The sequence below is a fragment of the Dysosmobacter sp. Marseille-Q4140 genome, from assembly GCA_018228705.1.
Lineage (GTDB): Bacteria > Bacillota > Clostridia > Oscillospirales > Oscillospiraceae > Oscillibacter.
Genome location: CP073694.1, coordinates 2097123 through 2154793, shown reverse-complemented (window position 1 = coordinate 2154793; position 57671 = coordinate 2097123). Strand labels below are relative to the sequence as shown.

The following is a 57671-nucleotide window of genomic DNA, read 5'->3' as shown; positions in this document are numbered from 1 at the left end:
GGAATACGGCATTTTAAGGCATACCCGGAAGCAAATTTTTCGTATTCTTCTATTGCAGCGTGAAAATTTTTGAAGGAATAAATAGTTTGCTGAAATACTTTTACAACAGGAATACCGCGAATATATTCCACAGCTTCTTTATTCATTGTTTCCAGTGCAGTCATATACTTGCCCATAAACTGCGCATTATCTCCGCCCATCATCTGTTTGAGAAAGATGACACTGATTCCCATAGGTATCAGGCAGCAAATTCCCAGCCGCCAGTCAAAAAGGAAAATCAAAATAATAACGGCAACCGGCATAACTGCGGCTCCGGTCAGATCGGGAAGCTGATGGGCCAGAAATCCTTCTGTAAGTCCTGCATTATCATCAATGATTTTTCTGAGCCGTCCGCTTGCATTTTGGCTGAAATACCCCAACGGCAGCGTCACGATATGATGAATTGCAGATTTTCTCATATTGGTGGCTGTACGAAACGCCGCCAGATGAGTACAGTTCAGGGCGATAAAATAAATTAAAATGCTTGCCGTTGCAAACACAACCGCCATCCACGCATAATGGGCGCTCCCCGTTGCAAGAGATATATCCCCGGCAGCAAAAGCCTGGATTAAATCGCGGATGACGAGCCAAATGCAAACAAAAGGCAGCATAGATAAAATGGTACTGATCCCGGAGAGAACACATCCCAAAACGGTCAAAACATGGAATTTCCCTGCATATCCGAACATTCTGGACAGTTCTCCATTTTTTTGCTTATCCATAAGCAAGGCTCCTTTCGCAATAATAGACGAGTTAGTATCTTCTAACCCGTCTATTATCATAAAATCATTCAGTTGTTTCTGCCACTCCATACAGAGCGTATCTATCCAATCAGACACATAATTCATTGACACATAAGGCAGGAATATAAGCGGGACAAATTTTCCTGTAACGGAAATGTTTCTACATGACCTTCATCAACGAAATGCAGAACCCGATTGCAAGTCATAGCGGCAAATTCATAATCGTGGGTAATGATTAAAATGGTCTTTCCTTTTTGCGCCAGAGCTTTCAAATGCTCCGATATTCTCATCATATTTTTGAAATCAAGACCGCTGGTAGGCTCATCCAAAATCAAAACGGGGGTATCTATCCAATCCGATACAGCGAGAGCGAGCCGTTGTTTCTGTCCGCCGGAAAGAGTAGCGGGATGCCGTTCTTTCCATTCAAACAAACCATATAGTTTTAGCAGATCATCGCGTTGCTCCTGGGTACTGCCTTTTCCGTTTAATAGCAGTTCTTCTTCTACGCTGTCCCCAAACAACTGGCAATCTGTATTTTGCATAACAAAGTAGGCAAAATTCTTCCTTTTGCCTTTAGATACCTTTGTCCCGTTATATATGACCTGACCCTCTTTTTCCTTTTGCATACCACAAAGAATATTCGACAAAGTAGTTTTTCCTATTCCGTTATGGCCTACAATCGCAATCAGGTCGCCAGCATACGCCCGAAAAGATATATCGTGGAAAACCGGATGTTTGCGATAGGAAAACGTCAAATCCTTTACCTCCAGCGTCATATCTTTTTCTTTTGTAGGGGGAATATCTACTTCAATATGGTGTAAATCTGCCGCCCGTATTCCTATGGCTCGTCTTTTTTCTTCTGGAATAGAGAGCAGTTCTCCCGCCGTCCATTCTTCTTTTATGCTCCCGTTTTCCATATAAAGAAAACGGTCTGCAAGGTCAGTAAGATAATAAAGCCGGTGTTCAGCAACAATGATTGTGTGGCCTTCCGCTTTTAGTCCACCCATCAAATTTTTAAGCGCCTCAACGGAATACATATCCAAATTGGCCGAAGGTTCATCAAACACATAAATTTCCGGGTCAACAGCATTGACGGAGGCCACCGCTATTTTCTGTTTTTCTCCGCTGGACATCGGATAAATTTCTTTCCCGCGCAGCATATCTCCGTTAATACGTTTGATCGCACTTGAAACCCGTCCATCCAGTTCTTCATACGGAACGCCATAGTTTTCACACCCGAACGCAATTTCATCCTCTGTAATACTGGCAAAAAACTGGCTCTTTGGATCTTGAAAGATTGAACCTACTTTTTTCCCGATTTCATACAGAGGATATTCCGATATGCTGCGTCCCAGCAGTGTGACTCGCCCTTTCAGCGTCCCTTCGTAAAATTGTTCAGCTAACCCGTTTATCAATCGTGTTAAAGTTGTCTTTCCGCAGCCGCTCCCTCCAGTCAGAACAAGGAACTCGCCCTTTTTTATATCGAGGCTGATATGATGGATACTTTCTGTTTCGGCTCCCGGATATTCAAAAGATACATCTTCAAACTGGATAACGGATCGCCTTGCTTTATCATTTACCATTATGCTACCGTCCTTTCCAGCACAAAATAGAGTGCGGTTACGCAAACAGCAACCACGCACATAATCCAATCTCTTTTTTGAAATTCTATCTTCCTGCGGCAGGTATGTTTTCCCGGATTGGAAATCCCCCTGCTTTCAGCAGAAGCTGCGAGTTCCTCAGCTATTCTGGATGAACGGAAAATAACAGGCGTAACAATATACTCCATTGCGTCCAGAGGATGTTTCCATGACAACAGCTTTCGCAGCCGAAGTGAGGCAAACACATCGGAAAATTCACTGCGCACAGTAGGGAAGAAACGCAACATGAAGGTTACGGGCAGGGCAATTCCATCAGGAGCGTGGATTTTTTTAAAAACTGCTACAACTTCTCCCGGCGGCATACCAATCACGGGCTGCGCAGCCATAACCATCATCAAAATACGCAGCACCATGAACAGGAACATTTCCGGCATAAGAATGGTAATGCCCTGTCCTCCTGAAAGCAGCCTTAACACGATAAAAACACCGCAGACGATTAGATATTTTATTGTCTGCCTGCCAAAGCCCTGAATAATCAAATACACGCTCAAAACGCCCAAAAGTGTGTATATCAAAATGTCGCTTGTGAGCACCGCCACAAGCGACATAGTGAGAACTATGACAAGCAATTTGGTCCGAAAATCAAATTTCATGCTCATAGTTTATTTAATCGCGCCACTCTTTCTGAAGTGCTTCACAATCAGTTTGTTGCTAATCATGCAGCCAAGGACGGCCAGGATAGCGGTGACAGCCAGGCTCAAAAGGACGTACTTCGGATCGGTGTAATACTGGGTCTGAACCTGAACCTGCTGCTCACTGACGCCGGTGGCAAGAAATGCGTCTTTGAAAAACCAAATTTCTGACATACCATGTGCAGCGCGAACCAATGCCGTGATTACCCACGAAATGGACACACGCTTAATGTCATGGTAGGCATCCTTTCCGCACATGGAAAGCTCTGCGATGATACCGCCGCCCAAAAACCACGGAATCATAAACGGCCCCATCATCAATCCGGCGATAATTGCCCACATGATATTGTAGACAAAAGCGGGGCCATGCTTGCCGACTTTCATGCACATATAAACATAGAACGGTGCGAGGATAAGTGCCGCACCTGCGGCGTTAAAAATCATGGAATAGAACAGTGAAGCGCCGGTCAGGGTCGAATAGACCATAAATACAACGAACATGACCGCACAGAAGATACCGATGATTGCCGCGTCTTTGACAGTGTACTTGTTACCTGTCGATTTTTCATTTTCCATTTGGAAATCCTCCTTTGTCTTGCAGAAAGTTAGCAGTACCTAACCCACTATTCAAAAAATAGGCCAGCTTCAAGCGGTCTTTCTGCTTTTATCTGACAAAGGATATTCTAATACAGCTCAGATTTCTTCGCCACTCCATACGGACCCGCTTCTATCCAAACGGACACTCTTTCTGAATTCCGTCGGAGAGCTGCCATACATTTCTTTGAAGGCAGAAGTGAATTTATTCGGATTTTCATATCCGATTTTACTTGCAATCTCCGTTACTGACAACTCGGTTTCCAGCAACAATTTTTTGGCGACTTGAAGCCGATAGGTACGAAGATAAGAATAGACAGAGGTTCCATAGACGCCTCGAAAGCACTTTTTCAATGCTGTTGTAGAAATCTCGAATTTCTGGGAAAGCTGTTCAATCGTATGATGTGCTGTCAAGTCCTCCGTAATATAGGACGCTACTGCTTTAATCAATGCGACCTGATTTTGATTGAAATAATCCGTCTGTAAAACTTCTTCTGCCGTATTGAGATCACTTAAGAACAGAAGCAGTTCCAGCATTTTGACTTTCATGTATCCTGGTTTTCTTTTTTCCCGGACATGATAAAGTTCCGAAAAAATATGTTCAATAGACGGATTGGCCCGCATGATGCAGCAACGGTTTCCTTCGCAAATATATTTTTGTATGTAGTGCAAATCAATATTCAATAGCTCCATGATTTGCCGTACTTCCGGCAGCAATTCATCCAGATTGATGATGATAGAAATACCGTGATAGTGGTTCAGCGGAAAACACGAATTTGACTTTTTCTTCATCATGGAGCTGATCGACAAATCGCCTTCCGCCATATAGCAGCAACTATTTTCGCCAAAGCTACACTCAAAACGTCCTATCAGACAATGGTTAATCTCTATCATGTTTTTAGCTGTGGCTTGATTTTGATTGCAATATCCCATGTGCATATCGTTATAGTAAAGCTCAATACCAGAAAAAACCTGATAGACTGTAATGCGTCCATGCCCTGTTTCATTTGACAGCCGAAAAATTTTACAGTCCTGCCGTAGTTCATCTTCTTCGGGAGAGCCGTATAACTTTGTCCCTTCAAATTCGTCTGGCAATTCAGACCGCAATAATACTTCAATCGCACCAGAGAGTGCTTGTTTTTCATAGGTCAGCACTACCCATTCCTCCTTTTGGTTCGTTATGACTAACCACTCTAAGTATAGGCGCGAATAATGGCAGTGTCAAATGGTTTTCTGACAAAAAGAAACAGAGGGAAAACCCTCTGCTTCTCTTAAAATTGAAGTTCTAAATATAAATAAACTCTTGACAAATCATTTCCTCCACCTGTGCTTTCAGCGTGTTCATCAGCCCCACCCAGCGCATAGGGTCACGGGCTTTCAATTCCTCGGTGACGCCTGCCGCCTCCATCATGCGGGGCAACATGGCGTCCATCCGTTCATGCGCCGCCCGGTCAATCTCCAACAGGTGCGGGTACAGCTTTTCGCTCAAAATCAGGCTGCTGTAAAGGCCGGGCCGGTGTTCCTTCAGGTAGCGTTGCCGCATACGGCCATACTTGCCGATGGGGGCCTCCGGCTGCTCGGAAAGTTTCAGGTCGGGGATGTAGTAATCCCCGCAGCGGGTGTAAGTCAATTTGCTCATGTTCGTCCTCCTTTACACTGTGATAGTTAAACTGCGGCGCTGGCCGGTAAAGCGGCCTTGCGCGGCTCCTGCCTGGGTAACTGGCTGACGGTGGTAAAAATGCCCTTCTCCATGTCCTCGGCCCGGATCGCGGCCTTTGCCGCCTCCACCTGGGCCTTGCGCCTGGCGTTGTAGCGTTCTTCCCATTCCTTCTGCTTGCCATTTGCCTTGCGGCGCAAGTAGTTCTGGTGAAGCCTGTCCTTGCGTTCCTCCTTCTTCCGCAGTTCTTCCTGTTCCTCCGGGGTCAGGGGAACCGGCTGCAAGGCGGGCGGGATATACCGGCCCACAAAGTTGAAGTAGATTTCAACCTCCTGTGTGGTGTCCTGGCTGCCTTTGCGGGCGCGTTCATGGACAAGGATTTTCTCTACAAACTCGTTGAGCATGGTATTTGTCAGCGTATCGAAATTTTCGTACTTGTCAATCAGGGCAATAAACTTCTCCGCAGATTTCCGGCTCTGCTCATAGCCGGTAACGGCCTTTTCCAGTTCCGTGATTTCCGCATTGAGAGCGTCCTGCTCTTTGGCGTACTGTGCGTCCAGGGCCTCATACCGGGCGTCCGGCAGCTTGCCCAGGGCATTGTCCTCATAGATTTTGCAAATCAGCTTTTCCAGTTCCCCGGCCCGCTTTTGGGCGGCGGCCAGCCGTTTCCGTTTCTTGGATATGTCGGCGGTCTGCTGGGCGGCCTGCGTTTCCTGGACGGTGTGGATAAACTCGGCCCGGTCATTCTTGGAATATTCCGCGATGGCCCGGAGCATATCGGTTATCAAGGTCAAGACAGCCTCGGCCCGGATGCGGTGCTGTGTGCCACAAAGCGTCCCGCATGGGATTTTGCTGTACTGGCTGCAAGTAAACTGTGGATCACGCTTGCCGTTATTGACGCGATGGACATACATCTTGCCGCCGCAGTCGGCGCAGTACATCAGGCCGGTCAGGGGATGGGCCTCGCCCCAGCCGTCCGGGTAACGCCGGACATTTGCCCGGATACGCTGCACATTGTCAAAGGTTTCCTGGTCGATGATGGCCTCATGGGTATTCTCAAAAATCGTCCACTCGCTTTCGTCAACATAGTGGCTTTTCTTGTCCTTGAAATGCTTGCGGGTCTTGAAATTGATGGTGTGGCCCAGGTATTCCCGCTTTTTCAGGATGTTCACAATGGTGGACGATCCCCAGCCGTAGGGGTCTTTGACCGGCTTTGACCTGTTTACGCCTTCGTGAAAGCGTGCCAGATGGACAGCGGGGATTTCAACCTTTGCCTCGGACAGCAGCTTGGAGATTTGATAGGGGCCATAGCCCTCCATCGTCAGGGAAAAGATACGGCGTACCACTTCGGCGGCTTCTTCGTCCACAAGCCAGTGTTCCCGCTTTTCGTCCCACAGGTAGCCATAAATGACGGTGCCGGTCAGGTGCTTGCCGCTCATACCTTTGGATTTGAACACGGAGCGGATTTTTCGGCTGGTGTCGCGGGCGTAAAATTCGTTCATGATGTTGCGGAACGGGGTAAAATCGTCGTCGCCTTTCAGACTGTCCACACCGTCGTTGATGGCGATCAGCCGGACGCCGCGCTGCCGCAAAATCTCCATGACCTGGCCGACTTTCAGATAGTCACGCCCCAGGCGGCTCATGTCTTTGATAACAATGGCCTCTACCCGTCCGGCCTCGACTTCCTCCATCATCGCTAGAAAGCCGGGACGGTCAAAACGGGTTCCCGATACGCCGTCATCGGTGAAATGGGTGGGGTTCGGCAGCCCATTCCTGCGGGCAAACTCCTCTAACATTTGCTTTTGATGGCTTATGGAGTTGCTCTCGCCCTGTAATTCATCATCGCGGCTCAACCGCTCATACAGTGGGGTGATTTTCTCGTTTCTCATGGCTGTACCTCCTGAAATGAAAATACTCTAAGTGACTGCTTCACTAACCATGACAAAAACCATGATTAAGAAGTCACTTAGAGCATACATCTCCTCCTGCGATTCAAAAAAATCTATTTCAGGCAGGCGGTCTAAATCTGAAAGAAAAAAAGAAAAAACCCTCGGAATATCAGTAATTCCAAGGGTTTGGTGGAGACTACTGGACTCGAACCAGTGACCTCCTGCGTGTGAAGATCCGTCTGGACGTCAAAGCCCTGCTATTGGACGCTTTCCAGTACTTTTTGCTCCACTTTTTCAGAGCAGGCAAGAGGTCATTGTCCACTGTGTCCGCTCGCTGATATCCGCATATTGGTCAGCGTATTGGTCAAAGCCCCGGCTCCGCCAAAGCAGGCAAAGCCGGACCGTTTTCTCAAACATTGTATCTCTGTGGGTCAGGCAGAGTCAGTGCCTCACAAATTTCCTAAATATTCTCTAACTGCGGATAAAAAGAATTCAGCATCATGGACAGGGCCTAATGCTTCTTTCGCTGATGACGCAGAAATCATCGTAGTCACTCTCTGCCCAGAGGTCAAAAAGGGAGGAAATGATGGAAGAGAACTTCACGTCAAACGTTCCAGTCTTAACATACAGCCTGCGGAACTCTGAAATAATACTGCTGTGATGCTTCATGTCGGACTCCCTCCTTCAAAACATTAGAGTAATAGGGGAGCGCCGCACTGTACTGTTCAAACTGGTCTGTCGGCTTTGTTGTGGCAGAAACCGTGACGTCATATTCCATGCTGAGCGTACCGGTGATCTCAGCCATCCTGCGGCGCAGCTTGCTGATCTCGTCTCGACCCAGGTCAACGGCGAGGAGGACGGACATCTGTTGACGGAAAAGAACATCCGGTTTCTCCCGGAATTTTTAGGTGAAGATATGTGATATGCGACCGGGCTGCGCTTCTGCAGTCCGTTTTTTTGACAGAAACAGAAGAATCAGCGGTACGGTATAAAAACCGCCAAAGGCGCTGTACAGATTGGTGCATCTGTACGGGAAAGAAAAGAAAGAACCGTTCGTGACGGGAAAAATCACTCTGATAAAAAAGTGATAAATCAGAGAAAATGAAGAAGAAAAGCGAAGAAAGATCGACCTATTTTTAATTTGGAGGGTGACTTCGCGAATACAGAAATACCGAGACAAGGGAAAGGTTAAAACGAATAAATATTATTCTTTCTATTCGGCAAAAGGTATGATATATTCGTATTAAAGAATAATGCGGGCTATGAAATGGCGGAGGAGCACATGAAGTATTTGTCAACTACAGAGATTGGAAACCTTTGGGGCATTACCAACCGGAGAGTCCTGGCGCTTTGCTGCGGAGGTCGGATCCCCGGCGCGGTCAAGATTCGTGGCAGGTGGTTTGTGCCGTCTGCGGCGACAAAGCCCGCTGATCGGAGACGGAGGGACGAGACACTGTATGCCATGCCGCAGCTCACAGCCTCGGAGGAGCTACGCAGCTCACTTGTGGAAACGACGCTTTTGTCTCATATTGCCCAATCCTCCCGCGAGAACAGCGGAGAACTTCTGGTTCGGGATCTGCTGACTCTGAAGCACTTTCACGACTGGCGGATTGTGGGCGGCGCCCAGGGAGCGAACCGACCCATCTCCTCTTTGAATCTGATGGAGAGTCCGGATATTGCGAATTGGACCAAGGAGAATCAGTTTATCGTCACCACAGGCTATTGCATCCGCGACGATGTAAACGCGCAGAAGCAGATCATTGTGGATCTGAGCAAAACGGGATGCTCCGGTCTGGGATTAAAGATTATGCGGTTTTTCCGGAGAGTCCCGCAGCACATGATCGACGTTGCCAACCAGTGTGGTCTGCCGCTGATCGAGATCCCGGATGATCACAATATTTCAGAGATCATGAACGAGATCATGAAAGAGGTCTACGTCAAAAAGCTGGAAAAGACAGAGCTCTCCTATGCGCTGTACCGGGATTTTACAAAGGCCGCGTTTGAAGAGCGGGAGATGGATGAGATCGCAAAGCTCCTGGGGCATCTGTTGCATGCAAGCGTAACCATATCGGATACAAACTGGAGCATCGTGAGCGGCTTCTCAGAGCCAAACCTCCAGCTGCAGTTGTCGGAGATCACAGCTGCGGAAGAACCGCTCCCGATCTACTCGGTGGAAAGAGAGGAGATCCCGCTGGTTCAGGAGCGGGAGATTAACGGGATCCGGATCTTTCGGAATGTCTTTTTGTTGGGGAATGATGACTCTGTATATGGCTATCTGACGGTGTGGGCGGATCGAAGACTTGAGGCGGAGACCGACAGAGCAATCGCGGAGCAGGCCGTGCAGTCAGCTACGTTTGTCATCAGGAAATATCTTCGCAGAGAAAAGCGAGAATATTCCCAACGGGAGGCCTATTTGCAGGATCTCATTGCTGGACGCGTTCAGTCGGCGGATGTGGCGGCAAAGCGAGCCATGAGCGTCGGCATGAGCGGAACGGGAAAATGCCTGTGCGTTGTGCTACGGCTGCCGGGGACGTACAGGGAAGCGGTATATGCCCAATGCCTGGAGAGCATCAAAAACGCGCTGCGGCACAAGCAGATCACAGCCTATGCCCTGACGGCGGAAGGGCAGACCGTACTGGTGCTGCCCTTGCCGCAGTGGCAGCACCAGGAACACAAGCCTTGCGAAGCGGAGGAGCAGCTTCTGGAGTGCGTCACAAAGGAGTTGCGGAATATGCAGATCGACGGAGTCATCGGCGTGGGTCTGCCAACTCCGATGACAGCGCTGAATACCAGTTTCCGGCAGGCAGTGGAGGTTCTCAGGCTTCACGAGGAGACTGCGCAAAAAGAAGAGCAGAGGATCTTTCGCTATGCGGACTTTGAGGTGGAAACGATGCTGGCAACCATCGCCCCTGAGAAAAAGGAGGAGCTGCACCGGCGGATCATCAGCAGGCTAGAGGACTATGACAGAGAGCACAACGCAGACCTGCTGTCTACACTGATCACGTATTTCAACGCGAAGGCAAACATCAGCGAAACGGCGCGAAAGCTGTTTATCCACCGGAATACGCTGTTGTTTCGCCTGGAAAAAGCGGAGGATCTGCTGGAATTGGATTTAAAGGGAGAGGATGAGCTGCTTTTGCGGATCGCGTTAAGGCTTTACCCTTATATTAAAAACACCTGAAAATATTTGAGAGGATACGGCCGGCAGGAAATTTTCTGCCGGCCGTATGTCGCCTTCGGGAAGCAATCGCGCATTCCGGCTTCAATGTCCCCAAAAAGTTCTATGGATTTATTATTCAGTTTGTCCGATGACTTCTGGGGAAAAATTCAATATCCTGAACATGAGGAGGTTTGGGTACTGACCTTTGAAAAAACAAAGATTGAATTAGTAGGAGGAGATTATGAAAAAGTCTGTTCTGAGACTCATGGTCGCCCTGTTGGCGATGAGCTGCCTGCTCACTTCCTGCGGAAAGACGGATTCCGAAGCGGAACCCAACGCCGGCGAGGCCAATAAACCTGCCGCCAACGAGGAAGTTTATACCATTAAACTAGCGCACGGTGTTTCCGAAAGCGGCCCCCTGCATCTGGCTGCGCTGGTGTTTGAAGAGCGCGTGGAAAGAGAGAGCAACGGTAAGATCCAGGTGGAGATTTCCCCCAACAGCGCACTGGGCAACGACAAGCAGATGGCAGAGATGATCCAGATGGGCACGCTGGACTGCGGCGTCATTCCCACCGCCAAGCTGTCCGGCTTCTATGCGCCTCTGCAGGTACTGGATCTGCCCTTCCTGTTTGTGGACAAGGAAGCCAGCTATGAAGTGTTTGACAGCGACGAGTTCCTGAGTCTGTTTGAGGAAGATATGCGGAATATCGGCTTTGAGTTCCTGGGTATTTGGGAAAGCGGCTTCAAGCAGATCACTTCCAACCGCATGATCAAGACTCCCGAAGACTTCAAAGGTCTCAACGTGCGCGTGATGGAGTCTGCTCTGCTGACCGCACAGTACAAGGCGCTGAACGCCAACCCCGTTACCATCGACTTTGGCGAGACCTACAACGCCTTGCAGCAGGGTACTGCCGACGCCGAGGAGAACCCCCTCACCTCCATCGTGAACATGAAGTTCTATGAGGTGCAGGAGACCATGACTATCTCCAACCACGGCTATTTGGCCTGCGCCTTCCTGTTCTCTACCAATGTATGGGAGAAGCTGCCTGAGGAGTATCGCACACTGCTGGCTGACGCCGCCAGAGATGTGGCTGAGGATTCCCGTACTTTGAACGCGACCAGTGAGGAAGAGTACATCAAGATCATTGAAGATTACGGCACCGAGATCTACACCCTCAATGAGGAAGAAATCGCTGCCTTCGTTGAGGTCATGCTTCCCGTTCATGAGGAGTTCAGAGACGTGATCGGCTCTGACATTCTGGATACCACCAAGGAACTGCTGGAAGAGGCAATGGCCTGATCTCCGGCTCGCTTGCGCCGGGGCGGTTCGCCCCGGCGAATCACCGGGAGGTAAACTATGCTGAAAAAACTCGATAAAACTCTGATCGGAATCGAAAAGGCGGTTCTGGTTCTGGGTATTTTTACGCCGATCATCATCATTGCCATCAATGTCGTTCTGAGAAACTTTTTCACAAATGCCATTACCTGGGCGGAGGAATACGCGCGGTACTGCATCATTACCGTGACCTTCGTGGGACTCGGCGTCGCCGTGCGGGAAAAGGCGCATATGCGCATCACCGCTGTTTACGACTGCTTGGGTTCTTTGGGAAAGTACATGATGGATCTGCTTGTGAATGTGGTGGCTTTCTTTGTCAGCGGATTTCTCTTTTATGAGGGGATGCGTATTACGATCAAGGTCGCAGTCACGGCACAGATCAGCGCATCTCTGGCTCTGCCCATGTGGATGCTGTACGCAACGCTTCCTCTGGGCTGCGCGCTGATGATGTTGCGTCTGGTCCAAGTCACGGTGGCCCTGGTGCGGGAGCATAAAAAGGAGGAGAGAGCATGACAGCATTTCTGTTGATCCTGTTGGCATTCCTGATGCTCTCCAGCGTCCCCATCTTTATGTGTCTAGTGACTCCGGTTGCTATCAGTTTTGCGCTGTTCAGTGAGATCGATCTCTTCGTCATCATCCAGACCATGCTGGGCGGCATTGACAAATTTTCGCTGATCTCCGTTCCGTTTTTCATCCTGGCAGCCAATCTGATGGGCGAGGGCGGTATTTCCAAGCGGCTGATTCGCCTGTCCGGTGTGTTTATGGGGCGGATCCCGGGCGGTCTTGGCATTACCACCATCGTGACCTGCCTGTTTTTCGGAGCCATTTCCGGCTCCTCTCCTGCAACAGTGGCGGCCGTCGGTTCCATCATGTATCCTGCGCTGCGGGAAAAAGGCTATCCGAAGTCCTACTGCTTGGGCGTGTTGGCCAGCGCAGGTTCTCTCGGCATTATCATCCCGCCTTCCGTGACCATGATCTTCTACGGCACGGTGACGGGTGTCAGCGTTGGTACCCTGTTCATGACGGGTATTGGTGCCGGCTTGGTCTATGCCGGTCTCTTTATCGTCTACACGGTGTATGTGGCTCTGAAGCACCCTGAGATTGAACGGGAGGAGAATACCACCCTGCATGAAAAGTTGGTGGCGATCTGGAAATCGGTTCCCGGTCTCGGTGTTCCCTTTATCATTCTGGGCGGCATCTACGGTGGCTTTTTTACCCCGACAGAGGCATCTGCTATTTCCGTACTGTATGCCATTGTGATCGTACTCTTTGTTTACCGGGAGATGACGATCAAGCAGGTGATCGACTGCATTTACCGCAGTGCCGTCGTCTGCGTCCAACTGATGATCCTGACTGCCGGTGCAGCTGTTTTTGCATGGTTCCTGACCTTTACGGGGATTACGGCAAGTCTGGCAAAGAGTGCCATTGCCCTCAGCAGCAACAAGTATGTAATTTTGCTTCTGATCAATTTCATTGTTCTGATCGCAGGCATGTTCCTGGATGGCGCCTCCATCATGACCATTCTGGCGCCGCTATTCTATCCCATTGCCCTTTCTGTAGGCATCGATCCCATCCATCTGGGCATCATCATTGTGGTGAACTGCGCCATTGGCATGTATACGCCGCCCTTTGGTCAGAATCTGTTTGTTTCGACCGGAATCGCAAAAGAATCCATTACAACCATCGCTAGACATGCAATCCCGTTTATTATCCTGGCAATTGTCGCTTTGATGCTGGTGACATATATTCCCGACATCAGCCTGTGGCTGCCTAAGCAGCTTTATGGCGCATGGTAAAATCTACTGAAAGGGAAACCATTCTATGATTAGTATTCAAGACGCAAATCAGATCATGGATGCACTGGAAGAGGCTCACGTCAAGGTGGTCGTCCTTCTGCCGGAGTCCCGGCTGAAGCCCCTGTATTCTATGCTGCTGGAGGATCCCCGCTTTGAGGTCATTACCGTTCCCAACGAATCCACCGGAGCCTGTATTGCAGCAGGCGCCTGGATCGGCGGTAAGCGCTCGGTTCTTATTATGGAAAACTCCGGCATCCGTGTGGCCGCCGAGCCGCTGGCCCGCATCGGTCTGGAGCGTCAGATCCCTGTGACGATCATCATGGCCTATCGCGGAGATATGGGAGAGGAGAACTGGTGGGGCGTCAACCATGGAATCACCATGGAGCCCATGCTCCAGGCACTGCGGATCCCTTATACCGTGGTTCGGCGCTCCGAGGACATCAAGGCCTCCATTCATAATGCGGTCCTCCACGCAGAGACCTCCATGTATCACACGGCTGTTGTGATGGGAAGGAGCGTCATCAAATGAACAGATATGAATGTATGAAGATCCTGGCTAAAAAACTCAAGGATGAGTTGATCGTTATTTCTCTTGGCAAAATGGTGGACGAGTGGGAAAACGCCTTTTCCAGCCCCCAGACCCTGAATATGGGCGCCCTGGGCGTCAATTGCGGCACGGCCATCGGCCTTGCCACCGCTCTGCCCCACCGCAAGGTGATCTGTCAGGATTCTGACGGCAGCATGCTGCTGGATCTAGGGTGTCTCGCGGTGCTGGGAAACCGCAGACCCAAAAACCTGATCGTCATCGTCTGGGATAACGAAAGCTACGACTCCCTTTATACCCAGCCGCCGCTGCCCACGGAGACCCGGGGTAACGTGGATCTTGCCAAAATGGCCGAGGGCGCCGGCGTGGAGCATGCGCTGACGGTTCGAACCCTTGAGGAGTTTGACAAGGCTGTGACGAAGGCTCTGGCTGCTGATGAGCTTTACTATATCGTAGCCAAGCATGATACCAGCGAACCTGCCGAGCCGCTGCGCCGCCGGGTGCAGGACGGTGTGGAGGGCAAGTACCAGTTCCTGCGCTATATCGAGCAGACGGAGAACATCAGCATCAAGCCTCCCTGCGCGGTTTTGTAAGCGGCAGACGGAAGGTCCCTTTTCTCTTTGATATTTTCCCTGTGTTGAGGGGGCGGGCAATGGATTGCCCGCCCCCTCCTTTGCGCGAAGAAGGGGGCTGCCTGAAAAACAGCTCCCCGTAGAATTCTTGTTATTGAACCGCCCCCCAAACCATGGACAAAGATGATAAAATGAAAATGAGGGGTGAGTAAGATGCCGAAAGGGGTACCGAACCGAAGATACAGTCCGGAGTTCAAGATCAAAGCAGTTGAAACGATGCGTGCAGAGGGACTGAACTACAGCGAGGCAAGCCGCCGGTTTGGGATCGAGTCCCATACGCTGCTGTTGCTCTGGGAGAGAATTTATCTGGCGGAGGGACCGGAGGGCTTCTCAGTGGAGCGGCGCGGACATAGTACGCCGGCTCACCCGCTAAAAAGGGTCAGCCAGGATCGGGAAAAAGAACTTCTGGCCCAAGTTCAGCAATTAGAAGCGGAGAGCAGATACCTAAAAAAATTGCAGGCCTTGGTTTTGGAAGACGAGCGACGCCAGCGCAAAAAGCGCGGGCGGTCCGGGAACTGAGGCCGGAGATACCGTTAAAGACTTTGCTGGCTGCCGCTCACCTGGCAAGGTCTACCTATTACGATGAATGCAAACGTATGGATCAGAGCGACAAATACGCATCGGTCAAGGTGGAAATCCAGAAGGTCTTTCAGGAGCACCGTGGCAGGTACGGTTACCGAAGGATCACCGCCGAGCTGCGAAACAGAGGGATCGTCTGCAATCACAAAGTGGTCTCCAGACTGATGAAAGAGCTTGGCCTGGTCTGCAGGGTACGCATGAAAAAATACCGCTCCTACAGGGGTGAGACAGGGCGCATCGCGCCGAATCTGTTGGAGAGAAACTTTGCGGCCAGCCGACCGAACGAAAAGATGGTCACAGATATCACAGAATTCCATCTGTTCGGACAAAAACTCTACCTGTCTGTTCTGCTGGATCTGTATGACAGGAAGATTGTCAGTTACACAGTCTCGGATCGGCCGGTGCTGAAGATGGTGACGGATATGCTGCACCAGGCGTTTGAAACGATACCCGACGGAACAAACCTCATCGTCCACTCGGACCAGGGATGGCACTACCAGCACCGGCAGTATCGGCAAATGCTGCGGGCGAAAGGGATCCGGCAGAGCATGAGCCGGAAGGGGAACTGTCTGGACAATGCCGTTGTGGAGAATTTCTTCGGGCTGCTCAAAAGCGAGCTACTCGCTACTCTATTTGCAGAAATTTCAGTCCATGGAACAGTTCAAGCAGGAGCTTGTTGCATACTTGACGTACTACAACACCAAGCGGATTAAATTAAGCCTGGGTGGCCTCTCACCAGCCGTTTACCGAGAAAAGATACGTTCTATCGCCTGAATGCTTTGGATCTGTCAAATATTTTGGGTGCAGTTCAAAAACTTATCTTGATCGAGAAGATAATCATCTGAAAACTCTTTTTACTCACTAAGCATAACAAGATTTCTAGTATATTCAGCCAAGAATTCCAACTGGTTTACCAGTTTCTCGTATTTAAAAAATCCAACAGGCAAATCTACTCAATTCCTCTTGTTCCAAAATAGAATCTTGTATGCTTCCTATCTGCTCTATCTGGTTTCCCATGCAATTCGTCATTAAGGATGTTGGAATAAATTGATCCGCATATTTGCGAGGGTCTTCATAATTCCTGGCCAAGTGCAAAATTGCCTTGTAAATCTTCATGTGGTTTTGATATGGCACAATAATCATGGTGCCCCATAGTCCAATGATGATAGTCGAAATCAGAGTTGAACCAACGCCGATAATTAAGTCTCTCATCTGTCCTCTACTTATTTCTTTTTTCTGTCAATTTCTGATACATTCGCATCAGCTCGGCCACACAGGAGGTCTCAGTGGTAGTCTTGATGTCGAAGCCGTAGGCGCGCATGACCGCCTTGTCGTTTTGCTGGTGGGCCTTGCGCAATTCGGGGGGCATGGTGGTTTCATCGTAGAGGTCAGCCAAGCTGGAGTCGGGATACAGGGCCCGGGCATCCAGAATGGCCTGGGAAGTCTGCTCAATTTTGACTTTCTGCTCCTCGGTAGGGGTTGGCCAAGGGAAGTTATTGTAGACGATTGCGTTGGAATATCGGTAATCACTTTTTAGACGTCCACAGACAGTTCGCATCCATGCCATGTGAACATTGGAGGTCAATACGCCAAAGTGGTATAGAGTTGCATTGGGTATAATTGTTGCAGCATTGCTGGCGATAATATAGGGACTTAGAAAGCCAATGGGTATATAGCGACGATTTTCTGAAGATGTACTTGGAATTAATAAATAATTAGTGGTTGGTTGGGAAATAAAAAAGAATAGATGAGGAGTGTCTGCTTTTTCGCGTGTAGGAGCAGCTGTGCTGTTTTGGCGCATTTTGCGAACAGCATTTAACGACCTGTTGACAAAGTAGATCCCCCAGAGCAACGGAAGCAGGCAGTGATAGCAAAAAAGACGCCTCACGGCGTCACACGGTCCATTTGATCATCCGCTTCAGGTTCAATGCGGTCGCTGACAAGAGGCAGTGGTCTTCCGCTGCCTCTCGTCCTCGCCGCAGGAGCCGCCCCAACCTGTGCCCCCACTTCTGTGCTGCAAAAGTCCCCTCGCTCCAGATCTGCCGCTTGCGCAAGGCCCTCTGGTACGTCGGGCTGTCCAACTCCCTCAGATCCTCCCGGATCTCTCTCCAGAAGTAGCTGCGTTCCAGGCGTTTGGCCCGTCCCTTTCCCACGCATTGCTCTTTCAAGGGACAGGCGGCGCAGTCGCTCCTGTCCGCGAAATACACCCAGTGCAGTCCGCCCACGCTGCGGTTGAGGTTCCGCAGCCGCAGCGCCTTTCCGCCGGGACAGGTATAGAGATCGTTCTCCTCATCGTAGAGAAAGGGAGACCCGGGAGCTCCGCCCAGGGCCGCCGCGGAGCGGGGCATGGGCCGGACATAAAAGCGGATGCCGTGGTCCCGCAGCACCCGGTGGAACAGCGGAAGATCGTAGGCCGCATCCGCCACGGCCGCCCGGACGGGGAGGATCTCCCGATGGATATGCTCGATCTGCCTCAGATATGGCACCGCGTCGTTCACTTCCCCGGAGGTCACCGCCACATCCAGGATGATGCCGTGATCGCAGTCCACCGTCTGATGAGACAGATAATGGGGCCCCTCTGGCTTTTCGGGACGGTTCAAGTGCCCCGACTCCGGATCCGTGCGGCTGGCCCATTTCCGGTCGTACCGAAGAGGGCTTTTGACCTGCCTGCTCCGTCCCTTCTGTCTCCGTTTCCTGCCCGTCTTTCCCGCCTGGGTCCTCCGGTCCAGTTCCTCCAGCGCTTCTTCCTCATACGCGTCCAGCCGCTCCCAATACGCCCCCGGCTTCTGCACCGCCTCCACCAGGTGCTCCGAGGCCGGGGACGCGTTTGCCTTCACGTGGGTGGAGTCCGTCGCCACCAGCCGCCCGCTTGCCAGACCTTTGCTCACGCACTGCTCCACCACTTCCTCAAACAGCCGCCGGAACACCTTCCGGAAGGATGGTTTCCGTCTGCGAAGCTGCGAGATGGTGCTGTGATCCGGAACCCGATCCAGCAGATCCAGTCCCAGATACCACCGCAGGGCCACATCGGTCTGGATGCGCTGCTCGATCTGCCGCTCCGACGGGATGCCGTACAGGTATCCCACCAGCAGGTACTTTACCAGCATCACCGGGTCGATGGGTGGCCGGCCGTACCGGCGGCTGTACAGCTTTTCCGTCTCACGATATAGGAAGGAAAGGTCCAGTGCCGCCTCCAATTTTCGAAGGAAGTGTTCCTGGGGCACCAGGTCCTCGATGGTCACCATGTGCAGCTTCAGTTGCATCCACCCCACCTCCGATTCCATTTTACCATGGTTTTCGCCGGTGGGCTACTTTGTCAACAGATCGATTTAAGCGCCGCAGTAATTCGGGACTATTTTTGAGATCTGAAGGAGAAGCATCCTTAAGCCAAAAGCAATATCGAATTTTTCTGTTAATAAATTCTACTGCTCCAACATAAGGATGGATAAACTTTTCCAATTCTGGCTCTCGTCTTAAAATTTCTGTACGTTCTGCCTCTGATAGAATTAAGTTACCTCCATCAGAGGGCTTATTTCCAAGATACATTGGTGGTACATTGCATAGAGGTTTACTTCTACTACAAACAAAAATATTGGGGGCATCAATTAAGTATGGATTAATATTTTCTACTTCTTGAACCCGTTCGCCAGTATATATTCTTTTTTTCCTGTTATTTGAGGCAACACTGAACCCAATAATAATGCAGTGGACATGGGCGGTTAAAGAAGCCTCACTGTCCCAGCGGAAAGTGCGATATGCAAAATCAATATGAATTCCATAAATAGTAAACAATTCTTCCCAAAGCGGTGTGACCTGTTCACCCTGAGTAATACTATTTGTAGAGACAAAAGCCACGCGGCAAGCTGTTTCGTTTATTAATTTTACCGCTTTATAATACCAAGCGCCAACATAATCGATACTATTTGCTAATTTCTTTTTTCCAAATATAGCTACCGCATCATTTTTTTGCTCTTTTGTCATCATGGATGCCCCCACAAACGGGGGATTGCCCATGATGTAATTCAGCTCCTGCTTTGGCACCACACTCTCCCAGTCCAACCGCAGGGCGTTGCCCTCCACAATGTTGGCGTAGGATTTCAGGGGCAGGAAATCCAGGGACATGTGCATGATATCCTCGGTCTCCTTCATCATCTGGCTCTCTGCGATCCATAGAGCTGTCTTGGCCACGGTCACAGCAAAGTCATTAATCTCAATGCCGTAGAACTGGCTGATGGAGACCTGGATGGGATTAGAGTAATCACCTATCGTAATTTGTCTCGTGAGGGAGCGCAGAACTTGGTTCTCCAACCGTCGTAAAGAAATGTAGGTCTCCGTCAGGAAGTTGCCGGAGCCGCAGGCAGGGTCCAGGAATTTCAATCCTGCCAGCTTATGCTGAAAGTCTTTCAAACGGCGTTTCCGGGTGGTTTCCACAGTAATTCCCTGAATTTCAGCAAGTTCCGCTTTTAGGTCATCCAGGAACAGCGGGTCAATGACCTTGTGGATGTTCTCAATACTGGTATAGTGCATCCCGCCGGAGCGTCTGGTCTCCGGGTTCAGGGTACTCTCGAACACAGCGCCAAAGATAGTAGGGCTGATAGAGGACCAGTCAAAATCCTCACTTGCCCGGTGGAGAATCAGGTCTACAATAGTTTCGTCCAGCCGAGGAATGATCACATTCTCGTCAGCAAACAAGCCGCCGTTGACATAGGGAAATGCGGCCAGATCGTCATCCATGTAGGGGTCCCGATCCTCAGGTTTCGTATCTAATACGTGGAACAAGTCAATGAGCGCGCGGCGGGCATCACTCTGGTGCCGCAGCATATAGTCGTGGAACTTCCCGTGACCGCCGAAAATCTCCGCGTCCTCGGCGTACAGGCAGAATACCAGACGGACACATAGAGCGTTCAGACTCTTCAGTGTCTCCGGAGACTCCGGGTCCTTGTACTGCTTCAACAGGGCATCGTACAAGGTGCCGACGATCTCACCGGCCTGTAAAGAGATCTCCATCTCCTTCTTGATGTTCTCATCCCCGGTATCCACGAGGAAGTTTAGACGGTGATATTCTTTTTCAAGGTCAGACAGGGCCACAACTTCCGGCTCATCATTGGGGCGATTCATATCGTGGATCTGGAACTCCCGGAAGTTGCATACCACGATCCAACGGGGATTCATGTCATGGGGCAGATATCCTGCATAACGGCGGGCTTGTTGATAAGGCGTCAGCATAGAGCCATCCGACTGCTTATAGCCATGCCGCAGATCAATATCTGCACCCTTCTGCTCAATGAGGACGCGTGTCTTCTGGATGTATCCGTCAATAAAGCTGACATGATCCAGTTTTACCGGATATTCAAACTCGATGGCTTTTTCCGGCTCTGCTACGCCATAGACATTCCGAAGCAGATCAATCTAGAAACGCTGGGTCTCCTGCTTTTCGTCACCACGGCTTGTCCAGTATTTGATAAACTCTTTTGCCGCCGCTCGCTGCTGTACGTCTGTCATGGCTTTTGTTCCTCCTGGAGATAATTTGCTAATTATATTAAGCATAGCATAGACTAGTTGATTTTTCCAGTTAAAGTGTGAGAAGGCGTAGAGAGAAGATCCTCAATTACCCTGTTGACTGCAAACGGTTGGACGAAGCTCAAAGAGCTCATAATCGTAGTTGGATTCGTAGTATTCTGATGATTCGTGCGTAGCAGAGCGAAAGTTTTACAGAAGGTTCACAGATGACCCAGGGGTCAGCAATTGACACAGATTTCTGCAAATTATATAATACAAATACTGGAAATCAAAAGCCCGGTAGCCCTTCACGCGGGCCAGTACAGTACCACAAGTGAATAATGGCATGTTAAGGGGAAGGGCGCCATCCGTGATCGTAAAGGCAAGGACGATCTGGATGGCTTTTTGTTTTCTAGGGAGAAAGAAAGGAGGAATGTCGATGAGTGGTTAAACACAAGTTGCTGGACAACAGAATTTTTAAGAACGGTGGTGATATGCATTCACGCACAGCGCAAAAACAAAGTGGATTTCCTGATCAAAAAGGAAAGCCGCCGAAACTGCTGCAACAGTCCGGCGGCGCGCCGCGTTCCGAAAAACGCAGACTCCATCTGCAAACAGTCTAACAGAGAGACTTCCGGAACGCAAGATTTTTGTTCTCTGAATTTTGAAAAGAACACGGAGGTACTCTATGCCGATTCTTAGTGAACGATTTTATCAAATGAGCAATGCCATCTTCTGCTATGATCTGAAGCCAATCCCACTGGCAGTATACAGCTACCTGGTTTGCTGCGCCGGGCAGAAAGATCTATGCTGGCCCAGCATCAAGACCATCGCACTGCACTGTAACTGCTCGGAAAACGCTGCGCGGGATGCAGTCAAGCAGTTGGTGGATCGTGGATTCATCCGCAAGGTCAAGACTTCACGGTGTGCAAGGAATGGTAAGTGGCTCCAGGGTAACAACCACTACTACATCCTGCCGTTGCCTGCGCTTCCCACTGCGGGGCATCGTGCAGGCAGGAGCTCCACCGCAGGAGATGGTGGGGAAGTGTATCAACAAGACGAAGGATAACAAGGATAAGCTCATGTGCCCCTGTGAGGCCCTGTGTGGAGCGGTTCGGGACCCGGCAGGGTCCCAGCCCCTCCCGGGGATTTCAGACGAATTTGGGCCACTTTTGAGGCTCTGCGGAGGACGAAAGAAAAAGCTGGATAAAGACCTGGGGTCACAACCCCAGCATTCACGAGGCACATCTGCCCGCAGTGCGGGCAGTTACGGGAGTTTCCGCGGCCTCGAAAATGGGGTCAAAAATAGCAGAGAAAAGAAATTCTGCGGTCGTTATCCTGCAGCGCTTACGCCCACAAGAAAAAACCAGGGGTCAACCCGAAGAAAGGAGGCCTTTATGAGCCAAAAAGAAAAATTTGCCCTCTACCTGACGCCGGAGATGAAAGCGCGGCTGGAGCGGCGTTATACGGAAGACGGCAGCCGCAGTCTCACCGGATTTATCGAGAACGCCATCAACTTCTATCTGGACTATCTCAGCGCAAACAATGCCGGTATGTTCCTACCGTCCTCGGTGCAGTCCTATCTGGACGGCAGATTGGATCAACTGGAGAAGCGGATGTCGTCCCTGCTCTTCAAGCAAGCGGTAGAACTGGATCAGGGAGTGAGCGTTCTCGCGGACTGCGTCCATTTGGACGAGGAGTATCTCCGGAAAAAACACGCGGAGAGTGTGGCTCGCGTGAAGAAGCTCAACGGCCATCTGCAGCTGGAGAAGATGGCAAAGCGTGCGCAGGAGCAGCGGGACGGTGATAATGGATGGCAAGACTGATCGTCAAGAGTCCGTACATCAAGTGCGGAGGTGGTCAGGGTGCAGACGGTTACCTTTGCTACATCGCAACGCGGGAGCGGGTGGAGATCATCCCGGATGACCGTCCGCCAACCCGCAAGCAGGAACAGCTCATCACAAAGCTGGCGAAAGACTTCCCGGATGTGAAGGAGCTGCTGGAGTATGAGGACTACACAACGCATCCGACGAAAGCCAACGCCTCGTCGCTGATCACGCTGGCGCTGGAGGAACACTGGAAGCAGGTGCAGCAGACGGATGGCTACATGAAGTACATCGCCACCCGGCCCCGCGCCGAGCGGCTGGGTGACCACGGCCTGTTCGGTGACACGGATCGTGTGGATCTGGATGCCGCCATGTCCGAACTGGAGCACTACACCGGCAATGTCTGGACACACATCATCTCTCTGCACCGGGAGGACGCGGAACGTCTTGGCTACAACAATGCGCAGGCATGGCGGGCACTGATCCGTGCGCACCGGAACGACATCGCGGTAGCCATGCGCATCCCGCCTCAAGACTTCCGGTGGTACGCGGCGTTCCATGATGAAGGCCATCATCCTCACGTCCACATGATGGCCTGGTCGGTGAAACCGGGACAAGCACACTTGGACCGGGATGGCATCCGCCAGATGAAGTCCCAGCTCACCAACGATATCTTCCAACAGGAACTGCTCCATGTCTACGAGCAAAAGTCTGTCTCACGAGATGAACTGGTGAAAGTGACTCGGAAAGTCATGCTGGAACTGTCCCAGCAGATGCGGGATACAATCTGTGAGCACACCCAGGCAGAGCAGATGATCTGGAAGCTGTCCCGGCAGCTGGGTGAGGTCAAAGGCAAGAAGTCCTACGGTTATCTTCCGCGGCCCATGAAGCGGCAGGTGGATGAGATCGTGGATCAGCTGGAGTGCGTTCCTGTCGTCAACGAGTGCTATCAGAAGTGGTGGGAGCTCCAGTGTCAGGTCAATGAGTTCTACTCGGGAAAGAAACAGCAGCGTCCGCCGCTGTCAAAACAGAAGGAGTTCCGGGCCATCCGGAACGCTGTCATCCGGGAGGCAGAGAATATCCGCCTGGGCAAGATCACCTTCGAGGACGAGAAGATGGAAGAACGGGGCGAGTGGGTGGAAAACTGGGAAGTCTCCTACGAGTGCCTGCGACTGCGTGCCAGGATCGAAGACAGGAAGCTGCCGCTGGCCCAGCGAGATGAGGTAGCAGAGGATCTGGAACAGCTGGCGGAGTACGGTGATGTTCATGCCCAGTACTTCCTGGGACTGCTGTACCGGGACGGCGGCTTGCTGCTGCCAGACGCGGAACAAGCCGCCCACTGGCTGGAGCTGGCGGCAAAGCGAAATCTGCCCGCGGCTCAATATGCCCTTGGCAAGCTATATCTCTCTGACGATCCGGAGGTGCATGATACTTCCAACGGCCTTCACTGGTTGGAACGAGCAGCTCGAAACGGGAGCACAGACGCTGCCTATCGGATGGGGAAGGTATACCTGACAGGCAGGTCTGTGCGAAAGGACGCAGTCAAAGCGGCGGAATATCTCCGCCACGCCGCTGACAACAATCATCCCTGGGCGAACTATCTGCTGGGGAAGCTGTACCTCACCGGAAACGGCGTCCCCAAAGACGAAGAAGCGGCGTGGAACTGCTTTCGGATGGCGGATGCGTTTGGTCATCCCTATGCTCAGTACATTCTGGACAGGCAGGAGCAATGGCAACGCCCGGAACTGCTGCTGACAGTATCCCGCCTGCTCTACCACATGAGCAATATCTTCCGGGACAACGTGCCCAGTGCGCCCGCACAGCCGCGCATGCACATCGACCGCAAGAGAATGCAGGAACTCCAGGAGATGCGGATCGCCCTGGGGCATCAGCCTGACGACCATGAAGAAGAGCAAACCCAGACCTGGGGCGGCATGACTATGAAGGGGTGGTGATCGTCTGCAATCTTTGCGAGGTCCATTGATTGCAGAACACGCCCTCCACCAGATGGGGAGGAAGTGTATCAACAAGACGAAGCATAACAAATAAAAACCTCTCCCACGGCTGGAGAGGAGAAAGGATATCCAGTGAAAAAAGGAACATTCAAGTCTTACGAAGATCTGCCGCTGATGCTCTCGGTTCCGGAGATGGCAGCGGTGCTGGGAATCTCCCGTGCCGGGGCTTGTGAGCTAGCTCGTTCGGAAGGCTTTCCTGCACTGAGGATCGGTAATCGCATCGTGATCCCCAAGGATGAACTTCGGGAATGGATCAAGCGAAATGTGGGGAAGCAGGAGACCCAGTAAAAAACAGCGGCACCCGGAAAACCGGGTGCCGCTTTGAATTTGCTAACAAATTGATAACTCTGCTGAGTTGGGATGGCTATTGAGGTCAGGGCATGGTATTGTGTGTCGCTGATAGGAGGCGATTCATGATGCGTGATTATATGAAAGCCCTCTGCTACAGGTTCGAGACGACATCCCGGAGGGCAGAGTATCTGGACAGAAAAATTGAACGGACCTACAGGCAGCTCACCCGTCTGCTGAATTAGCCGGAACGGAAGCTGCTCCTGAAGGTGGCAGATCTGGAAGACGCTCTGCGGGAGGAAGCGTGTCTCAACAGCTTCATCTCCGGTTACCGTCTGGCCCAGGGTATCCAGCAGGAGCTGCTGGCAGACCAGCCGCCGTACAACTTTGAAAACGAGGACGAGCAGCGGGCCTGTGAGTTGGCAGGAAGGGAGAGATGACAGATGGGAAAGAAACGAGCTAACGGAGAAGGCAGCATCCGCAAACGGAAGGATGGTAGGTGGGAGGGGTTCTACACAGCGTCCTATGACCCGGCGACCGGGAGGCAGAAAATTAAGAATGTATTGGGGAAGACCCAGGCGGAGGTCAAGGAGAAGCTGAAAAAGGCCATTGCGGACAGCCAGCGGCTGGACATGAATCGCAGCGGCACTCACACGGTAAAAAGCTGGGTGCAGATGTGGTACGAGGTCTACGCCGAGCCCAGGCTTCGTGAGAACACCAAGGACTATTATTTGAACTACATCAACAACCACATCATCCCTGGACTGGGGGACATCAAGCTGGACAAGCTCTCCACGATCCAGATCCAGAAGTTCTACAACGATCTCCAGAAGAACGGTCGAGTACAGCGGTACAAGCACATTCAGTTGAAGAACAAGGGGCTCAGCGTCCGGGTGGTCCACGGTATCCATACCTTGCTGAATAACTGCCTGGAGCAGGCTGTGGCGGAGCGGCTGATCCTGGTGAACCCCGCGAGAGGCTGCAAGCTGCCAAAGATGGAAAAGCGGGAGATGAAGGTCCTGCCGGAAGAGAAGATTCGGCCCTATCTGATGGAAGCAGACAAGCGGGGATTACTGGCACCCTTCTATCTGGAACTGACCACGGGACTGAGAAGGGGAGAGCTGCTGGCCCTCCTCTGGACGGACTTGGACGTGGAGAACCGAACCATCTCCATCACGAAGCAGGTGACGCGCACTAAGGGAGAACTGGTAGTAAGCCAGCCCAAGACCCACAATTCTATCCGCGTTCTGCCGGTTTCACAGCAGGCGGTGGAGTTGCTGGTGGAAGAGCACAAGAAGCACCCGGGAAATCCCTATATGTTCCCGTCGCCCAAGACGGGTGGGATGTTCGATCCAGATTCCTTCCGGCACACCCACGAGAAGATCCTGAAAGCCATCGGCACCGAGCACATCCGGTTCCACGATCTCCGGCATACCTTCGCCACGCTCTCTCTGAAGAACGGGGTGGATGTGAAGACCCTGTCCAGTACCCTGGGACATTACAGTGCGGGCTTCACTCTCAGCACCTACACCCACGCCACGCCGGATATGATGCGGGAGGCAGCGGATACGATGGGCGATGTAATTGGAAAGGCGATGTAACCATCAAAATAAACATAAGACAGCACCGGGCTGGGAAATTCCTGCCCGGTGCTGCCTTTCTGGTAAATATTCTGTCAGTTTGTTGCACAGAAACATGCAAATTTTTCATACGTAAGCATGTATTTGAGAAAACTTTCAGGAGGGAAACCTATGAGCAAGGAAGCAACTGGTGAAAACGGTGCTGTTTTGGGGAGCAGTGACTATTGGAACCGCGTAAACCGCGCCACTTTTTTTGGCACGCTGATGCAAAGACCGTCAGAAACGAATTACCACGAAACATTACGGGAGGTGGGGAACCGTGCTGGCGCCGCAGTGGAAGAGATCTACGACGACTTGCAGGAACACATAAACGTCATTCGCAATATATCCTCTGATCGAAGGAGCGCACTTGCCAAGCAGGTACAATCGCTATATGATGTATGCAGGATGTCCGGCAGTTTTTGCAGCCATAGCAGTGACTGCATAGGAATCCTGAATCTATCCTCTTTTTATCTCCCAGGCAGTTCTTTGCGTGACGATCAGGCTGTCCAAACCGCAATTCAAAAAATTAAGAACTGTTCAGACTTCTTTGCCAGTGAGTGTCTTGATTTGCTTCAAAAGGCTGTGGATTGGAGTATTTCCTTTGCGGCAGGGAGCAATGCAAGAAAGACTGCATTCCTCCAGGATATTTCACAGGGAAAGGATAAAGAATTCTTACGGGATGTACTGAACACATACCGTAGCAACAATGAATCGGCAGATCTGCGGGGGCGTTGTGGGTATTCCATTGGCAGCAGAGAATATCTGAACTATGTGGAACGGAAGGTCCTTTTGCAGGATCTTCCTGCCATATACAGCGATGACTACGATGGAGGCATAAAGGGCTCCTTGGAAGATATCGCACGCCAATTACAACGGGATTTATCGCAAAACGAACGAGAGAACAACTATATCACAGACGATACAGCCCGGAACCTGCGTGCCGCTGTTAGCGAACTGGAACGCTGCGGGATCAGCACAGGTATTTCCGACAGCATGATCGAGCGGCTGGCATGGTTTGTGGGTGGCGATGCAGCAAAAATCCGCCAGTTACAGCAAAGATTCAACGAATTGAATTTAGGTGGGCGGCTGCTGGAGGACGGAGTTTACGGAAAAAAGACTGACGGTGCTCGTGAGAGCTTTCTGGATGAATTAGCGCGAGGTACCTTTCCAACTCTGGCATGGCTTGACCCGCTCCAAAGCAGTTGGACGGGAATTCGGGCTGCAACCAAAATCACAAGAGATGGGCGGAATTTTTCACGCCTTGTATCCTCTGAAAGTAATATGCCACTTTTCAGGGCCGATTTACACCCCTACAAAGGGAATACAAGCTATTACCATATCAATGTGGATGCGCTCCCAGATGCTTCGGCGTGGCAGAAAAGGCTTGCATCCAAATTGGATCATACCGAGATTTCCAAAGAAGCCTATGATATCCTGAAAGATTTTCAGCACTCAGCCAAAGTAGTCAGGATCGCAGGGAGAGTGCTGTTGGTCGCGGGAGCAGCACTGGATGCTTTGGAACTATGTAATGTCATTGACGGGGATCTACATGACGCCGATCAGAAAATCGGGAAAAAGACTTATAGTACAGCTGCAAGTATTGGCGGCAGTTGGGCAGGAGGTGCACTCGGCGCCAAAGGCGGCGCTCTGGCAGGTGCTGCAATCGGTACGGCAATTTTGCCAGGACTTGGCACTGCTGTGGGCGGGATTGCCGGCGGATTGATCCTTGGTGTTGCAGGTTCCTATGCAGGTTCCTCTTTGGGAAAATGGGTAATTGATATCACAGATGTGGGAGAGTGACTATGGTTTTCCGGAAACGAAAAGAAAGAACCGACAGGTCGCTTAACGAACTGCGCTTAGGGGAGTTTTGGCTGATGCCCGGAGAGTTCCGGGCAGAGGAAGCAACTGCCGGCATGACGGGATCATACGGACTTCCCGGCGGATATGGGGCGCTGGCGGCCTCGGCCGAACAGGAGGAAGCGCTGCGCCCCTTCCATGCGATTGTACAGCGCACTGTGGAAGAGGTCAGTGCCGGGCTACCTGTGGCGCTGACCGTGTCGGACTATACCGGACACACCTGTGCCCTGTGGGAGGCGCGCTTTCCAGAACTGCGCCAAATGGCGTTGGAACAGTGCCGTTGGTTCAAAGAAGAGAAGGTGGACAAAGGGGAAAAGCATATATTTCTCTTTGACCGGCTGCCCAAAGGATTGTATACATCGCTCTATCAGTGTATCCATACGGAGATTCCTTGGGCGGACGTCTATCTGAATTGTTCTATTCTGAAAAAAGAGTTTCCTCTTCATTTTGATGAAGGTTCGACACTGGAGAAGAGCGCTCTTCTAAACCTGCATGTGGATTGGGGACATTTGGTACTCATTATACAAACCGCACCAGACTTTCCGATCAAAAAGCTCACCAAAGCGCTTGCAGACGCGTGTGAGATGGAAGGCTGGATTTTTTCTGACCATACAAAAAGATCGTAACCATCACGGCAGCACCGGGCGAGGAATTCCTGCCCGGTGCTGCCTCATTCTATCGGCAGCTATCGCCGTATTGGTCAATGTATTGGTCGGAGAAAAAGCAGAAATTTAAAGCAAACTTTTTCGCGGTGAATAAAAAGAAAAGTTCCTGATTTCTTGCGAAATCAGGAACTTTTTGGTGGAGACTACTGGACTCGAACCAGTGACCTCCTGCGTGTGAAGCAGGCGCTCTAACCAGCTGAGCTAAGCCTCCATTTCGGATATGCCGTTTTAAGGGGACCCATAAGACGCCGCGATGCCACAGCGTCTTATGGGTTGGTGACCCGTACGGGATTCGAACCCATGTTACAGCCGTGAAAGGGCCGTGTCTTAACCACTTGACCAACGGGCCAGGGAGATCCATGGAGCGCCAGGCGGCGCTTCATGGATTTGGTAGCGGCACCTGGATTTGAACCGGGGACACTGCGGGTATGAACCGCATGCTCTAGCCAACTGAGCTATGCCGCCAAATCTTACCCACAACGGGCACGAATTACTATACCAGATAGAAGGGGTATTTGTCAAGGGTTCCGGACAAGTTTTTTTACCTCTGCGGCATCTTTTTTCATGCGCCTTGCTCAGGCCCCCGCCGGAGGACGTTTCTCCGGCGGGGGCTTTGGTTCAGAAATGCCGCTGCAAGGACCTTACAGGGCCTCGTCGGCCATGCGGCGGTACTTGGCGTAGCGGGCCTTGACGTCGGCGATCTCCTTCTCGTAGAGGGCGTCGGCCTTGGCCGGGAAGTTGTTCTTCAGAGAGGCGAAGCGGTTTTCGCCCATCAGGAAGTCCATCAGCTTGCTGGTGTCCGGCTCCGGAGAATCCAGCTGGAAGGGGTTCTTCCCCTCGGCCTTCAGGCGGGGATCATACCGGTACAGGTGCCAGTAGCCGCACTCCACCGCCTTCTTCATCTCGTCCTGAGAGCAGCCCATACCGGCCTTGATGTGCTGTTCCAGGCAGGGGCAGTAGCAGATCACGATGGACGGGCCGGGATAGGCCTCCGCCTCCCGCAGGGCCTTGAGGGTCTGGGCCTGGTCGTAGCCCATGGCCACCTGGGCCACGTACACATAGCCATACTGCATCAGGATGCCGCCCAGGTCCTTCTTCGCCACCTGCTTGCCGCCCGCCGCGAACTTCGCCGTAGCGGAGGTGGGCGTGGCCTTGGAGGACTGGCCGCCGGTGTTGGAGTACACCTCGGTGTCCAGCACCAGCAGATTCACGTCCCGGTTCTGCGCCATCACGTGGTCGATGCCGCCAAAGCCGATGTCGTAGGCCCAGCCGTCGCCGCCGATGGCCCACACGCTCTTCTTCGCCAGGAACTCCTTGTTCTCCAGAATGTATTTCACATCCTCGGTCTGCTCCGCAGCCTCCAGCGCCGCGATCAGCGCGTCGGACACGGCCCGGGACTTCTCCCCGTCGTTCCAGTTGTTCAGGTAGGCGTCGATGGCCTCCACGGCCACACCGGCCTCCTTCATGGCCTCCAGGCGGATGATCAGCTCCTTGCGGATGGCGTCCTGGGCGTGGAAGAAGCCGTAGGCAAACTCGGCGTTGTCCTCGAACAGGGAGTGCTCCCAGGCGGGGCCATGGCCGCAGCTGTCCTTGCAGTAGGGCAGGATCGGCGCGCCGCCGGAGATGGCGGAGGAGCAGCCCGCGGCGTTGCCCGCGTACATCCGGTCGCCCACCAGCTGGCTCAGCAGCTTGATGTAGGTGGTCTCGGCGCAGCCGGCGCAGGCGGCGGAGAACTGGAAGTAGGGCTTTGCGAACTGGATGTTCTTGACGGTCTTGCTGTTGATGACGTCCTTCTTGAGGTACTGGTCCTTCATGGCCACCTCGTCGAAGTTCACCTGCTCGCTCTTCATCTCCTCGAAGGGGGTCATCACCAGGGCGTCGGCGGTCTTGTCGTTCTTGTTGGCCGGGCAGGCAGTCAGGCACACGCCGCAGCCCAGGCAGTCATAGGGAGAGATCTGCATGCGGAAGAAGTAATTGGGCGCGTCCTTGCCCAGGCCCTTGGCGGGCACCGTCTCAAAGGAGGCGGGCACCTGGGCCTTCTCCTCCTCGGTCAGCAGCACCGGACGGATGGCCGCGTGGGGGCAGCACATGGCGCAGCGGTTGCACTGGATGCAGCTCTCCGCGTTCCACTTGGGCACCTTGGTGGCGACACCGCGCTTGGAGAAAGCGGAGGTGCCGTTCTCCCAGGTGCCGTCCAGCACGCCGTGCTTCTTGAACACGGACACGGGCAGCTTGTCGCCCTGCTGGCGGTCCATGGGCAGCACGATGTCGCGGACGAAGGGCGTGACGCCCTTGGGCTCCGCCACAGGGGTATCGGCGGCGTTGGCCCAGCTCTCGGGGATCTCCACCTGCACTGCGGCGGAAATGCCCGCGTCCACCGCGGCGTTGTTCTTGTCCACGATGGCCTGGCCCGCCTTCTTGAAGTAGGAGTTGTAGTTGTTCTTCTTCATGTCCTCCACGGCCATGTCCAGAGGAATGACCTTGGTCAGGGCAAAGAAGGCCGCCTGCAGGATGCTGTTGATCCGCTTCTCTCCAAGGCCCACCTGCACGGCCAGCTTGGCCGCGTCAATGATGTAGAACTTGGCGTGCTTCCGGGCCAGATCCCGCTTCATCTTGCCGGGCAGGCGCGCATCCAGCTCCTCCGCGCTCCAGGGGCAGTTGAGCAGGAAGGTGCCGCCCTCCTTCAGGTCCTCGGTGGTGTCGTACTTGTTGACGTAGGTGGGTGCGTGGACCGCCACGAAGTCCGCCGAGGACACCAGATACGTGGACCGAATGGGTTGGTCGCCGAAGCGCAGGTGGCTCTGGGTCAGGCCGCCGGACTTCATGGAGTCGTAGGAGAAATACGCCTGGGCATACTTGTCCGCCACCAGGCCGATGGTGGAGATGGCGTTCTTGTTGGCACCCACGGTGCCGTCGCCGCCCAGGCCCCAGATCTTGCAGGACACCTCGCCGGGATGGGCCAGCTCCACCTCCTGATAGTCCAGGGAGGTGTGGGTCACGTCGTCGTTGATGCCGATGGTGAAGCTGTTCTTGGGATTTTCCTGCTTGAGGTTATCGTACACCGCGATGAACTGGCCCGGCGTGGTGTCCTTGGAGCTGAGGCCATACCGGCCGCCCACCACGCGGATGTCGCCGCGGCCCGCCTGGTTCAGGGCGGTCACCACGTCCAGGTACACCGGCTCGCCCACGGAGCCCGTCTCCTTGGAGCGGTCCAGCACGGCGATGCGCTTGCAGGTGGCGGGGATAGCCGCCGCGAAATGTTTCACGGAGAAGGGGCGGTACAGGTGGATCTGCACCATGCCCACCTTGCCGCCCTGCTTGTTCAGGTAGTCCACCGTCTCCTTCACGGCCTCGGAGCCCGAGCACATGATGACGATGACTTCTTCGGCGTCGGGGGCGCCGTAGTAGTTGAAGAGCTTATAGTCCCGGCCGGTCAGCTTGCTGATCTCGTCCATGTAGTGCTGCACGGTATCCGGCAGGGAGGCGGCCTTCTCGTTGGCGCCCTCCTTGCACTGGAAGTACACGTCCGGGTTGACGTTGTTGCCCCGGTTGGTGGGGTGCTCCGGGTTCAGGGACTGACGGCGGAAAGCCTTCAGCGCATCGTAATCCACCAGTTCCCGCAGATCCTCATAGTCCAGCGCCTCGATCCGCTGCATCTCGTGGGAGGTGCGGAAGCCGTCGAAGCAGTGCATGAAGGCGTACTTGCCGCTGATGGCGCTCAGGTGCGCCACGGCGCCCAGGTCCATGGCCTCCTGGGGAGAGGAAGACATCAGCATGGCGTAGCCGGTGGTCCGGCAGGTCATGAAGTCCGTGTGATCGCCGAAGATGGAGTGGTGGTTGGAAGTCACCACCCGGGAGGCGATGTGCATGACGCTGGGCAGGAACTGGCCGCCCATGGCGTACATAGCAGGGATCATCAGCATCAATCCCTGGGAGGAGGTAAAGGTGGTGGTCAGGGCGCCGGCCTGCAGGGAGCCGTGGCAGGTGCCGGCCGCGCCGGCCTCAGACTGCATCTGGATCACGTCCACCGTGGATCCGAACAGGTTCTTGCGGCCCTTGGCGGACCACTCGTCCACCTTCTCCGCCATGGGAGAGGAGGGGGTGATGGGATAGATGGCCGCGACCTCCGTGAACGCGTACGCCACATGGGCCGCCGCCGTGTTGCCGTCCATGACGACATAGTTCTTTTTCATCGGGATACTCATCTCCTTTAAACGCTCGGCGTCCCCGACCCGGAGCGCGGCAGACGGCCGGCCCGGGGCGGGGTTTTCCGCCGGATGGCAAAGCTGCGGCGGCACGATATTGGGAAGCCAAATCGCGCTGCCGCAGCTCCTGTATGATTACTTGTTGCCCTGTGTGTGCGGGGCGGAGATCACACGAAGTTGCAGACCCGGGCGATAGCCATCTCGGTGTAGCCCAGGGACTCAGCCTTGGTCTGCTTGCCGCAGGCCACTTCCTGCGTCAGCTTCAGCAGCTCGTCGCCCAGCTGCTCCAGGGTCTTGGTGCCGTAGATCAGGGGAGAGGCATCCACGTCGATGTTGTCCACCATGTTGGCGTAGGTCAGCTTGTTGCCGGTGATCTTGATAACGGGGGCCAGGGGGTTGCCGGTGGGAGTGCCGCGGCCGGTGGAGAACACCACGATCTGGGCACCGCCGGCCACCATGCCGGCCACGGAGGAGGGATCGTTGCCCGGAGTGTCCATGATGACCAGGCCCTGCTTGGCCTCCACCTGCTTGCCGTAGTCATACACGGCATTGACAGGGCTGTGGCCGCCCTTGTGGATGCAGCCCAGGGACTTCTCCTCCAGGCAGGTCAGGCCGCCGGCCTTGTTGCCGGGAGAGGGGTTGCCCTCGCGGACTTCCTCGCCCACCAGCTGGAGGGCCTTCTCATAGCGGTGCACGATCTCGAAGATACGGTCGTGGACCTCGGGAGTAGCGGCGCGGCGGGCCAGGATGTGCTCGGCGCCGATGAACTCGGTGGTCTCAGACAGGATGGAGGTGCCGCCCTCCTTGACGATCAGGTCGCTGAGCTGGCCGATCAGGGGGTTGGCAGCCAGGCCGCTGGTGGGGTCGGAGCCGCCGCACTCGGTGCCGATGATCAGCTCGGACATGGGGAACTCCTCCTTCTGCAGCAGGGAGGCCTCCTCCACCATCTCCTTGGCATAGCGGACGGCCATGTCGATGGCCTTCAGGGTGCCGCCGGCCTCCTGGATGATGACCTGCTTGAGGGGCTTGTTGGTGCGCTCCTGGATGGCCTTCACCACCAGATCCATCTGGCAGTTCTCACAGCCCAGGGACACCACCACGGTGCCGTAGACGTTGGGGTTGGCGGCATAGCCGGCCATGACGTCCATGGTGAACTGCTGGTCGGAGGCGACCTGAGAGCAGCCCAGCTGGTTGTTGAAAGTGACAGAGCCCACCACCTGCTGGGAGATGATGCGGGTGGTGTCGGAGGCGCAGACGCTGGCGGGCAGGATCAGGACCTTGTTGCGGACGCCAACGCGGCCGTCGGGACGCTTGTAACCGTAGAAATTCATCTGTAAATCCTCCTTTTCTCAGCCCTTGGCATCCAGGTTCTCGCGGTGCTCCTCGAGATTGTGGCAGTGGACGTGCTCGCCCTTCTTGATATCCCGGGCAGCCAGGCCGATGTGCTCGCCGTACTTGACGATGGGCTCGCCCTTGGGAATGTCGCAGGAGGCCAGCTTGTGGTAGATGGTGATGTCCTCCAGGGCGGTGAGGGTCTTTTCCTCGCCGGCGCAGTTGTAGGTCACGGTGTCACCCTTTTTGATGGGCTCGATGGCGACGATCACGTTGTCCTTCGCCGCCTCAACGATCATGGCATTCAGCATGGCGTATGTATCTCCTTTCGATCCTCAGTTTGCTGTTTTAAGCCTGCTTTTCAAACAAGGCCTTCTGAGCCTCGTCCTTGGGGAACTTGGGGCAGCCGTACTTCTTGGCCCACCAGGACGTGATGATGGGGACCAGAATGGCGGTCAGGATGGCGGAAGCGGCGACCTGAGAGGTGGCCACGTCGGACCAGGCCGCCCAGGTGGGATCGGCCTCCGCGATAACGGCGGGAACGGCCACGGCGTTGCCGGCAGTGGTGGCCACGGCCCAGCCGGCGTAGCCGGGACGGCGGCTGATGAACTTGTCGCACAGCACGATGAAGGCGCCGCCGATGAAGCAGGTGATCAGGCCCAGCAGGATGCCCTGGGCGCCGCCCTTGACGATGTTGGTCAGGTTCATGCCGGAGCCCAGGCAGAAGCCCACAAAGGGAAGCAGGATGCTGCCGGCGGGAGCCAGGAAGTCAGACAGGTCCTTGTCGATGTTGCCCAGGATCATGCCCACCAGAATGGGGCCGATGGCGGCCACCAGGGCCATGAAGGGGATGTCGGCCAGGCCGCCCACGCCCATGGCGATCATGGTCAGCATGGGGCCGTCGTTGATGGCCAGCAGGGGCATGGCCGCCTGGTCCACGGTGTCGCCGTAGCTGTTCATCAGGGCCAGATACACAGAGCCGTTGGAGTTGGTCACGGCGGAGATGATGGCCAGAGCACTCAGGCCGATCAGTCCCTCAGGGCCAAAGAACTTGCCCACGCCGATGCCGATGGCGGCGCCGATGATGAACTTGGAGATCAGCAGCACGCCGCCGCGCTTGATGACGCCGCCCATCTGGCGGAACTGCAGGGTGGTGCCCAGGCAGAACAGCTGGATACCGATGGCGGTGTTGGCGCCGGCGCTGGTGAAGATTGCGGTGGTGAAGGAACCGATGTTGGTCACTTCCGGGATAAAGGTATTGATGATGGCACCCAACAGCATGGGCACGACCATCATACCTGCGGGGATCTTTTTCAGAAACTTCATGATCATATGCGTTTCTCCTCCTCGAATCTCCATTCTTTTTCTTCTTTTCCGTTATGCGGAATTTCATTTCGACACACACATAACTTTACCCGTCAAATAATATGATATTTTTTTATCAATTTGTCAAGGAGAAATCTCTAAATTCATAAATGTTCGATAATATTTACAAAATTCATGAAGCCTCATTGTACAATACTCCCTGTTTGCCGAAAAAACATTTTTTCTTTTCTGTTGACAAGCCTGGAATACGGGCGCTAAAATCAATAAAGGAAGCTCTGCTGCGGCCAAAATTCGCAGCGGTAATGGATAGAAAGAAAGGGAGATGTGATTGATGAACCCTGTAAACATGCCCTCTATGGACAGTGTGGCCCGCTTCAAGGCCGCCATGGAGTCTGATCGCGGCGCTCTGGGTCCCTTCATGATCGGTACGGACCCCGCCTTTGTGGAGGCCGCCGGTTACGCCGGCTATGACTTCGTGCTGCTGGATATGGAGCACGGCACCACCACGCACCAGACCCTGCCCAACCTGATCCGGGCCGCCAATGTGGCGGGCGTATGCCCGGTGGTCCGCGTTCCCCGGGGCACCGACATCTGGATCGACCAGGCTTTGGACGTGGGCGCCGGCGCCGTCATGATCCCCCAGATCGATACCGCGGAGCAGGCCCGGGCCGCCGTCTCCGCCGCCAAGTTCTCCCCCGTGGGCACCCGGGGCACCTGCCGCTTCGTCCGCTCCGCGGGCTTCGGCGCCGTTCCCGGCAGCGAGTATTTTGCCAAGGCCCAGGACACCGCGGTGATCCTCCAGGCCGAGGGCAAGAAGGCCGTGGAGAACCTGGACGAGATCCTGGACGTGCCCGGCATCGATGTGCTGTTCGTGGGCCCCTATGACCTGTCCAGCTCTCTGGGACTGGTGGGTCAGATCGACCACCCGGCGGTCACCGCCTGCATCAAGGATATTATTGCCAAGGCCACGGCCAAGGGCGTCAAGGTGGGCTGCTTCGCCGATGCCGTGGAGGGCGGCAAAAAGTGGCGCGATCTGGGCGTGAAGTTCATCGGTTACGCCTGCGACACCTACATCTTCATGCAGGCCGCCAAGGCCGATGTGGAGGCTTTTTCCGCCAAGTGATTTTCGCCTTTTCTGTGCGCTCCGACAGCCGCTCCCGCACTTGCGGGAGCGGCTGTTTTCTCTTTGGAAGCAGGTTTTCAAAAAAATCGGAATTTTTTCCAGCTGGCTCTTGACAACCGCACTGTGTCTGCTATACTGAAGCTGCTTTCAGGCGTTTTGATTGTTGTATCATTATTTCGGAATTTAATTCCGTATTTCGGAATCGCTGGGATTTCGAAGCGGTACAAGGAGGACAATTTTATGAACGCAGCCTATTTGACCCCCGCCATCACGCTCTTCAACGAGGACGGCACCCTGGACCTGGTGAGCCAGGAGCGGCTGTTCAACAACCTGATCGACCAGGGTGTGGACGGCATCCTGGTAGAGGGCAGCAGCAGTGAGTTTTTCGCCATGCCCATGGACCAGCGCCGGGAGATGGCCAAGTTCGCCATTGAAAAGGTGAACCACCGGGTAAAGCTGATCATCGGCACCAGCCACATGGTGGCCGACGAGATCGTCAGCTTCTCCAACTACTGCCTGGACGCCGGCGCCGACGCCGTCATGATCCTGCCTCCCTATTACTTCCACTTCGACGCCAGCGCCCTGCTCCAGTACTATGACCGGCTGGCCCAGCAGATCCACGGCGATATCTACATCTACAACTTCCCCGACAACACCGGCTACACCATTCCCGCCGAGACGGTACTGGCCCTGGCCAAGATCCACCCCAACATCGTGGGCATGAAGGACACTGTCTCCGGCATGGACCACACCCGGGAGCTGATCAAGGTAGTCAAGTCCCACATTCCCCAGTTCGAGATCTACTCCGGCTTCGACGACAACTTCGCCCATAACGTCCTGGCCGGCGGCGACGGCTGCATCGGCGCCCTGAGCAACGTGGTGCCCGAGATCTGCGCCGCCTGGGTCAAGGCCTTCCGGGAGAACGACCTGGCCGGCATCGCCCAGGGTCAGCAGATCATCGACCGGCTGATGGACCTGTACACCGTCCGCAGCCCCTTCCTGCCGGTGATCAAGGAGGCCTGCCGCCTGCGGGGCATTGCCGCCACCAGCGTGGGCACCTTCCCCATGCCCAACGCCACTGTGGAGGATGACGCCAAGATCCTGGAGCTGCTGAACCGGGAGGGCGTACAGTAATCCCGTTCTCTTTCGCCGCCGTGTCTATGGACACGGCGGCGGTTTTTATGACTGAATCATCCTCCAACTTTTTCCACAAAACGGTTCTTCCTTCCGCGTGGCGGAAAAAGGGGGTTTCCAAGCCCGCTATTCCATGATATATTGGAATGACGGCGGGCGATCTTTTTCGCCCCATTCCCTGTTGGAAAGGATGTGAGGCCACATGGCCAAAGAGCAGGTATCCAGCATTCTCCGCGCCCTGCGGATCCTGGAGTGCTTTATGGACCGGGAGACAGAGTGGACGCTGAAGGAATTGGTGGAGTATCTGGACCTGCCCACCACCACGGTGTTCCGGCAGGTCTCCACTCTGACGGAGCGGCAGTACCTGATCCAGGACCCGGTGCGCAAGAGCTATCGGGTGGGCCCCCGGCTGATGCTGCTGGCCAGCGCCATTCTGGGCCAGTCGGACCTGCGGCAGACAGCCCGGCCGGAGCTGGAGCATCTCAGCGCCACGGTCCGGGAGACCATCAATCTCAGCGTACTGCTGGAACACGATATTTTCTATCTGGACAAGGTGGAGACTCACCGCTCCATCGTCTGCAACACCCGGGTGGGCACCCGGGCCCCAGCCTATGCCACCAGCAGCGGCAAAGTCATGCTGGCCGGTCAGGACCCGGCCTATATTGACGAGTATTGCAGCTGGATGCGCCTCAAGGCCGTACCTCTGACCAAAAAAACCATCACCGACCCGGACCTGCTGCGGCTCCAGCTGAACCAGGCCCGGCTCAACGGGTACGCCATGGACGATGGGGAAATTGAGGAGGGGCTGATCTGCGTGGCGGCACCTATTTACGACCTCAACCGCCACATCATCGGGGCAGTCAGCATTTCCGGTCCCGACTACCGGATGGAGAAGGACCAGGACTTCATGATCTCCAACGTCCGGGCGACCGCATCCAATATCTCCCGGCTTCTGGGCTACCGGACGTAACGCCCGCAGCGGGCCCAGCGGCGCCAATGAGCGCCGCTGTTTTTTTGTTCTTCATTATAAAAAAGGAGGGATCCCATGCGCTTTTTCCTGCTGAACCTGCTGCTGGCTCTGGGGCTGTTTTGTCTGAACGCCCTTCTGGGCGCCATTCAGTACCGTCACCGGGGGGATCTGTTTGCATACGGAAAATTTTCCTTCGATCCCAAGCCGGAGCAGCAGTTTTCCGGAAATTTCTTTCAAAAGACCGTCAATCCCGCCATCTATACCGCCCTTCTGTGCGCCCTTTTCCAGCGTGCCGGCTGGGACGCCCTCTGCCGCTCTCTCTGGCTGACTGTTCCGCTGTACTGGATGCTGCGGGCGCTGTACATCGCGGCGAAAAACCGGTTCTGGCTGATCAACCGGCGCTACGAGCTGCTGTCCGCGGTCTTTTCCCTGCTGCTGGGGGAGGGGGTCTTTTTCGGCGCCCTGATGCCGCTGATGGAGGCGGGGGAAAGCGTGTTCATCTCGGCCCAGGACCTGCGCAACGCCGTCTGGTTCGCCATCCTGGCTTACATCGCCAAGGCAGCCTGGGACGTGTGCCGGGGTGCCTTTGAGGAAGGGCGCCTGTACTCTCAGGAGGTGCGGAGCCAGGCTATCCGCAGGCGCTACGACGTCTTTTCCCGGAGATACGGCGCGTCCCTCCGGTCCCTGGTAGACGGCTGCTGCCCGGCGGAGCACCGCTCCCGCCGGGGCGAGCTGGTCTGCCTGCTCTATGCGGTGATGATCTACGAGGACCACAACCGTCCGCCGCTGTTCCGGGCGGCAGAGCGCCTTTGGATGGCACTGCACCCCGGAAAAGAGATGACTCTGGGGATCATGCAGGTAAAGACCCGGCGGCCGATCTCGGATACAGAGAGCATCCGTCTGGCGGCGGAGAAGCTGGTGCCCGTCTACCTGGAACATCTGCGCAGCCATCCCCTCTGGCACGCTCTGCGGGATTACAACAGCGGGGCCGACTACGTCCAGGAGGTCACTGCCATTTATAACGAGTTGCTGCAGCTGCTCTCCTACGATGAGCTGGCCCAATCTCCCGCCCCGGGGCCGTGACCCCTTTGCAGGTTGAAAAAATTTTTTTGCTCCGCGCAATAAACGTGCCTCCTCCCGCATTATACTGACGAACAGCAAACAACACCCCCCGACGATTGCTGAAAAACAACCTTGAGGAGGACATAAAGATGAAGAAGATCGTTACCCGCACCCTGGTGAGCTGCGCCGCCCTGGCCGTGGTGGGCGGAGCCCTGATCGCCCCCACCCTGGCCACGGAGCGCAGCCAGACCGCATCTGCCGCCCCCGCCGTCACCACCCTCTCCGCCACTGCGGTCTCCGACGCCGCCAAGCCCGCCGCCCTGGACGAGGCCGGCGCCAAGACCCTGGCTCTGGAGACCGCGGGGCTGACCGCCGACCAGGTCAGCTGGATCTGGGCCAAGCGCGATTATGACGACGGCCGTCTGGAGTACGAGGTGGAGTTCCTCTCCGGAGACTGGAAGTACGAGGTGGAGGTGGACGCCGCCTCCGGCACCGTACGCAGCTACGACCAGGACCGGAAGGGCCGGGGCTACACCCAGTCCGGCACCGACATCGGCGCCGAGGCGGCCCAGACCGCCGCTCTGACCCACGCCGGCGTGAAGGCCGCCGACACGCTCTTTATGGAGACGGAAGTGGATGTTGACGACGGCCTCCGGGTCTACGAGGTGGACTTCTTTGCCGGCAGCCGGGAGTACAACTACAAGATCGACGCCGCCACCGGCGCTGTCCTGAGCTTTGACTACGACATCGAGTGGTACGCCCCCGCCGCCGGCGGGGAGGACCTCCTCACTGAGACCCAGGTGAAGCAGATCGTGGAGCGGACCGCCGGCACCACCGGCGTCTACACCAAGTTCCAGCTGGAGCACGACGACGGCCGCCTCCTCTACGAGGGTGAGCTGCGCAGCGGACGCATGGAGTATGAGTTCGAGATCGACGCCGCCACCGGCGCCATCCTGGACTGGGACGCCGACCGGGATTGACCGCACGCTTCCCCCAAACACAAGACCAGCCGGGACGGAAGATCCGTCCCGGCTGGTTTTTTGCGCATTTGCAGGCCGCTCAGTTCTTTTCCGCCGGGCGGGTCTCGTAGCGGGCGGGGTCCTTGGGCAGGCACAGCTCCATGATGAGCCCCACCACGAACACACCGGCCACCATGTTGCCGGCGAACACGTCGCCGAACACGGCGGGCAGATTGTCAAAGAAGCCGTCCACCTCCGTGACGCCCACGCCCAGGCAGATGGACGTGGCGGCGATGAGGGTGCTGCGGTTGTTCAGCCCGGCCTCCTGAAGCATCTTCACGCCGGACATCATGATGGACCCGAACATGATGACGGTGCAGCCGCCCAGCACGCAGTCCGGCAGGGTGGTGAAGAAGGCGCCCACCGGCGGGAACAGGCCGCCCAGGATCATAGCCAGGGCGCCGAACATGATGCAGTAGCGGTTGACCACGTGGGTCATGGAGATGAGGCCCACGTTCTGGCTGAAGGAGGTGATGGGGGAGCAGCCGAACACGCCGCCGGAGATGGCGGAGACGAAGCCGTCGCAGCACAGGGAGCCGGAGAGCTCCTTCTCCGTGATGTCCCGGCCCAGGCCGCCGGTACAGGTGGCGGTGGTGTCGCCGATGGTCTCCACGGCGGAGACGATGAACACCAGGGCGAAGGAGAAGATGGCGCCGATCTGGAACTTGGGCACGTAGGCGAACAGCCGGGGCACGGCCACCACGCCCAGCTGGCCGATGGTGTCGGCCATGGAGCCGAAGTCCACCATGCCGAAGAAGATGGATACCACGTAGCCCACCAGCATGCCCAGCAGCACGTACAGCTGCTTGGCCACGCCCTTGAGCATGGTGTGGAACACCAGGGCCGCCGCCAGGGTGATGGCGGCCACCAGCAGGTTCTGCCAGGACCCCAGGGGGTAGGCGGAGGAGGACCCGAAGGAGGACACGCCCACATTCAGGATGCTCAGGCCGATGGAGATGACCACGCAGGCGGAGAGGGTGGGGCTGATGATCCGCCGCCAGTACTTGGCGGTCAGACCCAGGATGCCCTCAAAGCAGCCGCCTACGATGATGGCGCCCACCATGACGCCGTAGTCCTGAGAGGCGGTGGTCATGGCGGCGGCCAGGAATGTGAAGCTCAGTCCCATGACCACCGGAAGCCCTGAGCCGATCTTCCACACCGGGTACAGCTGGACCAGGGTGCCGATGCCGGCGATCAGCATACAGTTTTGCAGCAGCTGGGCCGTCTCCGCGGCGGTGAAGGGGGCCCCGTTGTACACCGCCACCGAGGCGATGATGATGAGGGGCGCCACGTTTGCCACGAACATGGCCAGCACGTGCTGCAATCCGAAGGGGATGGCACGTCCGATGGGGACCCGCCCGTCCAGGCGGTAGATGTTGTCGATGCTGCTTTCCTTCCTCTGCGCTGTGGTTTTCATGTAGCAAGACTCCTTTTATATATTTGCCAGGACCGGCGATGCCGGCGGGCGTCCATCGGATACGAAAAGGTTAACAAAAGTTATCCGCGACTTCCCCGGAGCTGGCTTGTGCCATATTATAAAAGGTCAACCTTTAAAATGCAACACTTTTATTTAGGTTGCACAAAATATTTTGAGGCTGCGGCAGGCAGCCCTGTCATACCCGCCTCCGGCGACCAGCCGCTTTACGCCTGCCCCGCAGCGGTCCGCCGCCCGGCAGGCGCAGCGGGCCCGGATTTGCCGGAGGTGTCCGGATGGCCGCGCCCCCCTGTTTTCAACGGCCGGACTTGCCCCGCCCGGAGCCGTTTCCTCCAATCCCACAGGGCGCAGAAGGGAGTCCGTTCTCCCGTCTCCAAACCGGTCATGCCCTGTTTGTCAAAAGGAAACGTCTGCGCTGCCGGCCGGCAGCGCAGACGTTTCCACATATCATCCCTTTGGGGTTTTTCAGGCGCGGCCCTTTTTGAGCGGAGGTTTCCCTACTCAAACCGCCTGCCCGCCACATAGATGGGGACGAACAGACCTCCCAGCATGGCGGTCAGAAACACCGCCAGCTGACACTGCTCCCAGAGCTCCGGCCACAGCGCATGCGCCGCCAGGGTGACCGCCGGCATCCCCGCCATGACGGCGCAGCTCCACACCCGTCCCACCGTCACGATGTGGGGCCAGTTGCGGTTGGTGAAGCGGACACCGGGGACATTCATGCGGAAGGGGCCGTCCATCATGCCGTGGATCACATGCTCATCGTAAAACCGCGGCAGCTCCTGCGGGGCAAAAAAGCAGAACCACGCGCCGAAAATTGCCCCCAGCAGCACGGCCGTCCCCGCATTTTCCACGGGCGCGTTCACCAGCGCGCCGAAAAGCAGCCCCGCCGCTCCCAGCAGCAACGTCAGCCCGTACCACAGCGGCCAGCGGCCGCAGCTGCGCCACACCCGCCGGGCTTTTTCATCGGAGTACGCAATGGCGGTTTTCACCACGTCCTCCACCGTCCGGGCGTCCATGGGCGCCTGGTCCACCTGCCGCCGGCACAGCAGCAGCTCCGTCACCGTCACCCCCAGCAGCTCCGCCAGCGGGACCAACAGAGCGGTATCCGGAATGGACGCGCCGGTCTCCCATTTGCTCACCGCCTTGTCAGATACGTACAGCTCCCGGGCCAGCTCTTTCTGGGTGAGCCCCTTTTCCCGGCGCAGCTGCGCCACAAAGGCGCCGAACGCCTGTTTGTCAATGGTAAACACATCTATCACCTCGGCAACAGCATACCGGCTCCGGGGCGGCGCGGCAACCGATCAACAGTAGAGTTGGACAAATATCGCCAAACCTGCGTGATCCCCGCAAAATTTTCGTCTCCCCGGAGCAGGTGCAGCGCGCACATACCGCCTCTCCCGACGGCGCCCTCCGTCTTTGTGCAGCAGCTCCGGCCGGAGCTGCCGGGCCGGGATGCCCCGCCGGACGCACGCCCTCTCCGTCCCCCAGTGCCGCGGCGATCCGCGGCCCGGGGCGCCGCCCTCCTCCAGCGGGGCGATCCGCGCTACGGCGCCGCCTTCTCTTCTTCATCTCTTTTGTATCATACCACCGCACCAATAAAAAAGCAGCAGCAAAAGCCCCGCCTCCCTTGCGGGGGCGGGGCGGTGTCGTATATGGCTCAGCCGGCTCCATCCGGCGTCAGCGGCCGGCAGGTGGCCCGCTCGATCAGGGTCGGCGTCACCAGCTTGCGGGTATACACCTCCTGCTCCTGGCTCTCGATCAGCTCCAGGGTCAGCCGCACCGCCGTTCGGGCCAGGAGGGGTACGTTCTGGGACAGGGTGGTCAGCTGGATACCGGGCAGGCCGGCATACTCGATGTTGTCAAACCCCATCAGGGACAGCTGTCCGGGCACGTCCACCCCCAGCTCATCCGCCGCCTGGAGAACGCCCAGCGCCACCGCGTCGGAGGCGGCAAAGACTGCGGTCTCCGGCAGCGGGGCGGACAGCAGCTCCAGCCCCATGCGACGGCCGTTTTCCACGCTGGAGGAGCCGCCGGTGTTCTCCACGGTCCGCAGCTCCATCTCCAGCTCCCGGGCGGCGTCCCGGAAGCCCTTGTAGCGCAGGGTATGAGAGGCGGTACCCAGGCGCCGCCCCAGATACACCACCCGCCGGTGACCCAGGCGGTGCAGATACTCCGCCGCCAGATGGCCGCCGGCGTAGTTGTCCACACTGACGGCGTTGATGCGCAGGCGGGAGGTATCCCGGGCGTGGCTGCCCAGCAGCACGCAGGGCACCGTCTCGTGGTAGCGGCCCAAAAGGACATGGGCCGCGTCGCTGGCATTGGCCAAAAGCACGGCATCCACCCGCTGGCTGATGAGGAAGTCAAACAGCGTCTCAATCCGGTCGTCTCCGGGCCGGCCGGTGGACAGCATCACCTGGTAGCCCCGCTCCCTGGCAAAGGTCTCGATATTCAGCGCCAGCGCCGCATAAAATGGATTGGAGATGGAGGGCAGGATCAGCCCCAGCACATTGGAGCGGCTGGACACCAGGCTCCTCGCCAGCAGATTGGTCCGATAGCCCTGCTCCCGGCACAGCTTCAGGATCCGCTCCCGGGTCTCCGCCCGGATCTCGGGGGCGTGATTCAGCGCCCGGGACACGGTGGTCACGGAGACGCCCGCCAGCCGGGCGATGTCTTTGATGGTCACCTGCTGCATGGAAGCGCCTCCTGTCTGCGGCGATTTCCGGAAGATACCCGGTAACGTTTGCACCATCATTATACCAGAGAATTTCCCCGCAAACATTGTGCATATGAGACAAATATATAGTTTTACCTTGCATATAAATGTTGAAAATACAAATCACGTCTTGACAAATCTGGTGTATGAATGCTAATGTAAAGCCATGGAACGAAAACGTTTGCATAAAATTTGCAGACGATTCGCAGGAAAGAGAGGGGAGATTGAGCGCAATGAAACAAACACAGCAGACCTATTCCAAGTCAAGGCGCTTGAAAAACCAAATCAAGGCCGTCGTGACAAACCCCTACAACATCATCGTCCTCATCGCCATCATCCTTCTGATCTACCTGATCGTGGTGCCGCTGCTGGACATGATCGCCACCACCTTCCAGTTGGCTCAGCGGGATCTGCGCGCCGTGGGCGGCGGCCCCGAGGACGTGGGCAAGTTCACCTTCTACTACTGGCAGCGGCTGCTGGCCAGCGAACTGTCCATGAACATGCTGATCAAGCCGCTGCTCAACTCCCTGACCATCGGCGTGGGCGTATCCTTCTTCGCCATCTTGCTGGGCGCCGTGCTGGCCTGGCTCATGGTCCGCTCCGATCTGCCCTGCAAGCCCTTCTTCTCCCTGGCGGTGATCATCCCCTACATGATCCCCTCCTGGTGCAAATCCCAGGCCTGGCTGTCCATGTTCAAGACGCCGCGGCTGGGCGGTGCGCCGGGCTTTGTGGCCTCCATCATGCAGTCCCTGGGCGTGACCAATCTGGACTGGCTGGAGCCCATCGCCTACGGCAGGCTGGCCATCATCATCGTGCTGACCCTGCACTATTACGCCTATACATACCTGCTGGTCTCCGCGGCGCTGAACTCCATCAACTCCGAGCTGGAGGAGATGGGCGAGATCCAGGGCGCCAGCAAGGCCATGATCCTGCGGCGCATCACCATGCCCCTGGTGCTGCCGGCCATGCTGTCGGCGGTGATCCTGACCTTCTCCAAGGCCATCGGAACCTTCGGCGTCATCAACTACCTGGGCTCTCCCGCACAGTTCTATACCCTGTCCAGCCAGCTGTACATGAACAACAAGTCCCAGAACACCCAGACGGCCTTTGCCATGGCCATCATCATGATCTGCATTGCCTCTCTGGCGGTGTTCGTCAACCAGAAGCTCATCGGCGCCCGGAAGTCCTACGCCACCATCGGCGGCAAGGGCGGCCGTTCCACCCTGATCGGCCTGGGCCGCGTGGGCCGGCCCGTCATCACGCTGATCCTGTTCGTGTTCTTCGCGGTGGGCATCATCATGCCGATCGTGATCCTGATCCTGGAGAGCTGCATGCTCAAGGAGGGCGTTTACAGCCTGTCCAACTTCACGCTCCACTACTGGATCGGCGATCCCGACCCCAAGATCATGGAGGGCATGCCCGGCATCTTCAAAAACAGCGACTTCATCAAGGCCCTGCTCAACTCCCTGCGGCTGACCCTGGTCAACGGCGTGTTCGGCACCATCTTCGGCCAGATGCTGGGCTATATCTGTGCCAAGGGCCGCGGCAAGTTCCACGGCAAGCTGGTGGAGCAGCTGGTGTTCATCCCCTACCTGATCCCCTCCGTGGCCTTCGGCGGCATCTACCTGTCCATGTTCTCCCAGCCCCAGACCCTCTTCGGCGTGACGCTGGTCCCGGCCCTGTACGGCACCTTCGCCCTGCTGACCCTGGTGTCCGTGGTCAAGCACCTGCCCTTCGCCTCCCGTGCCGGCACCTCCAACATGCTGCAGATCAGCGGCGAGCTGGAGGAGGCCGCCACCATCGAGGGCGCCGGCTTCTTCAAACGGTTCGTCAAGATCGTGTTCCCCCTGTCCAAGGGCGGCTTCATCTCCGGCTTTATGCTGATCTTCGTGTCCATCATGAAGGAACTGGACCTCATCATCCTCATTATGACCCCGACCACCTCCACGCTGCCCTATCTGGCGTTCCAGTATCAAAACGGCAACTCGCCCCAGGCATCCAACTGTGTGGCGATCGTGATGTTCGCCATCGTGTTCCTGGTGTACGCGCTGGCCAATATCTTCGGCGATGCCGACCTGGCCAAGAGCATGGCGGGCTGAGCATTCGGACATAGAGAGGAGACGAGAGACATGAGCAAGATCGAACTGGTACATGTTGATAAATATTATGGTAAGAACCACGTTTTGAAGGATCTGAACCTGACCATCGAGGACGGCGAATTCATGACGCTGCTGGGCCCCTCCGGCTGCGGCAAGACCACCACGCTGCGTGTGGTCTCCGGCCTGGAAAAGCCCCAGAACGGCTTCATCTACATGGACGGCAAGGAGATCGTCAATGCCGCCGAGGCCTATTTCGCCCCGCCCTCCCAGCGGAATTTGAACCTGGTGTTCCAGTCCTACGCCCTGTGGCCCCACATGACGGTGTATGAAAACGTGGCCTTCGGCCTGAAGATCCGCAAGACCCCCTCCGACCAGATCAAGAAGATGGTGGAGAGCGCTCTGGAGCGGATGCAGATCGGCGAGTACGCCAAGCGGTATCCCACGGAGCTGTCCGGCGGCCAGCAGCAGCGCGTGGCCATCGCCCGGGCCATCGTGTCCGAGCCCCGGCTGCTGCTGCTGGATGAGCCCCTGTCCAATCTGGACGCCAAGCTCCGCGTGGATATGCGCTCCGAGCTCAAGCGGCTCCACCACGAGACCGGCAGCACCATCATCTATGTCACCCATGACCAGGTAGAGGCCCTGACCATGTCCACCCGCATCGCCCTGTTCCGTCACGGCGAGCTGGTGCAGGTGGCCCCGCCCCTGGAGCTGTACGACAACCCGGTGAACCTCTACACCGCCGACTTCATCGGCAACCCCAGCATCAACTTCGTAAAGGTCAAGGGCAAGGCCAGCTCTGACGGCCTCAGCGTGGAAGGCGTTCTGGGCGCCATGAGCTTCCCCCGGGAGGACATGACCGCCGAGGCCCCCACCTCCGGCGATTTGGACATCACCCTGGGCGTCCGCCCTGAGCAGATCGTGATTTCCCGCCAGCGCACCGCTCCCGAGCAGGTGGAGGGCCGCGTCTACTCCGGCATGCCCGCCGGCTCTGAGACCCTGGTCAGCGTCCGGGTGGGCGACGCCATGCTGACGGTGAAGGAGCTGGGCTCCACCCACTACTCCGGCGACGAGACCGTGTACCTCACCTTCAACCCCAAGAAGATCAACGTCTTTGATACCAAGAGCGAAAAGCTGATTAAGTACTCCCTGTAAGAGCGCCCCGCGGCTTTCGCCGCGTTCACCATCCCGATCAACCTGCAATCACCCGGAAGAAAAAAGGAGGAAAAGGAACATGTTCAAGCACAAGAAATTGCTCAGCATCCTTTTGGCAGCGGTCATGCTGTTCTCCCTGACCGCCTGCGGCGGAGGCGGCGACACCTCCACCGGCGGCGAAGAACCCTCCGGCGACGGCGCTGAATCCACGCTGACCGCCTGGGAGGAGACCGCCAACATCTACGCCACCAATGAAACCGACGAGGAACTGTATCAGAAGGCCATCGAAGAGGGCGGCACCGTGACCCTCTACTCCATCTCCTCCCGCTGCGGCAAGGTGGCCGAGGCCTTCATGGCCAAGTACCCCGAGCTCAAGTGCGAGGCCTTCGACATCTCCACCAACGAGCTGCTGGAGAAGGTCACCCGCGAGCACGAGGCCGGTCAGTACGTGGCCGACGTGGTCCACATCAAGGATATGGACGGCTCTTTGTACAACGAGTACGTGAAGAACAAGGTGTTCTACCTCTATCAGCCCGAGGACATCTTCGCCCACATCGATCCCTCCTACACCGCCACCGCCACTCCGCTCTACATCGAGCTGACCCAGCTGTTCTACAACACCGAGGCCTATCCCGACGGCTCTCCCATTACGAATATCTGGCAGTTGACGGAACCCCAGTGGCAGGGTAAGATTATGATGCAGAACCCCCTGGACAATATCTCCTGGGGCTCCTGGATCACCGGCTTCTGCGTGGGTGATGTGCCCGATCAGCTGGCCGCCGCCTACAAGGAGCTCTACGGCGAGGATCTGGTCCTCTCCGACGGCTGCACCAACGCCGGCTTTGAGTTCCTCAAGCGCCTGCACGACAACAAGCCCACCTTCACCGCCTCCTCCGATGAGATCGCCGAGTCTGTCGGCACGCCCGGTCAGGCAGATCCTCCCATTGGCTTCTGCGCCTCCTCCAAGCTGCGCAAGAACGAGGACAACGGCTGGGTCCTGGCTCCTGTGAACCTGTATCCCACCGCCGGCATCCCCGCCATCAACACCCTGTACGTGGTGGAGGGCTGCCAGCATCCCGCCGCCGCCAAGCTGCTGATCCGCTTCATGATGGGCGGCATCGACGGTGACACCTCCGGCTATGAGCCCTTCAACACCCTGGGCGGCTGGCCTGTCCGCGACGATATCGAGCCTGCCGAGGGCTCTACTCCCTTCAGCGATCTCAACACCTCTCCCTTCGATCCCGATGAGATCTATGTGAACTACAACACCGTCCGCGACTTCTGGCAGATGCTGGGCTGATTCCCTGCGGCCGGAAAACCTGAAGGATCCGTGGAGCGGCGGGCGGCTGTCCGCCCGCCGCTCCAGTCTGTCCCGGCAGCAGGACAGGCTGGAGCTGTTTTCAGCACAGTTTAAGCTCTGCATGTATCATTCTATATCATAGGACTGGGCGGGGGATCCTCCCCGGCTCCGCCGGCAGGCGCCGCCTGCCGCTCATTTCCGCTTTCAGTTCCAGCCGTCATGGCACAAGGAGGGCCTATGGGTTTCTTTATCGACAAACATCACCGCAGGAAAAGTTCCATGGCTGTGACGGCCTTCTTTGCGGCCCTGATCGACCTGTTCGTGTTCGGCATTCTCTACGGCGTGCTGTCGGAGCCCCTGTACCGCCTTGTGCGGCTGGGCAGTGAAGCTTCCAGCACCGTGGTCCAGGGCATCCTCATCGCCCTGCTGGGCACCGCTCTGTGCTGCCTGCAATTTCTGCTGCGGGACAAGCGGATCGCCCCCTACGGCTTCGCCGGGCTGGCGGTGGCGCTGCTGATGTTCTATGTGGGCGCCTCCTTCCTGGATGCGGATGTGCGCTCCGACATGCTGCGGCTGATCTCCCTGTTCGGCCTGCTGCCGGTCCTGGTGGGCAACGCCGTGTCCTGGGGCATCTTCCTGGCCCTCAAGCGGCGCAATCCCCAGCTGGTGGCCCGCCGCAAGACTCTCCAGGAGGAGATCCGGGCGGCGGCGGAGGCCTCCGCCGCTAAGGAGCCCCGGAAAAAGGCGGCGCAGACCGCCCCGCAGCCGGCAGCGCCCGCCCCACAGGCGGAGACGCCTGCCGCCGCTCCCGGTCCCCAGGCTGCCCAGGATGCGGCCCTGTTCGGCCCGGAGGGGGCCGGCGGGCCCATGTCCGGCCGGTCGGAGCAGGAGGAGGCCATGCTGCTGTATATGGATGACGACGATGACGAAACGAGCGACGATTAAAGATGTGGCGGCCCTGGCGGGTGTCAGCTTTGCCACGGTGTCCCGGGCCCTGGACGACCACCCGGACATCAGCCGGGAGACCAAGGAGAGGGTCCGGGCCGCCTGCGCCCAGCTGGGCTATGTGCCCAACAGCGCCGCCCGGGGTCTGGCCGGACAGTCCACCCACACCATTGGAGTCATCGTGCCGGACGTGTCCAACCCCTATTTCTCCGACATGGCCACCGCCATCGAGCAGGCGGCAGCGGAGCAGGGCTACCGGATGCTGCTGAGCAACTCCATGCGGGACGCCCGCCAGGAGCTCCATGCCATCGACGGCTTTCTCAGCCGCCGGATCGACGGCATCCTGATCTCCCCTCTGTCTCTGGAGTCCCAGGCTGCCCACAGAGCTGTTCTGGGCGACCTGCCCTGCGTCTACATCGGCATCAATCACGACGGCCAGAGCAGCTACGTGGCCGGGGACAATATCGCCGGCGCCTATCGGGCCACCCGCTACCTGCTGGAGCTGGGACACCGGGACCTGGTGTTTCTGGGCGGCCGGGACCAGTCCCTGACCCAGGTACAGCGGTCCGAGGGCTTCCGCCGGGCGCTGGCGGAGGCGGGACTCACCGGCAGGGAATACGCCATGCCGCAGGACCAGGCCGACAACAGCCGCCAGTGGACCTATGAGGCAACGCTGGCTCTGTTCCGCCAGGACCGTCCGCCGGACGCCGTGCTGGCCTTTTCGGACATCGTGGCCCTGCGGGTGATGGAGGCGGCGGAGGCCTGTGGCGTCCGTGTGCCCCGGGACCTGTCCCTGGTGGGGTATGACAACATCTCCTTTTCGCACCTGCCCCGCATCCACCTGACCACCGTCTCACAGAAAAAACGCCGGCAGGGCCGTCTGGCTGTACAGCAGCTGCTCTCCCAGATCCGGGGAGACCGCAGCCGTACAGTCCATCTGGTCCAGCCGGAGTTGATCATACGCTCCACCTGTATGGAAAGACAAGGAGGGTAACAGAAATGGAAGCAATCTCCAGTCCCAAGCGGCAGCAGCTTGGCGCGCTGCTGGACCGGCAGTCCCAGGAATCCGTGATGCAGCAGATCCCCCAATTTGCCGAAGCCCGGATCCACAACCTGGTTCCGGCGCCCGAGGGCACCACCGGGTCTCTGGGAGCGCTGGTGTTCAATATGGAACGGGGCGTCCACCTGGAGGAGCTGGGTGACTTCCTGCTCTCCTGTCCCGACGTGCGGCCCTATGACGTGATCCTGGCCAACGAGCTGGACGACGGCTGTGTCCGCTCCGGCGGGCGGGATACCGCCCGGGAGCTGGCGGAGCGTCTGGGCTTGAACTACGTCTACGCCCTGGAATTCATAGAGCTGGTGAACCAGGACGATCCCAAGGGCTACCACGGCAACGCCGTCTTTTCCCGCTGGCCCATCCGGCGGGCCGCCGCCGTGCGGCTGCCGGAGCAGTACAACTGGTATTTTGACCGCCAGCGCCGCATCGGCGGCCGCTGCGCGGTGCTGGCAGAGATTGAGGTGGCCGGACGGCGGGTGGGCGTTGGGTCCATCCACCTGGAGAACCGGACCCACGGCCCCGGCCGCAAAGCGCAGCTGGATACGGTTCTGCAGGCGGCGGAGGAGCTGTTCCCCGGCCTGCCGGTGATCCTGGGCGGCGACCTGAACACCAACACCTTCGACGGCCGGGACAAGGACGCCATCAACCAGATCGCCGCCTCTCCGGAGCTGCAGCGGCGGTGCCTGGAGGATGTGGCCGCCTGGGAGGAGTGTCTCCCCGCGGCCCAGGCCCTGGGCTACACGCTGGTGCCTCTGCGGCCGGAGGCCACCCGGCGCAAGCCCCTGCCCTGGGGCGGCGCCCTGGAGCTGCGGCTGGACTGGCTGCTGGTGCGGGGCATGACGGCATCGGACAGCCGCACCATCTCCACCCGACGGGCCGACTGCGGCTTCGCCCCGGCCGGCTCCGCCCTGGAGCGGTTCACCGGCGAGGAGCTGTCGGACCACAACGCGGTTTGGGCCCTGTGCGGCTGGCAGGCCACTTAAGCAAGGAGGAATCGAGCGATGCTCAACACAGTATTGTTTGACATGGGCGGCACCCTGGAGGATATCTGGTACAACGACGAGACCCGCGCCCTGGTGGTGACACGGCTGATGGAGACCCTGCGGGCAGGCGGACTGGAACCCGGCTGCTCCCCGGAGGAGTTCCGGGAAAAGGTCTTTGCCGGCGTGCGGGCCTACAAGGCCTGGAGCGAATCGGTCTGGCTGGAGAAGAAGCCGGAGGAGATCTGGCCGGAGTTCTATCTCCGGGACTTCGACTTTCCCCGGGAAAAGCTGGTGCCCCTGGCGGAGACCCTGGCCAACCTCTGGGAGGTCACCTTCTACCACCGGGAACTGCGCCCTGACGTGCCGGAGACCCTGGAAGCCCTGCGGCGCCGGGGCTACCGCCTGGGCGTGATCTCCAACAACGCCTCTCTCTACAACGTCTTTGATGTGCTGGAGCAGTACGGCATCCGCTCCTATATGGAGGATGTGACTGTCTCCAGCGTCACCGGCTACCGCAAGCCCCACCCGGAGATCTTCCGCATCTCCCTGCGGCAGATGCAGGCGGCGGCGGAAAACTGCGTGTATGTGGGCGACACCGTCTCCCGGGACATCATTGGCTCCAAAAGGGCGGGCTTCGGCAAGGCGGTCCAGATCGGCTCCTTCCTCTCCGCCCAGAAGGACGCGGCGGTGGGCGCCGGGGCGGAGAAGCCCGACGTGGTCATCGACCGCATCGGCGCCCTGGTGGACTGGCTGGACAGCGTGAACCCCGCCATGGCCCCCGGCGTATAAGCGCAAAACGGCCCCGGTTGCTCTGCGCAAGGCAGAGGAACCGGGGCCTCAGACATCTCCGGGGTCTTTGGCCGCTCAGCAGCCCTTTTTGGCGTTTGCCATGCGGATTCCGTAATCCATGGCATTGATGAGGCTCAGTTCATTGGCGTGGCCGTCTCCGGCGTGGCCGAACCCGGTGCCATGGTCCACGCTGGCGCGGATAATCGGCAGTCCCAGCGTCACATTGACGCCTGCCACCGCATCCCAGTGGCCCAGCGCCCGGTTGTAAACAAAGCCCTTCACCTTCAGCGGAATATGTCCCTGATCGTGGTACATAGCCACCACGATGTCGTACCATCCGCCCAGGGCCTTGGAAAACACCGTATCCGGGGGCGTGGGCTTCTTTTCGGGAATGATGATCCCCTCGGCCATGGCGGCGTCGATGGCGGGCTGGATCTCCTCGATCTCCTCAGTGCCGAACATGCCGTTTTCACCGCAGTGGGGGTTCAGGCCGGCCACGGCGATCTTGGGTTCCCTGATACCGATGGCCTTGCAGCCGTCGTTGGCAATGCGGATCACATCCAGCACCCGGTCCTTCTTCACCCGCTCGCAGGCCTCCCGCAGGGAGACGTGGGTGGAGACATGCACCACGCGCAGATCATTGTGCGCCAGCATCATGGTGTACTTGGAGGTGTGGGTGTAATCGGCGTAGATCTCCGTATGGCCGGAATAGTGGTGACCGGCCATGTTGATGGCCTCCTTGCTGATGGCGTTGGTGATGGTGGCATCCACCTCGCCGGCCATCGCCAGCTCAATCACCTTCACCACATACGAAAAGGCCGCCTCGCCGCCCAGGGCGGTGGCTCCCAGCCCAAAGGGCCTGGGATCGGCAGGGTCGCAGGGGATATCTCCGGCCTTGACGATCCCCATGTCATATACGTCGATGGTGCCGTACCGGAACTGTGCCTCAGCCACAGAGCTGACGGGCCGGATCGTCAGGTGAACGCCGGAGAGCTTCTCCGCGACCTTTGCGGCGTACTCCATGCTGGCGGCGTCGCCCACTACCAGGGGGCGGCAGCGGTCATAAATGCGCTTGTCAGCCAGCGCCTTGACCGTGATCTCCGGGCCGTTGCCGAAGGGATCTCCCATAGAGATGCCAAGGATCGGTTTTTCCATGATGATGCTTCCTTTCTCTTTGTGCAGGCCGGTTCCGCCGGCCTGTCTCCTGTTTTTTACAGTTCTTCTCCGCCTGTGCCCAGAAGATATCCGTCAAGGACGTCCCTCACAGCACCTCCAGATAGATGCTCCGCGCATCGTCGGGCGTCACCTCGCGCATGTTGCTCACCAGCAGCCGGGTGACCTCCATGCCGGAGGCCTCCAGATCCTCTCCGGGCACGCCGGACTCAGTGAGACTGGTGGGGAGGTGCTTTACGATCTGCTCCGGTGCAGATCCGCTCCTCCAGTCTGCACAGCAGGTCCGGCTCTCCGAAACCGCCGGATTTGGCAATGATGGGATGGGTTTTTCCACGGTAAACAAAATACGTGAGCACGACGCCTGTGGCCAATTCACATACGGGGATCAGCTCCGCCACATCCACGGCACGCATCAGCGCCAGAAGGGTGTCGCCGCCGGAGCACATCAGCGTGGCCTCCAGGCCGCTGTCCAGCAGCCGCTTCATCACGCCCCCCATGGTGCCGGAGATCCGGATCCGGACCTCCTCAATATCCATGCCCCGCCCGGCGGCAAAGTCCCGGGCCGCGGCGCTGTTCTCCGGGGGATCGTTGCTGTCCAGGATACAGCGGCCCTCCTGTTTGGCTGAAGCCAGCAGGTCCTGCACAGCAGCGGCGCAGGCCGCACTGTCCAGCCATTCCGGCAGGAGCTTTTCCTCCGGCAAAAGCCGGTGGCGGGGAAATCCCGCCTGCTCTGCCGCGTCCAGCTGGCGGATAGTCACCGGGTTCACACTGCCGCAGACCACAAAAAAGGGCGCGTGCAGTTCCGGGATCTGGGGAGGCGCCCCCTCCAGGGCCAGCAGATCCGCCACCACCGCCGCAAAGCCGGCGCAGCCGGCGGACAGCCGCACCCCCGCCGCGCCCAGCTGGCGGCCGATGGCGGCCAAATCCTCATCGCTGGCCGCGTCAAACACCTGGATGCCGGGCAGATCGTTTCCCGGATCCCCGGCTTTGCGCCGGATCACCGGAGCAGCGGTCTGCTCCCCCAGGATCTCTGATACCCGGGAGTGGCGCACCGGATCAAAGGGATCCTGACCGAACACGCTCTGCGCCACCGGTACGCCGTCAATGAAGTGGATGCCGTCCCGGGTGATACGGCGGATCTTGGGAAAGGCGGGGACAAAGGGCATGCGGTCTGCTCCGGCCGCGTCCAGCACCGCCGCCAGCTCGGCGCCCACATTTCCCCGCAGGGCGGAATCTGTCTTTTTGTAAATGCAGCGGATCCCCGCATCCAGCGCCCGGGCTGCCGCCTGCCGGACCAAGGCATAGGCTCTTTCAGGAGCCAGATGCCGGGTTTCCGCATCCAGCACCAGCACCCGAACCCCCGCATCCACGCCGGCAAAATCAAAGGACGGATCCGTTATCACGCTGGTGGCCGCACCGCGAGCGGCAAACTGCACACCGGTATCCAGCGCTCCGGTAAAATCATCGGCAATAATCAGCAAGTCAACCATGTCGCCGCCTCCCGCTGTCGTTCACATTTGAAACATCAAGAAACCTTACATTTTCTCCGCAATTACAGCTTCTATTTTACAAATCTGCACATGATGCAGCAACCTTTTTTCTCCTCCAAAGCGTTTATCTTTGAAACACGTTGAAAAAGGATTGTTCTGTTTTTGTGGATTTGGTATAATGTGTTTAAATTTTAAACAGTTTTGGAGGCAGTTATGGACGGCAACTATCGGGTCCTGGGGATCGCTCCCTTTGAGGGGATGAAATCCCTGATGTCCGCTCTGGCAGAGGAGTACCCGCAGATGGATCTGACACTGCTTGTGGGAGATCTGGAGCAGGGGCTGGAAATCGCCCGCAGCAACTTCCATGGCGATTATGATGTGATCATCTCCCGGGGCGGCACCGCCAAAATGCTCAAGCAAAACCTGCCTTTGCCGGTCGTCGAGATCCCCGTATCCACCTATGACCTGCTGTGCACGCTGAAACTGGCGGGAATTTCCGCACAGGCCCAAAAGGCGGCCATGGTCTCCTTTGACAATATCACCGCCAACGCCCGGATGCTGTGCGATCTGATGGGCTATGACATCGACATCCGCACCGTGAACTGTGCAGAGGAGGTGGAGCCGGTGCTGGCCGCGCTGAGGGCGGAGCATTATGAGACCGTCCTCTGCGACGCCGTCGCCAACGCCGCCGCCAAGCGGCTGGGCCTGAACTCGTTTTTGATTACCTCCGGTGCCGACAGCGTGCGTCAGGCTTTTGAGCGCGCTATGGCCCTTTGCCGCAGCCAGGCCCGGCTCCGGGAGGAAAACCTCTTTTTCCGGGAACTGCTCCATGGGCAGATCGGTCAGACCATGGTTTTTGAAGAAAGCGGCGAACTTTTTCTCTCCACCCTGGACAACCCCTCTCCGGACCTGCTGGAGCTGCTGCGGCGGGAGCTGCCGGAATCCCAAAGGGAAGGAGAGCGGCGCATCACCCGGAATCTGGGCGGCATGCTGTATTCCATCCGCTCCCGGCAGATCTCCTCGGGCAGCGGCCGCCACACCGCCTTTTTCTTTGTGGCCAGACGCTCTCCGCTGTCGCCCAGTCAGGCGGGCATTCGCTTTATCACCCGTCCGGAGGCGGAGGCCGCTTACTGCGACAGCATTTTCAGCTTTGCCGCGTCCCTCAGCGATCTTCAGGAGGATATCGCCCGCATCAGCGGCAGCGGCGCCCCGGTGCTGGTCACCGGTGAGGACGGAACGGGAAAGGAGTCCGTGGTCAGCCTGCTGTACATACACGGCCCCCTGCGGCGCAATCCCCTGATATCGGTAAATTGCAGTCTGCTCAATG

The 57671-nt window shown here is 56.9% G+C and carries 50 protein-coding genes, 3 tRNA genes and 2 pseudogenes (2 of these 55 cut by a window edge); 31 read left to right on the top strand and 24 right to left on the bottom strand.

The window, feature by feature from the left end:
• The 7 genes from KFE19_10775 to KFE19_10745 form a co-directional block, all read right to left on the bottom strand.
• On the bottom strand, window positions 1-761 hold the 5' portion of the coding sequence (locus KFE19_10775) for an ABC transporter ATP-binding protein (protein QUO39599.1). Its footprint begins 1048 nt before the window's first position; 761 of the gene's 1809 nt are visible here — the first part of the coding sequence; the start codon lies at window positions 759-761; its stop codon lies beyond the left edge, outside the window.
• Window positions 762-883: 122 nt separating this feature from the next.
• Entirely contained in the window at window positions 884-2365 is a 1482-nt protein-coding gene (locus KFE19_10770; GenBank protein ID QUO36897.1) for an energy-coupling factor ABC transporter ATP-binding protein, read from the bottom strand.
• Window positions 2365-3042 carry an energy-coupling factor transporter transmembrane protein EcfT gene (locus tag KFE19_10765; protein QUO36896.1) on the bottom strand — a complete coding sequence of 226 codons (678 nt, stop codon included), beginning with the start codon at window positions 3040-3042 and terminating at the stop codon, window positions 2365-2367. The genes KFE19_10770 and KFE19_10765 overlap by 1 nt, the downstream gene beginning before the upstream one ends.
• Window positions 3043-3045: 3 nt before the next feature.
• Complete coding sequence (locus KFE19_10760) at window positions 3046-3651, bottom strand: MptD family putative ECF transporter S component (protein ID QUO36895.1); 606 nt, start codon at window positions 3649-3651, stop codon at window positions 3046-3048.
• A gap of 117 nt (window positions 3652-3768) precedes the next feature.
• On the bottom strand, window positions 3769-4563 hold the full coding sequence (locus tag KFE19_10755) for a helix-turn-helix transcriptional regulator (protein ID QUO39598.1): 795 nt from the start codon (window positions 4561-4563) through the stop codon (window positions 3769-3771).
• A gap of 391 nt (window positions 4564-4954) precedes the next feature.
• Window positions 4955-5308 carry a TnpV protein gene (locus KFE19_10750; protein ID QUO36894.1) on the bottom strand — a complete coding sequence of 118 codons (354 nt, stop codon included), beginning with the start codon at window positions 5306-5308 and terminating at the stop codon, window positions 4955-4957.
• A 26-nt stretch (window positions 5309-5334) separates the two neighbouring features.
• The gene (locus KFE19_10745) at window positions 5335-7215 is read right to left on the bottom strand and encodes a DUF4368 domain-containing protein (protein ID QUO36893.1); all 1881 of its coding nucleotides are present in this window, start codon (window positions 7213-7215) and stop codon (window positions 5335-5337) included.
• A gap of 49 nt (window positions 7216-7264) precedes the next feature.
• Here KFE19_10745 and KFE19_10740 point away from each other — a divergent pair, with 49 nt between their 5' ends.
• Window positions 7265-7432 carry a hypothetical protein gene (locus tag KFE19_10740; protein ID QUO36892.1) on the top strand — a complete coding sequence of 56 codons (168 nt, stop codon included), beginning with the start codon at window positions 7265-7267 and terminating at the stop codon, window positions 7430-7432.
• Window positions 7433-7713: 281 nt separating this feature from the next.
• On the opposite strand, the gene KFE19_10735 is transcribed toward KFE19_10740, so the two are convergent.
• Complete coding sequence (locus KFE19_10735; GenBank protein ID QUO36891.1) at window positions 7714-7884, bottom strand: hypothetical protein; 171 nt, start codon at window positions 7882-7884, stop codon at window positions 7714-7716.
• A gap of 835 nt (window positions 7885-8719) precedes the next feature.
• On the opposite strand from KFE19_10735, the gene KFE19_10730 reads away from it, so the two are divergent.
• From KFE19_10730 to KFE19_10695, 8 genes are all read left to right on the top strand, one after another.
• Window positions 8720-10396: a PucR family transcriptional regulator ligand-binding domain-containing protein gene (locus tag KFE19_10730; protein QUO36890.1), complete on the top strand. Its 1677-nt coding sequence runs from the start codon at window positions 8720-8722 to the stop codon at window positions 10394-10396.
• 220 nt (window positions 10397-10616) lie between these two features.
• Window positions 10617-11675, top strand: a complete 1059-nt coding sequence (locus KFE19_10725; protein ID QUO36889.1) for a TRAP transporter substrate-binding protein — start codon at window positions 10617-10619, stop codon at window positions 11673-11675.
• A gap of 57 nt (window positions 11676-11732) precedes the next feature.
• Window positions 11733-12224, top strand: a complete 492-nt coding sequence (locus KFE19_10720; GenBank protein ID QUO36888.1) for a TRAP transporter small permease — start codon at window positions 11733-11735, stop codon at window positions 12222-12224.
• A complete protein-coding gene (locus tag KFE19_10715) occupies window positions 12221-13507 on the top strand; it encodes a TRAP transporter large permease (protein ID QUO36887.1) in 1287 nt (428 codons plus the stop codon). The genes KFE19_10720 and KFE19_10715 overlap by 4 nt, the downstream gene beginning before the upstream one ends.
• A gap of 55 nt (window positions 13508-13562) precedes the next feature.
• Window positions 13563-14036: a hypothetical protein gene (locus KFE19_10710; protein ID QUO36886.1), complete on the top strand. Its 474-nt coding sequence runs from the start codon at window positions 13563-13565 to the stop codon at window positions 14034-14036.
• On the top strand, window positions 14033-14644 hold the full coding sequence (locus KFE19_10705) for a hypothetical protein (GenBank protein ID QUO36885.1): 612 nt from the start codon (window positions 14033-14035) through the stop codon (window positions 14642-14644). Before KFE19_10710 ends, KFE19_10705 begins: the two co-directional genes overlap by 4 nt.
• 192 nt (window positions 14645-14836) lie before the next feature.
• Window positions 14837-15202 carry a transposase gene (locus KFE19_10700; GenBank protein ID QUO36884.1) on the top strand — a complete coding sequence of 122 codons (366 nt, stop codon included), beginning with the start codon at window positions 14837-14839 and terminating at the stop codon, window positions 15200-15202.
• Window positions 15106-15975: an IS3 family transposase gene (locus KFE19_10695; GenBank protein ID QUO39597.1), complete on the top strand. Its 870-nt coding sequence runs from the start codon at window positions 15106-15108 to the stop codon at window positions 15973-15975. Before KFE19_10700 ends, KFE19_10695 begins: the two co-directional genes overlap by 97 nt.
• A gap of 506 nt (window positions 15976-16481) precedes the next feature.
• Here KFE19_10695 and KFE19_10690 read toward each other — a convergent pair.
• The 3 genes and pseudogenes from KFE19_10690 to KFE19_10680 all read right to left on the bottom strand — a co-directional run bounded on the left by KFE19_10690 (window position 16482) and on the right by KFE19_10680 (window position 20764).
• Window positions 16482-17063: a hypothetical protein gene (locus KFE19_10690; GenBank protein QUO36883.1), complete on the bottom strand. Its 582-nt coding sequence runs from the start codon at window positions 17061-17063 to the stop codon at window positions 16482-16484.
• Between the two features lie 91 nt (window positions 17064-17154).
• Window positions 17155-18546: an IS1182 family transposase gene (locus tag KFE19_10685; protein QUO36882.1), complete on the bottom strand. Its 1392-nt coding sequence runs from the start codon at window positions 18544-18546 to the stop codon at window positions 17155-17157.
• A 1-nt stretch (window position 18547) separates the two neighbouring features.
• A pseudogene (locus KFE19_10680) lies at window positions 18548-20764 on the bottom strand (class I SAM-dependent DNA methyltransferase).
• 440 nt (window positions 20765-21204) lie between these two features.
• Between KFE19_10680 and KFE19_10675 the strand changes: the two are divergent.
• The 9 genes from KFE19_10675 to KFE19_10635 all read left to right on the top strand — a co-directional run bounded on the left by KFE19_10675 (window position 21205) and on the right by KFE19_10635 (window position 28995).
• Window positions 21205-21384 (top strand): hypothetical protein, encoded by a 180-nt coding sequence (locus KFE19_10675; GenBank protein ID QUO36881.1) that lies wholly within the window; start codon window positions 21205-21207, stop codon window positions 21382-21384.
• 65 nt (window positions 21385-21449) lie between these two features.
• On the top strand, window positions 21450-21830 hold the full coding sequence (locus tag KFE19_10670) for a helix-turn-helix domain-containing protein (protein QUO36880.1): 381 nt from the start codon (window positions 21450-21452) through the stop codon (window positions 21828-21830).
• Window positions 21831-22158: 328 nt separating this feature from the next.
• Complete coding sequence (locus KFE19_10665; GenBank protein QUO36879.1) at window positions 22159-22587, top strand: hypothetical protein; 429 nt, start codon at window positions 22159-22161, stop codon at window positions 22585-22587.
• On the top strand, window positions 22575-24542 hold the full coding sequence (locus tag KFE19_10660; protein QUO36878.1) for an SEL1-like repeat protein: 1968 nt from the start codon (window positions 22575-22577) through the stop codon (window positions 24540-24542). Before KFE19_10665 ends, KFE19_10660 begins: the two co-directional genes overlap by 13 nt.
• A gap of 174 nt (window positions 24543-24716) precedes the next feature.
• Window positions 24717-24890: a helix-turn-helix domain-containing protein gene (locus tag KFE19_10655; GenBank protein QUO39596.1), complete on the top strand. Its 174-nt coding sequence runs from the start codon at window positions 24717-24719 to the stop codon at window positions 24888-24890.
• Between the two features lie 269 nt (window positions 24891-25159).
• Window positions 25160-25330, top strand: a complete 171-nt coding sequence (locus KFE19_10650; GenBank protein QUO36877.1) for a hypothetical protein — start codon at window positions 25160-25162, stop codon at window positions 25328-25330.
• A gap of 3 nt (window positions 25331-25333) precedes the next feature.
• Window positions 25334-26491 carry a site-specific integrase gene (locus tag KFE19_10645; protein QUO36876.1) on the top strand — a complete coding sequence of 386 codons (1158 nt, stop codon included), beginning with the start codon at window positions 25334-25336 and terminating at the stop codon, window positions 26489-26491.
• 546 nt (window positions 26492-27037) lie between these two features.
• A complete protein-coding gene (locus KFE19_10640; GenBank protein ID QUO39595.1) occupies window positions 27038-28312 on the top strand; it encodes a hypothetical protein in 1275 nt (424 codons plus the stop codon).
• Window positions 28313-28314: 2 nt separating this feature from the next.
• On the top strand, window positions 28315-28995 hold the full coding sequence (locus KFE19_10635; GenBank protein ID QUO36875.1) for a hypothetical protein: 681 nt from the start codon (window positions 28315-28317) through the stop codon (window positions 28993-28995).
• A gap of 173 nt (window positions 28996-29168) precedes the next feature.
• Here the strand turns inward: KFE19_10635 and KFE19_10630 are convergent.
• The 7 genes from KFE19_10630 to KFE19_10600 form a co-directional block, all read right to left on the bottom strand.
• Window positions 29169-29245, bottom strand: a tRNA-Val gene (locus KFE19_10630).
• Window positions 29246-29308: 63 nt separating this feature from the next.
• Window positions 29309-29383 (bottom strand) — tRNA-Glu (locus tag KFE19_10625).
• A gap of 39 nt (window positions 29384-29422) precedes the next feature.
• Window positions 29423-29499, bottom strand: a tRNA-Met gene (locus KFE19_10620).
• 176 nt (window positions 29500-29675) lie between these two features.
• Complete coding sequence (gene nifJ, locus KFE19_10615) at window positions 29676-33227, bottom strand: pyruvate:ferredoxin (flavodoxin) oxidoreductase (GenBank protein QUO36874.1); 3552 nt, start codon at window positions 33225-33227, stop codon at window positions 29676-29678.
• Window positions 33228-33406: 179 nt separating this feature from the next.
• Window positions 33407-34570 carry a UxaA family hydrolase gene (locus tag KFE19_10610; GenBank protein ID QUO36873.1) on the bottom strand — a complete coding sequence of 388 codons (1164 nt, stop codon included), beginning with the start codon at window positions 34568-34570 and terminating at the stop codon, window positions 33407-33409.
• 18 nt (window positions 34571-34588) lie between these two features.
• On the bottom strand, window positions 34589-34882 hold the full coding sequence (locus KFE19_10605) for a UxaA family hydrolase (protein ID QUO36872.1): 294 nt from the start codon (window positions 34880-34882) through the stop codon (window positions 34589-34591).
• Window positions 34883-34919: 37 nt separating this feature from the next.
• Window positions 34920-35903: a 2-keto-3-deoxygluconate permease gene (locus KFE19_10600; GenBank protein ID QUO36871.1), complete on the bottom strand. Its 984-nt coding sequence runs from the start codon at window positions 35901-35903 to the stop codon at window positions 34920-34922.
• 325 nt (window positions 35904-36228) lie between these two features.
• On the opposite strand from KFE19_10600, the gene KFE19_10595 reads away from it, so the two are divergent.
• From KFE19_10595 to KFE19_10575, 5 genes are all read left to right on the top strand, one after another.
• Complete coding sequence (locus KFE19_10595; GenBank protein QUO36870.1) at window positions 36229-37020, top strand: aldolase; 792 nt, start codon at window positions 36229-36231, stop codon at window positions 37018-37020.
• 240 nt (window positions 37021-37260) lie between these two features.
• Window positions 37261-38154: a dihydrodipicolinate synthase family protein gene (locus KFE19_10590; GenBank protein QUO36869.1), complete on the top strand. Its 894-nt coding sequence runs from the start codon at window positions 37261-37263 to the stop codon at window positions 38152-38154.
• Window positions 38155-38356: 202 nt separating this feature from the next.
• Complete coding sequence (locus tag KFE19_10585; protein QUO36868.1) at window positions 38357-39124, top strand: IclR family transcriptional regulator; 768 nt, start codon at window positions 38357-38359, stop codon at window positions 39122-39124.
• Between the two features lie 75 nt (window positions 39125-39199).
• Window positions 39200-40207, top strand: coding sequence for a hypothetical protein (locus KFE19_10580; protein ID QUO36867.1), 1008 nt, complete (start codon window positions 39200-39202; stop codon window positions 40205-40207).
• 128 nt (window positions 40208-40335) lie between these two features.
• Window positions 40336-41166, top strand: a complete 831-nt coding sequence (locus KFE19_10575) for a PepSY domain-containing protein (protein QUO36866.1) — start codon at window positions 40336-40338, stop codon at window positions 41164-41166.
• 79 nt (window positions 41167-41245) lie between these two features.
• On the opposite strand, the gene KFE19_10570 is transcribed toward KFE19_10575, so the two are convergent.
• The 3 genes from KFE19_10570 to KFE19_10560 all read right to left on the bottom strand — a co-directional run bounded on the left by KFE19_10570 (window position 41246) and on the right by KFE19_10560 (window position 45335).
• Window positions 41246-42622: a purine/pyrimidine permease gene (locus KFE19_10570; GenBank protein ID QUO36865.1), complete on the bottom strand. Its 1377-nt coding sequence runs from the start codon at window positions 42620-42622 to the stop codon at window positions 41246-41248.
• A 515-nt stretch (window positions 42623-43137) separates the two neighbouring features.
• Window positions 43138-43893 carry a helix-turn-helix domain-containing protein gene (locus tag KFE19_10565; GenBank protein QUO36864.1) on the bottom strand — a complete coding sequence of 252 codons (756 nt, stop codon included), beginning with the start codon at window positions 43891-43893 and terminating at the stop codon, window positions 43138-43140.
• A gap of 407 nt (window positions 43894-44300) precedes the next feature.
• On the bottom strand, window positions 44301-45335 hold the full coding sequence (locus KFE19_10560) for a LacI family DNA-binding transcriptional regulator (GenBank protein QUO36863.1): 1035 nt from the start codon (window positions 45333-45335) through the stop codon (window positions 44301-44303).
• A gap of 254 nt (window positions 45336-45589) precedes the next feature.
• Between KFE19_10560 and KFE19_10555 the strand changes: the two genes are divergently transcribed.
• From KFE19_10555 to KFE19_10525, 7 genes are all read left to right on the top strand, one after another.
• Window positions 45590-47455, top strand: a complete 1866-nt coding sequence (locus tag KFE19_10555) for an iron ABC transporter permease (protein QUO36862.1) — start codon at window positions 45590-45592, stop codon at window positions 47453-47455.
• Between the two features lie 30 nt (window positions 47456-47485).
• Complete coding sequence (locus KFE19_10550) at window positions 47486-48607, top strand: ABC transporter ATP-binding protein (GenBank protein QUO36861.1); 1122 nt, start codon at window positions 47486-47488, stop codon at window positions 48605-48607.
• Between the two features lie 79 nt (window positions 48608-48686).
• Window positions 48687-49907 (top strand): ABC transporter substrate-binding protein, encoded by a 1221-nt coding sequence (locus KFE19_10545; protein ID QUO36860.1) that lies wholly within the window; start codon window positions 48687-48689, stop codon window positions 49905-49907.
• A 237-nt stretch (window positions 49908-50144) separates the two neighbouring features.
• Window positions 50145-50852 carry a hypothetical protein gene (locus KFE19_10540; protein QUO36859.1) on the top strand — a complete coding sequence of 236 codons (708 nt, stop codon included), beginning with the start codon at window positions 50145-50147 and terminating at the stop codon, window positions 50850-50852.
• A complete protein-coding gene (locus KFE19_10535; protein QUO36858.1) occupies window positions 50830-51846 on the top strand; it encodes a LacI family DNA-binding transcriptional regulator in 1017 nt (338 codons plus the stop codon). Before KFE19_10540 ends, KFE19_10535 begins: the two co-directional genes overlap by 23 nt.
• Before the next feature lie 5 nt (window positions 51847-51851).
• Window positions 51852-52892: an endonuclease/exonuclease/phosphatase family protein gene (locus tag KFE19_10530; protein ID QUO36857.1), complete on the top strand. Its 1041-nt coding sequence runs from the start codon at window positions 51852-51854 to the stop codon at window positions 52890-52892.
• 18 nt (window positions 52893-52910) lie between these two features.
• A complete protein-coding gene (locus KFE19_10525) occupies window positions 52911-53681 on the top strand; it encodes an HAD family hydrolase (protein QUO36856.1) in 771 nt (256 codons plus the stop codon).
• 75 nt (window positions 53682-53756) lie between these two features.
• Here the strand turns inward: KFE19_10525 and pdxA are convergent, their stop codons facing one another.
• The 3 genes and pseudogenes from pdxA to KFE19_10510 all read right to left on the bottom strand — a co-directional run bounded on the left by pdxA (window position 53757) and on the right by KFE19_10510 (window position 56344).
• Window positions 53757-54836, bottom strand: coding sequence for a 4-hydroxythreonine-4-phosphate dehydrogenase PdxA (pdxA, locus tag KFE19_10520; GenBank protein QUO36855.1), 1080 nt, complete (start codon window positions 54834-54836; stop codon window positions 53757-53759).
• 106 nt (window positions 54837-54942) lie between these two features.
• Window positions 54943-55101 (bottom strand): annotated as a pseudogene (locus tag KFE19_10515) (alcohol dehydrogenase).
• Window positions 55064-56344 (bottom strand): four-carbon acid sugar kinase family protein, encoded by a 1281-nt coding sequence (locus tag KFE19_10510; protein QUO36854.1) that lies wholly within the window; start codon window positions 56342-56344, stop codon window positions 55064-55066. The pseudogene KFE19_10515 and the gene KFE19_10510 overlap by 38 nt, the downstream one beginning before the upstream one ends.
• A 213-nt stretch (window positions 56345-56557) precedes the next feature.
• Between KFE19_10510 and KFE19_10505 the strand changes: the two genes are divergently transcribed.
• Window positions 56558-57671, top strand: the 5' portion of a protein-coding gene (locus tag KFE19_10505) for a PrpR N-terminal domain-containing protein (protein QUO36853.1). It continues 683 nt past the right edge of the window; 1114 of the gene's 1797 nt are visible here — the first part of the coding sequence; the start codon lies at window positions 56558-56560; its stop codon lies off the right edge, out of view.

Excerpts from the sequence above, each read along its gene's own strand:
- KFE19_10770 (QUO36897.1), bottom strand. The coding sequence starts at position 2,365 with ATGGTAAATGATAAAGCAAGGCGATCCGTTATCCAGTTTGAAGATGTA.
- KFE19_10765 (QUO36896.1), bottom strand. The coding sequence starts at position 3,042 with ATGAGCATGAAATTTGATTTTCGGACCAAATTGCTTGTCATAGTTCTC.
- KFE19_10760 (QUO36895.1), bottom strand. The coding sequence starts at position 3,651 with ATGGAAAATGAAAAATCGACAGGTAACAAGTACACTGTCAAAGACGCG.
- KFE19_10755 (QUO39598.1), bottom strand. The coding sequence starts at position 4,563 with ATGATAGAGATTAACCATTGTCTGATAGGACGTTTTGAGTGTAGCTTT.
- KFE19_10750 (QUO36894.1), bottom strand. The coding sequence starts at position 5,308 with ATGAGCAAATTGACTTACACCCGCTGCGGGGATTACTACATCCCCGAC.
- KFE19_10745 (QUO36893.1), bottom strand. The coding sequence starts at position 7,215 with ATGAGAAACGAGAAAATCACCCCACTGTATGAGCGGTTGAGCCGCGAT.
- KFE19_10740 (QUO36892.1), top strand. The coding sequence starts at position 7,265 with ATGACAAAAACCATGATTAAGAAGTCACTTAGAGCATACATCTCCTCC.
- KFE19_10735 (QUO36891.1), bottom strand. The coding sequence starts at position 7,884 with ATGAAGCATCACAGCAGTATTATTTCAGAGTTCCGCAGGCTGTATGTT.
- KFE19_10725 (QUO36889.1), top strand. The coding sequence starts at position 10,617 with ATGAAAAAGTCTGTTCTGAGACTCATGGTCGCCCTGTTGGCGATGAGC.
- KFE19_10720 (QUO36888.1), top strand. The coding sequence starts at position 11,733 with ATGCTGAAAAAACTCGATAAAACTCTGATCGGAATCGAAAAGGCGGTT.
- KFE19_10715 (QUO36887.1), top strand. The coding sequence starts at position 12,221 with ATGACAGCATTTCTGTTGATCCTGTTGGCATTCCTGATGCTCTCCAGC.
- KFE19_10710 (QUO36886.1), top strand. The coding sequence starts at position 13,563 with ATGGATGCACTGGAAGAGGCTCACGTCAAGGTGGTCGTCCTTCTGCCG.
- KFE19_10705 (QUO36885.1), top strand. The coding sequence starts at position 14,033 with ATGAACAGATATGAATGTATGAAGATCCTGGCTAAAAAACTCAAGGAT.
- KFE19_10700 (QUO36884.1), top strand. The coding sequence starts at position 14,837 with ATGCCGAAAGGGGTACCGAACCGAAGATACAGTCCGGAGTTCAAGATC.
- KFE19_10690 (QUO36883.1), bottom strand. The coding sequence starts at position 17,063 with ATGCGCCAAAACAGCACAGCTGCTCCTACACGCGAAAAAGCAGACACT.
- KFE19_10685 (QUO36882.1), bottom strand. The coding sequence starts at position 18,546 with ATGGAATCGGAGGTGGGGTGGATGCAACTGAAGCTGCACATGGTGACC.
- KFE19_10670 (QUO36880.1), top strand. The coding sequence starts at position 21,450 with ATGCCGATTCTTAGTGAACGATTTTATCAAATGAGCAATGCCATCTTC.
- KFE19_10665 (QUO36879.1), top strand. The coding sequence starts at position 22,159 with ATGAGCCAAAAAGAAAAATTTGCCCTCTACCTGACGCCGGAGATGAAA.
- KFE19_10660 (QUO36878.1), top strand. The coding sequence starts at position 22,575 with ATGGCAAGACTGATCGTCAAGAGTCCGTACATCAAGTGCGGAGGTGGT.
- KFE19_10655 (QUO39596.1), top strand. The coding sequence starts at position 24,717 with ATGCTCTCGGTTCCGGAGATGGCAGCGGTGCTGGGAATCTCCCGTGCC.
- KFE19_10645 (QUO36876.1), top strand. The coding sequence starts at position 25,334 with ATGGGAAAGAAACGAGCTAACGGAGAAGGCAGCATCCGCAAACGGAAG.
- KFE19_10635 (QUO36875.1), top strand. The coding sequence starts at position 28,315 with ATGGTTTTCCGGAAACGAAAAGAAAGAACCGACAGGTCGCTTAACGAA.
- nifJ (QUO36874.1), bottom strand. The coding sequence starts at position 33,227 with ATGAAAAAGAACTATGTCGTCATGGACGGCAACACGGCGGCGGCCCAT.
- KFE19_10610 (QUO36873.1), bottom strand. The coding sequence starts at position 34,570 with ATGAATTTCTACGGTTACAAGCGTCCCGACGGCCGCGTTGGCGTCCGC.
- KFE19_10605 (QUO36872.1), bottom strand. The coding sequence starts at position 34,882 with ATGCTGAATGCCATGATCGTTGAGGCGGCGAAGGACAACGTGATCGTC.
- KFE19_10600 (QUO36871.1), bottom strand. The coding sequence starts at position 35,903 with ATGATCATGAAGTTTCTGAAAAAGATCCCCGCAGGTATGATGGTCGTG.
- KFE19_10595 (QUO36870.1), top strand. The coding sequence starts at position 36,229 with ATGAACCCTGTAAACATGCCCTCTATGGACAGTGTGGCCCGCTTCAAG.
- KFE19_10590 (QUO36869.1), top strand. The coding sequence starts at position 37,261 with ATGAACGCAGCCTATTTGACCCCCGCCATCACGCTCTTCAACGAGGAC.
- KFE19_10585 (QUO36868.1), top strand. The coding sequence starts at position 38,357 with ATGGCCAAAGAGCAGGTATCCAGCATTCTCCGCGCCCTGCGGATCCTG.
- KFE19_10580 (QUO36867.1), top strand. The coding sequence starts at position 39,200 with ATGCGCTTTTTCCTGCTGAACCTGCTGCTGGCTCTGGGGCTGTTTTGT.
- KFE19_10575 (QUO36866.1), top strand. The coding sequence starts at position 40,336 with ATGAAGAAGATCGTTACCCGCACCCTGGTGAGCTGCGCCGCCCTGGCC.
- KFE19_10570 (QUO36865.1), bottom strand. The coding sequence starts at position 42,622 with ATGAAAACCACAGCGCAGAGGAAGGAAAGCAGCATCGACAACATCTAC.
- KFE19_10560 (QUO36863.1), bottom strand. The coding sequence starts at position 45,335 with ATGCAGCAGGTGACCATCAAAGACATCGCCCGGCTGGCGGGCGTCTCC.
- KFE19_10555 (QUO36862.1), top strand. The coding sequence starts at position 45,590 with ATGAAACAAACACAGCAGACCTATTCCAAGTCAAGGCGCTTGAAAAAC.
- KFE19_10550 (QUO36861.1), top strand. The coding sequence starts at position 47,486 with ATGAGCAAGATCGAACTGGTACATGTTGATAAATATTATGGTAAGAAC.
- KFE19_10545 (QUO36860.1), top strand. The coding sequence starts at position 48,687 with ATGTTCAAGCACAAGAAATTGCTCAGCATCCTTTTGGCAGCGGTCATG.
- KFE19_10540 (QUO36859.1), top strand. The coding sequence starts at position 50,145 with ATGGGTTTCTTTATCGACAAACATCACCGCAGGAAAAGTTCCATGGCT.
- KFE19_10535 (QUO36858.1), top strand. The coding sequence starts at position 50,830 with ATGACGAAACGAGCGACGATTAAAGATGTGGCGGCCCTGGCGGGTGTC.
- KFE19_10530 (QUO36857.1), top strand. The coding sequence starts at position 51,852 with ATGGAAGCAATCTCCAGTCCCAAGCGGCAGCAGCTTGGCGCGCTGCTG.
- KFE19_10525 (QUO36856.1), top strand. The coding sequence starts at position 52,911 with ATGCTCAACACAGTATTGTTTGACATGGGCGGCACCCTGGAGGATATC.
- pdxA (QUO36855.1), bottom strand. The coding sequence starts at position 54,836 with ATGGAAAAACCGATCCTTGGCATCTCTATGGGAGATCCCTTCGGCAAC.
- KFE19_10510 (QUO36854.1), bottom strand. The coding sequence starts at position 56,344 with ATGGTTGACTTGCTGATTATTGCCGATGATTTTACCGGAGCGCTGGAT.